Origin of the sequence: Pseudoclavibacter sp. AY1F1 (assembly GCF_002931075.1) — a bacterium.
Lineage (GTDB): Bacteria > Actinomycetota > Actinomycetes > Actinomycetales > Microbacteriaceae > Pseudoclavibacter.
The window spans coordinates 111,639-154,112 of sequence record NZ_PSTQ01000009.1 but is presented as its reverse complement, the minus strand read 5'-3'; the positions used below and the strand labels follow the sequence as shown (position 1 = coordinate 154,112).

The 42,474-nt window shown below is 68.4% G+C and carries 33 protein-coding genes and 1 pseudogene (1 of these 34 cut by a window edge); 19 read left to right on the top strand and 15 right to left on the bottom strand.

Annotation, left to right across the window (positions count from 1 at the left end; genetic code table 11):
- Positions 1–37: 37 nt before the first annotated feature.
- Together C5B85_RS13960 and C5B85_RS13955 are read right to left on the bottom strand one after the other, a co-directional pair.
- Positions 38–2,437 carry an ABC transporter ATP-binding protein gene (locus C5B85_RS13960; RefSeq protein WP_104286615.1) on the bottom strand — a complete coding sequence of 800 codons (2,400 nt, stop codon included), beginning with the start codon at positions 2,435–2,437 and terminating at the stop codon, positions 38–40.
- Complete coding sequence (locus C5B85_RS13955) at positions 2,434–4,344, bottom strand: ABC transporter ATP-binding protein (protein WP_146077967.1); 1,911 nt, start codon at positions 4,342–4,344, stop codon at positions 2,434–2,436. The genes C5B85_RS13960 and C5B85_RS13955 overlap by 4 nt, the downstream gene beginning before the upstream one ends.
- Positions 4,345–4,429: 85 nt before the next feature.
- Here C5B85_RS13955 and C5B85_RS13950 point away from each other — a divergent pair, with 85 nt between their 5' ends.
- Complete coding sequence (locus C5B85_RS13950) at positions 4,430–5,215, top strand: AraC family transcriptional regulator (protein WP_104286613.1); 786 nt, start codon at positions 4,430–4,432, stop codon at positions 5,213–5,215.
- 166 nt (positions 5,216–5,381) lie between these two features.
- Here C5B85_RS13950 and C5B85_RS19240 read toward each other — a convergent pair whose 3' ends face one another.
- Positions 5,382–6,302 (bottom strand): hypothetical protein, encoded by a 921-nt coding sequence (locus C5B85_RS19240; RefSeq protein ID WP_181064444.1) that lies wholly within the window; start codon positions 6,300–6,302, stop codon positions 5,382–5,384.
- 181 nt (positions 6,303–6,483) lie between these two features.
- Between C5B85_RS19240 and C5B85_RS13940 the strand changes: the two genes are divergently transcribed.
- Genes C5B85_RS13940 through C5B85_RS13920 form a run of 5 tightly spaced genes read left to right on the top strand, consistent with a single transcriptional unit; the run spans position 6,484 to position 11,713 of the window.
- Positions 6,484–7,602 carry an ABC transporter substrate-binding protein gene (locus C5B85_RS13940; protein ID WP_104286612.1) on the top strand — a complete coding sequence of 373 codons (1,119 nt, stop codon included), beginning with the start codon at positions 6,484–6,486 and terminating at the stop codon, positions 7,600–7,602.
- On the top strand, positions 7,599–8,531 hold the full coding sequence (locus C5B85_RS13935) for a siderophore-interacting protein (protein WP_104286611.1): 933 nt from the start codon (positions 7,599–7,601) through the stop codon (positions 8,529–8,531). Before C5B85_RS13940 ends, C5B85_RS13935 begins: the two co-directional genes overlap by 4 nt.
- A gap of 7 nt (positions 8,532–8,538) precedes the next feature.
- Positions 8,539–9,648: an iron ABC transporter permease gene (locus tag C5B85_RS13930; RefSeq protein WP_258070810.1), complete on the top strand. Its 1,110-nt coding sequence runs from the start codon at positions 8,539–8,541 to the stop codon at positions 9,646–9,648.
- Positions 9,645–10,760, top strand: coding sequence for an iron chelate uptake ABC transporter family permease subunit (locus C5B85_RS13925; RefSeq protein ID WP_219819412.1), 1,116 nt, complete (start codon positions 9,645–9,647; stop codon positions 10,758–10,760). Before C5B85_RS13930 ends, C5B85_RS13925 begins: the two co-directional genes overlap by 4 nt.
- Positions 10,760–11,713: an ABC transporter ATP-binding protein gene (locus C5B85_RS13920; protein WP_104286610.1), complete on the top strand. Its 954-nt coding sequence runs from the start codon at positions 10,760–10,762 to the stop codon at positions 11,711–11,713. The genes C5B85_RS13925 and C5B85_RS13920 overlap by 1 nt, the downstream gene beginning before the upstream one ends.
- 320 nt (positions 11,714–12,033) lie before the next feature.
- Here C5B85_RS13920 and C5B85_RS13915 read toward each other — a convergent pair whose 3' ends face one another.
- Positions 12,034–15,102: a carbohydrate-binding protein gene (locus tag C5B85_RS13915; protein ID WP_104286609.1), complete on the bottom strand. Its 3,069-nt coding sequence runs from the start codon at positions 15,100–15,102 to the stop codon at positions 12,034–12,036.
- 258 nt (positions 15,103–15,360) lie between these two features.
- Here C5B85_RS13915 and C5B85_RS13910 point away from each other — a divergent pair, with 258 nt between their 5' ends.
- The 5 genes from C5B85_RS13910 to C5B85_RS13890 all read left to right on the top strand — a co-directional run bounded on the left by C5B85_RS13910 (position 15,361) and on the right by C5B85_RS13890 (position 21,798).
- Complete coding sequence (locus tag C5B85_RS13910; RefSeq protein WP_258070808.1) at positions 15,361–17,499, top strand: glycoside hydrolase family 36 protein; 2,139 nt, start codon at positions 15,361–15,363, stop codon at positions 17,497–17,499.
- A 27-nt stretch (positions 17,500–17,526) separates the two neighbouring features.
- The gene (locus C5B85_RS13905) at positions 17,527–18,840 is read left to right on the top strand and encodes an ABC transporter substrate-binding protein (protein WP_104286607.1); all 1,314 of its coding nucleotides are present in this window, start codon (positions 17,527–17,529) and stop codon (positions 18,838–18,840) included.
- A gap of 77 nt (positions 18,841–18,917) precedes the next feature.
- On the top strand, positions 18,918–19,862 hold the full coding sequence (locus C5B85_RS13900) for a carbohydrate ABC transporter permease (RefSeq protein ID WP_258070807.1): 945 nt from the start codon (positions 18,918–18,920) through the stop codon (positions 19,860–19,862).
- On the top strand, positions 19,859–20,719 hold the full coding sequence (locus tag C5B85_RS13895) for a carbohydrate ABC transporter permease (RefSeq protein ID WP_104286606.1): 861 nt from the start codon (positions 19,859–19,861) through the stop codon (positions 20,717–20,719). The genes C5B85_RS13900 and C5B85_RS13895 overlap by 4 nt, the downstream gene beginning before the upstream one ends.
- Before the next feature lie 56 nt (positions 20,720–20,775).
- A complete protein-coding gene (locus tag C5B85_RS13890) occupies positions 20,776–21,798 on the top strand; it encodes a LacI family DNA-binding transcriptional regulator (protein ID WP_104286605.1) in 1,023 nt (340 codons plus the stop codon).
- Between the two features lie 477 nt (positions 21,799–22,275).
- On the opposite strand, the gene araA is transcribed toward C5B85_RS13890, so the two are convergent.
- The 4 genes from araA to C5B85_RS13870 all read right to left on the bottom strand — a co-directional run bounded on the left by araA (position 22,276) and on the right by C5B85_RS13870 (position 27,476).
- On the bottom strand, positions 22,276–23,793 hold the full coding sequence (gene araA, locus C5B85_RS13885; protein WP_104286604.1) for an L-arabinose isomerase: 1,518 nt from the start codon (positions 23,791–23,793) through the stop codon (positions 22,276–22,278).
- Positions 23,790–24,512, bottom strand: coding sequence for an L-ribulose-5-phosphate 4-epimerase (locus C5B85_RS13880; protein WP_374953100.1), 723 nt, complete (start codon positions 24,510–24,512; stop codon positions 23,790–23,792). Before C5B85_RS13880 ends, araA begins: the two co-directional genes overlap by 4 nt.
- Positions 24,509–26,296, bottom strand: coding sequence for a ribulokinase (gene araB / locus C5B85_RS13875; protein WP_104286603.1), 1,788 nt, complete (start codon positions 26,294–26,296; stop codon positions 24,509–24,511). The genes C5B85_RS13880 and araB overlap by 4 nt, the downstream gene beginning before the upstream one ends.
- Before the next feature lie 172 nt (positions 26,297–26,468).
- On the bottom strand, positions 26,469–27,476 hold the full coding sequence (locus tag C5B85_RS13870) for a LacI family DNA-binding transcriptional regulator (RefSeq protein ID WP_104286602.1): 1,008 nt from the start codon (positions 27,474–27,476) through the stop codon (positions 26,469–26,471).
- 90 nt (positions 27,477–27,566) lie between these two features.
- Here C5B85_RS13870 and C5B85_RS13865 point away from each other — a divergent pair, with 90 nt between their 5' ends.
- On the top strand, positions 27,567–28,553 hold the full coding sequence (locus tag C5B85_RS13865; RefSeq protein WP_104286601.1) for a LacI family DNA-binding transcriptional regulator: 987 nt from the start codon (positions 27,567–27,569) through the stop codon (positions 28,551–28,553).
- A 46-nt stretch (positions 28,554–28,599) separates the two neighbouring features.
- On the opposite strand, the gene C5B85_RS13860 is transcribed toward C5B85_RS13865, so the two are convergent.
- Complete coding sequence (locus C5B85_RS13860; RefSeq protein ID WP_104286600.1) at positions 28,600–31,008, bottom strand: glycoside hydrolase family 2 TIM barrel-domain containing protein; 2,409 nt, start codon at positions 31,006–31,008, stop codon at positions 28,600–28,602.
- Positions 31,009–31,052: 44 nt separating this feature from the next.
- Positions 31,053–32,525, bottom strand: a pseudogene (locus C5B85_RS13855) (MFS transporter).
- Positions 32,526–32,805: 280 nt separating this feature from the next.
- Here C5B85_RS13855 and C5B85_RS13845 point away from each other — a divergent pair.
- The 5 genes from C5B85_RS13845 (at position 32,806) to C5B85_RS13825 (ending at position 37,673) form a co-directional block, all read left to right on the top strand.
- Entirely contained in the window at positions 32,806–34,077 is a 1,272-nt protein-coding gene (locus tag C5B85_RS13845) for a M23 family metallopeptidase (protein WP_104286597.1), read from the top strand.
- Between the two features lie 185 nt (positions 34,078–34,262).
- Positions 34,263–35,372, top strand: coding sequence for a type III polyketide synthase (locus tag C5B85_RS13840; RefSeq protein WP_104286596.1), 1,110 nt, complete (start codon positions 34,263–34,265; stop codon positions 35,370–35,372).
- 82 nt (positions 35,373–35,454) lie between these two features.
- Positions 35,455–36,183, top strand: a complete 729-nt coding sequence (locus C5B85_RS13835; protein ID WP_308471340.1) for a class I SAM-dependent methyltransferase — start codon at positions 35,455–35,457, stop codon at positions 36,181–36,183.
- A gap of 108 nt (positions 36,184–36,291) precedes the next feature.
- Entirely contained in the window at positions 36,292–36,645 is a 354-nt protein-coding gene (locus C5B85_RS13830; protein WP_104286594.1) for a hypothetical protein, read from the top strand.
- A 221-nt stretch (positions 36,646–36,866) separates the two neighbouring features.
- Positions 36,867–37,673 (top strand): nitroreductase family protein, encoded by an 807-nt coding sequence (locus tag C5B85_RS13825; RefSeq protein ID WP_104286593.1) that lies wholly within the window; start codon positions 36,867–36,869, stop codon positions 37,671–37,673.
- A gap of 14 nt (positions 37,674–37,687) precedes the next feature.
- Here C5B85_RS13825 and C5B85_RS13820 read toward each other — a convergent pair whose 3' ends face one another.
- The 3 genes from C5B85_RS13820 to C5B85_RS13810 all read right to left on the bottom strand — a co-directional run bounded on the left by C5B85_RS13820 (position 37,688) and on the right by C5B85_RS13810 (position 40,525).
- Positions 37,688–38,458, bottom strand: coding sequence for a hypothetical protein (locus C5B85_RS13820; protein WP_104286592.1), 771 nt, complete (start codon positions 38,456–38,458; stop codon positions 37,688–37,690).
- Between the two features lie 201 nt (positions 38,459–38,659).
- Positions 38,660–40,261 carry a histidine ammonia-lyase gene (gene hutH, locus C5B85_RS13815; protein ID WP_104286591.1) on the bottom strand — a complete coding sequence of 534 codons (1,602 nt, stop codon included), beginning with the start codon at positions 40,259–40,261 and terminating at the stop codon, positions 38,660–38,662.
- Between the two features lie 78 nt (positions 40,262–40,339).
- The gene (locus C5B85_RS13810; RefSeq protein WP_104286590.1) at positions 40,340–40,525 is read right to left on the bottom strand and encodes a hypothetical protein; all 186 of its coding nucleotides are present in this window, start codon (positions 40,523–40,525) and stop codon (positions 40,340–40,342) included.
- 48 nt (positions 40,526–40,573) lie between these two features.
- On the opposite strand from C5B85_RS13810, the gene C5B85_RS13805 reads away from it, so the two are divergent.
- Positions 40,574–41,356 (top strand): IclR family transcriptional regulator, encoded by a 783-nt coding sequence (locus tag C5B85_RS13805; protein WP_258070805.1) that lies wholly within the window; start codon positions 40,574–40,576, stop codon positions 41,354–41,356.
- A gap of 13 nt (positions 41,357–41,369) precedes the next feature.
- On the opposite strand, the gene C5B85_RS13800 is transcribed toward C5B85_RS13805, so the two are convergent.
- Positions 41,370–41,612, bottom strand: coding sequence for a hypothetical protein (locus C5B85_RS13800; protein WP_104286589.1), 243 nt, complete (start codon positions 41,610–41,612; stop codon positions 41,370–41,372).
- A 10-nt stretch (positions 41,613–41,622) separates the two neighbouring features.
- Complete coding sequence (locus tag C5B85_RS13795; RefSeq protein ID WP_104286588.1) at positions 41,623–41,835, bottom strand: hypothetical protein; 213 nt, start codon at positions 41,833–41,835, stop codon at positions 41,623–41,625.
- Between the two features lie 199 nt (positions 41,836–42,034).
- On the opposite strand from C5B85_RS13795, the gene C5B85_RS13790 reads away from it, so the two are divergent.
- On the top strand, positions 42,035–42,474 hold the 5' portion of the coding sequence (locus C5B85_RS13790) for an SDR family NAD(P)-dependent oxidoreductase (RefSeq protein WP_104286587.1). It continues 295 nt past the right edge of the window; the window shows 440 of its 735 coding nt (coding positions 1–440); the start codon lies at positions 42,035–42,037; its stop codon lies off the right edge, out of view.

The following is a 42,474-nucleotide window of genomic DNA, read 5'->3' as shown; positions in this document are numbered from 1 at the left end:
GGCGCGGGCGCCGGCGTGCGCAGCAGAGAGGCGGCGCCTACGGGCGGGGTGCTAGCGGGGGACTGCCTCGCGATGCGCTCTCCCACGCGGCCCACAGGCGGGCGTATTCGCCGGAGAGCGCGACGAGCGCGTCGTGGGCGCCCTCCTCGACGACCTTTCCGGCTCGCATGACGACGATCCGGTCGGCGACGCGTGCCTGCGAGAGGCGATGCGCGACGACAACCGAGGTGCGACCGCGGGTCGCCGCCGTCAGCGCCTCATCGAGGCCAAGCGGGTCGTCGCCTCCGCCTTCCGCGGTCGCTTCGTCGAGAACCACGATCTCCGGGTCGCGCAGCAGCACCCGCGCGAGCGCAAGCTGTTGCGCGGCCGCCCCATCCAATGCGAGACCGGATGCTCCGACCCGGGTCTCGAGGCCGGCATCGAGCTCCAAGAACCAGTCGGCCCCGACGGCCCGCACAGCAGCCTCGAGCTGCTCGTCGCTTGCCGTCGGCGCGCCGAAGCGCAGGTTCTCGGCGATCGTCGCCGCGAACACGTGGATCTCCTGCGTGACAAGCACCACCTTCGCGTCGCGCTCGCGGTGTGCGGCGGGCTGCCCACCCACCGTCACTGAACCGCTCGTCGGGTCAAAGGCCCCGACGATGAGTTGCGCGAGGGTGCTCTTGCCAGACCCGCTCTCGCCGACAAGCGCCACGCGTTCACCGGGCGAGACGCTCAGGGTGACGTCGGTGAGCTGCATCCGCTCGCCGTCGTAGCTGAAGTCGACCGAATCGACTGAAATGGTTGGGACCGATGGCGACGTCTCTGGCGGCACCGCGGCGGGGGCTGACGAGGTCAGGCGACCGTCGCTGTCGCTCGTGCCGTGGCTGTCGCTCGCGCCCTGGCTGTCGCTCGCACCCTCCCTGTCGCTCGCACCCTCACGGTCGTTCTCACCCTCCCTGTCGCTCGCACCCTCACGGTCGTTCTCACCCTCCCTGTCGTTCTCACCCTCACCGTCGTTCTCACCCTCACGGTCGCTCCCACTTGCGCGGTCGTTCCCGCCGTGCCGTCCCGCGGCCACGACTCCCACGAGACGCGCAAGCCCGACCCCGGCGAGCTGCAGCTCGTCGATGCTCGACAGGAGCGACCCGATGGGCCCGAAGAGCGCGAGGAAGTAGAGTGCCGCCGCCGTGGCCCCGCCGATCGAGACGGCGCCGGCCTGCACCAGCCAGAAGCTGACGATCAGGATCGCCGCGACGCCCAGGTACTCGCCCGTGTTGAGGCGCCCGAAGAAGGTTGTGCGGATGCGCGCCGCCTCGTGCTGCAGGTCTATGGAACGCAGGCTGCGCGCATCCACCTCCGCAAGCTGATGCGCCTGGCGGCGGTGGGCGCGGATCGTGTCGGCGCCGCTGACGCCCTCGATGATGACCTGCCCGCGCTCCGCCTCCGCGACCCGCATCTCCGCGTAGACGGGGCGGGATCGGCGGATGAACGACCGCGTCGCGAGCACCTGCACAGGCACCGCGACAAGCGCGGCGAGCCCCAGCCACGGGTTGATGACGGCGATGCCGGCAAGCGACAGCACGATCATGAACGACGACTGCGTCACCGCGGGCAGCACGCCGGAGGCCGCCTCGGTCACCGATTCGACGTCGCCCGTCACGCGCGACACGATGTCCGACGAGTCGGAGCTCTCAGCCTGGCCCGCGCGCATCCCGAGCACGACGCTCATCGCGTCCTCTCGGAGTGCGCTCACGAGCTCCTGGACCAGCGCGACCAGGAGGCGGATGCCCGCGTAGGCGAGCAGCGCGGAGACGGTCGTCACGACCAGCAGCAGCACGCCGGGGACCATGAGGGCCGGCATGTCGGAGCCCGCAGTGACCAGGTCGACGAGCCAGCCCAGGAGGCGCGGAACGAGCAGCGTCGACGAGGACCCGCCGAGCAGGAGCATGACAACGGCCAAGATTCGGGCCCGGGATGCGCGCAGCCGGTCCGTGACGGCGCGCGCCGTCTCCCGTCCCGTCGCGATGGGTAGGATCGCGGGTTCTGGTCGTGCCGCCTTCAGCCTGGGCGCGGCGTCAGTCGCAGTCGCAGTCGCAGTCGCAGTTGCGGTTGCGGTTGCAGTTGCAGTGGCCGGTGCGGTGGATTCGGTGGATGCGGCGGGTGGGGCTGGCTCGGCGGGTGAGTTGGGCCCGATAGGCGAGTTGGGCTCGGCGCGCGAGTTGTGCCCAGCGGTCGCCTCGACCGCACCGGGCGAGGTGCGCTCGGCGGGTGAGTTAGGCCCGATGCGTGAGTTGTGCCCGGCGGTCGGGCTGGGCCCGACGGGTGAGTGGGGCCCGACGGGAGAGTTGGGTCCGCCGAGTGCGTTGGGCCCGGCGGGCGCGGTGACCGCAACGTGCGGGGGCGGCCCGGCGGGTACGGCGTCCGTGTCGTTCGGCGTGCTCGGGTTCACCGGTGTCATCGGCGTGCCAGCTCCTCATCGGCGGTGGTGCGCTCGTCGGCGGTGCGGGGCGAATCGGCGGCTGCGTCGCCCGCGTCCGCTGCGTCGCCTGCGTCCGCTGCATCGGCTGTTGCGCCACACGCTGCAGCGCCCATCGCGCCGCCCACCTCAACGACCCGGTCGCAGGCCGCGAGCAGCAGGGGGCTGCGAGTGACGAGCAGCGTGGTGATGGGATGCGCACGCAGCGACTCGGCGACGCGCGCCTCGGTTGCAGGGTCGAGCGCGGAGGCGGGCTCGTCGAGCACGAGCACCTTCGCTGGGCTCGCGAACGCGCGGGCCAGGAGGACGCGCTGGCGCTGGCCGCCGGAGAGCCGACGCCCGCGTTCGCCGAGCTGGCGATCCCAGCCGAGCGCGGAGACCTCCGTGAGAGCCGCGCGTTCGGCTGCGGATTCGAGGTGCGCCCCGGACACCGGCAGGCTGCTGCTGTCCGCCCGCACCCTGGCCCTGGCCGTTGCTCCTGCTCTCGCTCCGGTTCCGGTTCCGGCGCCCGCTCTCGCTCCGGTTCCTGTTCCTGCTCTTGCTCCCGCCCTTGTCCCGAACGTCGACTCGACCCCCACAAGCAGGTTCTCCTCGAGCGTCGCCGAGAAGACGGTCGCGTCGTGGGGTGGCGCGAAGACGAGGCGGCGGTAGGCGTCGGGGCCGATCGTGCGCGCATCCAGCCCCGCTACCGTCACCTCGCCGGCCTCGAGCGGCACCCGGAAGGCGAGTGTCGCCGCCAGGTTGCGCGCGGCCGCGGGCGTCGCCGGCTTGACGCCGACAAGCGAGCCGGGGGCGACGTCGACGACTTGGCCGTCGGGTGCCCGCCAAACGAACGACGCGGAGGAGCCAGTGGAAGCGCGCACCGCATCCACGAGCTCGTCCCCGCCGGCGTGCGTCTCCTCGACGGGTACGGCGTGCTCCTCGCCCAGCACCGCGACGATGCGGACCGCCGACGCGCGCTTATGGAGCCAATTCGACGCGAACGTGCCGACGTGCGCAAGCGAACCCTGCAGGTACTGGCCGAGCCCGACCACCGCGACGAGTTCGCCGAGCGTGATCTGCCCGAGGGAGGCGAGCGCCGCGGCGGAGAAGGCGAGGAACGCCAAGAACGCGCCGGACGCGATGCCGCTGACCGCTAGGTAGCGTTGGATGCCGCGGTTCGACGCGATCGCGCCGGTCTTCGCCTCGGCGCTCGCGTCGAGGTACCTGCGAGTGGCCTGCGGCTGCGCGCGGATGCCGCGGATGATGCGGAGCCCAGCGACGAGGTCGGTCGCGACGTCGCTTGCCGCGCTCGCGGAAGCCTGCTCGCGCGCACCCCGCGCCTCGATGGGCTTCGACGCGGCGTGCATGCCGACGAGGATCAGCAGCGACGCCACGAGCACCCCCACGCCGAGCGGAACCGAGATCGTGAGGAGAGCGACCGAAGAGACCAGGATCGCTGCCGCGCTCGCGCCTTGTTGCACAACCGACCACGAGACGCCCGCGACCCGGTAGCTGTCGGAGGTCGTGATCTGCAGCAGCTCGCCAGGGCTGCGTCGGCTCGTGACCCCGTTGGGATGCAGGACGCGCGTCAGCAGCGAGCGTCGCAGCTCCAGCTCGCCGTGACCGTAGATGCGCACCATGAGACGCGCCGCCCAGCGGTAGGAGAAGGAGAGCACGAGGAAATTCGCGAGCAGCACTGCAAGCCACAGCGCGAGCTGCGTGGCGTCGTTCGTGACGATGGCGCGGTCGATGATGACGCCGACCAGCACCGGCACAAGCGCCTCTGCGGCCTCGTGCACGACGTAGCCCAGGGTTGCGAGCGTGAGCCGCCAGCTGCGGCCCGACGCGAAGAGCGCGTCTCGCATGACGGATGCGGGGGTCGGGGGCAGGGGGTTCTCACGGGTCACCAGTCGATAGTAAGGTTCACCTAAGTCCCGTTAGTGATGCGTTCGGCCAACTTCTGTTGCGTTCCGGACAACCAGGAGATCCATCGTGTTCCAGGCGCTCGAACTCAGCCCAGGGCCTGCGACCGTCGAGGTCAGGCCGGCGGGCATCCCCGCACCCTTCCTCCTCACGACCGCCGTGCTGGTCGGCGCCAACCTCGGCGACCCCGAGCCGCACACGCATCCCGAGGGCATGATCATGTGGCCGTCAAGGGGCAGCATCGTCGTACTCGTCGAGGGGGCACTGCGCACGCTCGCCGTCGGCCAGGGCATCTGGGTGCCGCCCTTCACGCCCCACACGATGGAGGTCGACGCGTCGTCGACCGGATGCTGCACCTACTTCACGACCGAAGTCGCCCCCGACTGGCACTCGGTTGGGACCGTGCAGCTGGGCGCCGCGTTCCGCGAACTGCTGCTGCACCTCGCCGAGTCACCCATGGAGGTCGACCAGCGCTTGCGGGCGCAGACCGTCGTGATCGAGCTCCTGCCAGAGGCGACGAGCTACGTCGAGACCGTGCCAGTGCCCCGCGACGAGCGGCTCGCCCCGCTCGTGCGCCGCGTGCTGGGCGACCCGGCGGATGACCGTGGCGTCGAGGCGTGGGCGTGGCACCTTTCGCTCAGCGTCCGAACCATCGCCCGCATATTCGCGGCGGAGGTTGGCATGACCTTCTCGCACTGGCGCACCATGGTTCGCATGGCTGCCGCCGCCCGGATGCTCGCCGACGATCTCCCCGTCGGCACCGTCGCTGGCCGGGTCGGCTACGCCACGACAAGCGCGTTCAGCGCGGCCTTCCGCCGCGCCATGGGCTCGAAGCCGAGCGACTGGCGCCCCTAGCTGTACTGCTGAGGCATCGCCCGCCGGCTTTGGTCGAGCGGTCGGGTGGTCGAGCCCCGCCCGCCGGCCCACCCCTTCGTTTCGGGATGGCTTCCGCACTTCGGGATGGGTTGCAACCCATCCCGAAGTGTGGAACCCATCCGGAGACGAGTACCTGCGTCGGGCGTTAGGCGTCCGATGCGCGGCGCTCGGGGCCGGGCAGGAAGTGCATCTGCTCGAACCGCCCGTACTTGACGACAAGCGCTTCGACGAGGTCGCGCTGGTCCTCGTCGTCGATGCGGATCTGCGTGTGACCGTTGTACAGCAGGAGGTCGTGGGCGTTGGAGAAGATGAGCCGCTCCCAGCGGCTCGACCAGAGCCGGCGACCGCGCTCGTCGAACGCAACGAGCTCGTCATCCGTGAGCGTGACCATGGCGACGCCGTCGCTGCCGCGCACGATGAGTCCGACAGGGAACTCGCTCTTCTCGTACTCCTCGAAGTAGGCGTTGAAGCCGATGAGGGCGACCGGATGCACGGAGCGAAGTTCCCGGGAGACGCGAGACACCCGCAGTTGCCGCATCTCGGGGATCTTCTCGGGGGCATCCTCCGCACCCTTGACTTCGGGAGCGGCCTTGTCTTCGGGAGCGGCCTTGTCTTCGAGAGCGGCCTTGCCATCGGAGGCGGCCTTGTCTTCGAGAGCGGCCTTGCCATCGGAGGCGGCGTTGTCTTCGGGAGCGGCCTTGTCTTCGGTGGCGGTGTTGCCTTCCGCAGCTGCGTCCTGCTCCGCAGCTGCGTCCTGCTCCGCATTGGCAGTTTCGGCCGGCGACGGAGGCGATTCCTCGTCCTCGACGGGAATCGCGACGAGCGTGCCCGGCTTGTGCGTTTCGAGCCAGAGTTCCCAGAGGCGCTGCTCACTTGCCGGGAACGAGCCCGCCGAGGTGACGTACGGCTGGTCCTTGCCGATCACCCGGTGCGTGTACTGCCACACGGGCAGGCGCCGTTGGCGGGGGCGGACGCTGAGGTCGCCGAACACGATGATCGCGCCGATCGCGATGACCGCGAGCACGAAGATGACGAGCAGCCCCCCGAACAGCTCGTCTTGATTCACTCTCGAAGCGTAGCGCGGCGCGAAGCTGCCCTCGTGCCGTCACCTTCACAAGAGCGGTCGCCTGCCCTGGCAGGAACGCGATGCCGAGTGTCCGCGGAGCGATACGTCACATCCGTAAGCTCGGTGTGTTCTGAGGTTAGCCTTACCTCTAGCGTCTGCACTTCTGTCGAATGGAGCCACCTTGACCTCGACTGTCACCCGTCGCCCGTCCACCTCATCCCGGACCTCCACGTTCCCGTCGGCACACCGCCGCTGGACGGGAGCTGTCGCAGCCGCAACGGTTGCCGTGCTCGCCCTCGCGGGATGCGCATCCGGTGACGCCGCTGCAGCGGACGGTGTGACGGCGACTGCAGCCGAAGAGGGAGCCCTGCCCGTGACGATGGAGCACGCCTTCGGCGAGACGACGATCACCGAGGCGCCCGAGCGGGTCGTGACGATCGGCTGGGCGACGCAGGACGTCGTCGCCGCGTTCGGCACGATCCCCGTCGGAATCCCCGAAACGTGGGGCGGCGACGAAGAAGGCTACTCGCCCTGGTTCCGCGCCGAGGTCGAAGAGCTCGGCGGCACGATGCCGGCGATCCTGAACTACAACGACGCGGGCGACCTCGACTTCGAGCAGGTGCTCGCCCTCGAGCCCGACGTGATCCTCGCCCCGCACTCCGGCCTCACCGAGGTCGAGTACAACCGCCTCACCGAGATCGCCCCGACGGTCGCGTACCCCGAGAAGCCGTGGGCTTCCGAGTCGTGGCAGTCGCTTGTCGAGATCGTCGGCGACAGCCTCGGCCAGCCAGCGAAAGCCGACGAGATCATCGCCGAGACGCAGGGGCAACTCGACGCCGTCAAGGAGGAGAACCCCCGGTTCGCCGACACGACCTTCGCCTACGGCCTCACACTCAGCGACGGCGCGACGGAAGCCGGCATCTACATTCCGAGCGACCTGCGCGTGCAGTTCCTCACCGAGCTCGGCCTGCAGAACACGCCAGCCATGGACACCGTGCTCGGCACGGTCGAGGGTGACAACTGGTACGGCGCGGTGAGCCTCGAAGAGCTCGACACGATCCCCGCCGACATCTTCGTCGCCTGGTCGAACAGCCAGGAAGAGCTCGACTACGCGCTCAACCACCCGACGTTCAAGCTGTGGGAGCCCATCGCGACCGGCCACTACCTCTTCCTCGAGAGCGAGCCCCTCGCGATGGCCACGAATGCGCCGACGCCCCTCTCCATCCCGTGGGCCATCGACGAGTTCGTTCCCATGCTCAACTCGGCCATCGACGGCAACGGCGTCGGAGGCGCAGAATGACCTACCGCACCGCATCCGGAACTGAAGCGACCGGGTACGAGGAACGCATCCACCGGGCCGTCGTGACGGGCGTCAAGCAGCTCGGGCCCGGGATGATCCGCGTCACGCTCGGCGGCGACGATCTGCACGACTACCCCACGACGGGGATCGGCGACGAGTACGTGCGCCTCTTCTTCCCGGACGAGGCGCACCTCGAACCGCGCCTGCCGTTCGTCTCCGGCCGCGGCTGGGACTACGAAGAGGGCGTCGAGCCATCGCAGATGCGCACGTACACGATCCGCGACCACAGGCCGGGCGAGATCGACATCGACTTCGTGATCCACGAGGGTGGCATCGCGAGCACGTGGGTGCTCGGCGCGAAGCCGGGCTACGTGCTCGGCATCAACCCGCCGCGCGACCTGTACGCGCTTCCAGAGGGCGTCACGAAGCAGGTGCTCATCTGCGATGAGCCCGCCCTCCCCGCCGCCCTGCGGGTGGCCGAGCTGACGCCGGACGTCGAGACGGAGATCGTCTGCGAGATCCGGGATGCGGGCTACGAGCTGTTCCCGTCGGTTGACCTCAAGGCGGCGAACTGGGTGCGCGGTTCCGGCAACGGTCACCGCCCGAGCCGCCTCGTCGAGACCGTCAAGCGCCTCGACATCCCGAGCGACGGCAGCGTCTACGTGTGGGTCGCCGGGGAGACGCGCGTGACCCGCGAGGTGCGCAGCCACCTCCGCCACACGCTCGGTCTGCCCGGCTCCGCCTACAAGGTCGTCGGCTATTGGACCTACGAGGTCGAAGCCTGGACGGCAAAGTGGGAGGCGCTCGACGAGTCCATCAAGCAGCAGATCATGGACCTCTACGGAGAGACCGAGGACGGCGAGCCCGAGATGGACGAGGAAGCCCGCATCGACGAGGTCTTCCGCATCTACGCCTCGGTCGGACTCTAGTCGCGTCGTGGTCGCAGTCACCACGGCGGGTTCCACCTCTGCCGGTTCCACCTCGGTCGGTTCCGCGCCGGCGGGCGCTCGCGGGAGAGAAGCGGATGTTCGCGGCAGCGGCCTGGCGAGCAGCAACGCGAAGCGCACCCTGGCCCTGGTCATCGCCCTCGTGGTGCTGGCCGGAACGGTTGCGCTGAGCATCTTCGTGGGCGCCCGCGCCATATCGCCCGAGGTCGTCTGGGAGAGTGTCTTCGGTTCGCGAGCGACGGAGGAGCACGTCATGGTGCTCGAACTGCGCATTCCGCGCACCATCGTGGGGCTCGTCGTCGGTCCAGCGCTCGGCCTGTGCGGCGCCCTCATCCAGGCGTTCACCCGGAACCCGCTCGCCGACCCCGGCATCCTCGGCGTCAACGCCGGCGCGAGCTTCGTCGTGACGCTCGCGGTCGGGATCTTCGGCTTCACGGCGCCCGGACAGTACGTGTGGTTCGCGCTCATCGGGGCGTTCCTTGCGACCATGCTCGTCTACGCCATGGGCTCGGTCGGCGGTGGCACGGCGACGCCCCTGACCCTGACGCTCGCCGGTGTCGCGATCAGCGCCGTGCTCGGCGGGTTCACCTCGGCGATCGTGCTCAAGAACATCGACGCTCTCAACGTCACGCGTTTCTGGGGCGTCGGGTCGATCGGCGGCAGGTCGATGGAAGTGGTGCTGACCTGCCTGCCTCTCATCGTCCTCGGCGTGCTGATCGCGCTGTACTGCGCCCGCTCCCTCAACGCCCTCTCTCTGGGCGACGAGCTCGCAGCCTCGCTCGGCGTGCGCATCCGCTCGACCCGCATTCTTGTTGTCATTGCCGTGACGCTGCTCGCGGGCACGGCTGTCGCCATCGCGGGCCCGATCGGCTTCGTCGGCCTCATGGTGCCCCACGTCGTGCGCTGGTTCGTCGGCCCCGACCAGCGTTGGATCATCGTCATGTCGATCGTCATGTCGCCGATCCTCCTCCTTGCCGCCGACATTCTCGGCCGCATCGTGCTGCCCTCCGGCGAGCTGCGAGTCGGACTCGTGACGGCCATCATCGGCGCCCCCGTGCTCATCGGGCTCGTGCGCCGCAAGAAGGTGAGCGGGCTGTGACGGCGACGCGCGAGGACCGCCCCTTGCTCGCATCCGGAACCCTGCCCGGGCGTCCGGAGCGGCGCAGCATCAACTTCGGCGACCACACCTACGCGGTGCGCATCGGCCGCTTCTCCAACCTGCACCGCCGACGCGAGGTCATCGTCTGCGGCGCAGTCATCGTCGTCGAGCTGGCTCTCGGTATCGTCTCGCTCGGCTACGGCACGCTCGCCCTCTCTCCCGGGGAGGTGCTCGCGGCGCTCTTCGACCCCGATGCCACGCGGGCGCACCGACTCGTGGTGTTCGAGTGGCGCCTCCCGCGCTTCCTGTTCGCCGTGCTTGCCGGCCTCGCGCTCGGGGCTAGCGGCGCGATCTTCCAGTCGATAACCCGAAACCCGCTCGGCTCCCCCGACATCATCGGCTTCTCGACTGGTTCCTACACGGGCGCCATCATCGTGATGCTCTGGATCGGCTCGACCTCTTACTACGCGATTGGGGCGGGCGCTCTGCTGGGCGGGGCCGCCGTAGCGTTGGCCGTCTACCTGCTCGCGTATAGGAAGGGACTGCGGCCGTTCCGCCTCATCATCGTGGGCATCGGGGCGAGCGCGATGCTCGCCTCCGTGAATGCGCTCATGATGATGAAGGTGAGCCCAGAGCAGGCGATGCTCGCTGCCGTCTGGGGCTCGGGCTCGCTGAGCGCCCTCGGCTACGCGCAGCTGCTGCCCGCCACGATCATCTTCGTTGCGCTGATCATCGGATGCGGCTTCCTCGGCCGTCCGCTCGCGGCGCTCGAGGTCGGCGACGACGCGGCGCTCTCGCTGGGGGTGCACGCGAACCGGACGCGAGCCTTCTCGACGCTCATCGGCGTCGCCCTCACGGCGCTCGTCACGGCCGCGGCCGGCCCCATCGCGTTCATCTCGCTCGCCGCGCCGCAGATCGCAAGGCGCCTCACCAACGGGGCGAGCCTGCAGCTCCTCCCGTCCGCGCTGGTCGGCGCGCTCCTCCTGGTGGCGGCCGACCTCGTCGCGCAGATGGTCGACCTCCCCGTCGGGGTGCTCACCGTGTGCGTCGGCGGCATCTACCTCGCCTGGCTGCTTGTCCACGAGCAGACCATGAAGAAGGGACGTCAGTGATGACGATCAAAGCTCACACAGTTCCGGGCAACACGCAGGCGAAGCCGTCCGCGTCTGCATCTGCATCTGCATCCGCATCTGCATCTGCATCCGCTGAGCGTGCAGTCGGTGCTGCCAGTGCCTCCGTCTTCTCCGGTACCTCCGGTACCTCCAACGCCCCCGGCATCGCCGGTTTACAGGCACGTTCCGTGCACGTCGGCTACGACGAGCAGCGAATCATCGAGGGCCTCGACTTCGAAGTGCCCGCCCACTCGTTCACGGTCATCATCGGGCCGAACGCGTGCGGCAAATCGACGCTGCTGAAGGCCCTCGCGCGCCTCCTGAAGCCGAGCGACGGCAGCGTGCTGCTCGACGGCACCGACATCTTCACCCTCAAGACGAAGGACGTCGCGAAGCGCCTCGGCCTCCTGCCTCAGACGTCGCTCGCGCCGGAGGGCATCCGCGTCGCCGACCTCGTCGCGCGCGGTCGGTTCCCGCACCAGGGCATGTTCGACCGGTGGTCGGAGGCCGACGAGCGCGCCGTGAGCGAGGCGATGGCGGCGACGCGAGTGGATGCACTGTCCTCGCGCTTCGTGGACGAGCTGTCCGGCGGCCAGCGGCAGCGCGTGTGGGTTGCCATGGCGCTCGCGCAGGAGGCGCCCGTGCTGCTGCTCGACGAGCCGACGACGTTCCTCGACATCTCGCACCAGTACGAGCTGCTCGAGTTGTTCCGGCGGCTCCGCGGAGAGGGGCGCACGCTCGTCGCGGTGCTGCACGACCTCAACCAGGCGGCCCGCTTCGCGACGCACCTCGTGGTCATGCGCGACGGTGAGATCGTCGCGCAGGGCAAACCAGGCGAGGTGCTCACGGCGGAGCTCGTCGAGGACGTCTTCTCGCTGCCCTGCCGCATCATCGACGACCCCGAGACGGGCACGCCCCTCGTGATCCCGCGCGAAGGGGTGTGGGCGGAGTAGGGGCCAGCTTTTCCGCTCCTCTGGCTTCGCCTCTCCGCCTCCGCGTTCCTCTGGCTCCGCCTCTCCGCCTCCGCGTTCCTCTGGCTCCGCCTCCGCGCCCCTCTGCCTCCGCCTCCGCGCCTTCCCCTCCTCTGCAGACCTGGGCTTTGCGCATCTACTTCGCGCACGTTGGCTGCAGAAGCCCCAGGTCTGAGCCGGCTCCTTTGCAGACCCGGGGACTGCGCATCCGCGTGGCGAGAAATGGATGCGCAAGGCCGAGGTTTGCGACGACGACGACGGCGGCCGGCTGGAACGCCGACCGCCGTCGCTGATTCCCACGCTTACTTCAGTTCGCTCCCCTCGTGAGTTGCGCGTCGCTTCCGAAGCGCGAACACGATGGCTCCGCCGAGAAGAAGCAGCAAGGCCAGGGAGATCGGCAGCCCGACGGATGCACCCGTCGTCGCGAGCGGGCCGCCGTTGCCGTTGCCGACTGCGTCGCCGTCGGACCCGCTTGACCCGCTTGACCCGCTGCCGCTGCCCGGCTCTGTCCCGCCCGGCTCCGTCGCGCCCGGCTCCGTCACCGCAGGCTCGCTTGCACCTGGCTGAGTCGCACCTGGCTCGCTCACTTCTGGCTCAGTAGCCCCCGGCTCGGTCTCGCCAGGTTCAGGGGTTTGCGTCGGTGGCGCCGTTGTCGGTACCGGCTCGATCTCGACGGCTTCCGTCGTCGGGGTGCCGATCACGAACGGTGCGATGACGACGCGGTCGACGTTTGGTGCCCAGGCGTCGGTGTTGCCGAACTCGAGGGCTCCCCCGCTCGTGGTGAGGGTGATGGGAATCGTGCGCTCCCAGAAGCTCTCCCACGAGTACGTGTACCGGAAGTGCGCGCTCGCCGCGGTCTCAGCTGAACCTGCCTCCGTCACCGTCAGCTGGCGGTCGACGACCTGAGGGTTGTAGTCATGCTCACCAGACGTCTCCGCGTTGGCGTAGTGCACCACCACGTTGTAGTCGCCCGGGGCGGTGAACCCGTCCTGGCGTTCGACCGTGAACGTGTTGCTTGGGCTGTTGCCGACGTTCCCGACGTAGGCGCCGCCGGAGGCGTTGCTGCCGGAGTCCGCGCCGATCGTCGTGATGCCGGCCTCGCCGCCGAGCTGGGCGTCCTCGGCTTCGATGCTGATCTCGGCAGAGTCCGCGTCGCTGACTCTGGTGGACGTGATCTGCTTGAGCAGCACGCCCTCGGGTGAGCGCAACTCGATCTCGTTGATGCCCTCGGAGAGATGGATGCGGGCGGTCGACTCCCAGTGCCCTGCCTCGTCTGCGCTCAGGGTCGTCGCTGGCCTGCCGTTGACGTCGACCTGCAGCGAGGATGCTCCCGTGGTGGCGTATTCGAACGCGAGGTCCGCGTATCCGCTCTCCCAGGCGTGCACGTAGGCGTCGGCTCGCTGATCGGCGCCGGCGATGGCGCCGTAGCCGCGGGTCCGCTCACCGTCGTACGTGACGGATGCGCCCCCGTAGTAGCGAAGTGTGCTCGCCGGGTAGGTCGTCGGCTCGCCGTCGGTCACGTCGGTGAGGAGGAACTTGTCGAGCGTGATGTCGGAGCCGGGCAGCACGTTGCTGCCGTCTTCGCTGGCACGCAGCGAGAGCACGTGCTCTCCTGCCGTCAGGCTCACCGTGACCTCGGTGCTGCCCCGGTACTGCCAGCGGCTGGTCTCGTTGAGGGCCAGGTCTGCCGTGTACTGGACGGTTTCGGCGAACGCGTCGTCGACGAAGAGGGCGTGTCTGCCGGGGGAGCCCGGGGTCGCGCCGATCACCTGGAAGCGGTACTCGCCGTCGCGCGGGACCTCGAGCGTCCAGTCGGCCTTCGAGCCTGCGTTGTTGAACGAGCCGACGTCGTAGCCGCCGGAGGCCAGGAACTTCCAGCCCCCACCTGCGGTCGGGTCCTGCGCGTAGACGTTGGCCGAAGAGAGTGCAGTGTCTTCCGCCTCGATGCTCGAGGTCCACGCCGAGTCAGCGGCGACCGTTCGCGACTGCGAGGGCGTGATGACGACCTGGTAGGCGGCGTAGCGGTCGTAGGTGGCGACGTCGAGCTCGAGCGCGCCGGCGTCGAGTGAGACGCCTTCGATGGCGTCGATGACGCGCGGGGCGCCGGCGAAGCCCTCGGCTCCGGTCAGAGCGACCTCGCGAACCTCGACGTCGACGTTCGACCCGAAGGTGCCCTCATCGAGGCCCGTCAGGTCGAGGCGCACGTCCTCGTTGGTGCCGCCGAACAGCACCGTCGCGCGCTTGTTCTCGTCGTCGACGGCGCCGATTCCCTGCAGGGTATCCGCGACATTCAGGCGAGGGGGAGTCACCTGCACGGTGTCGCTGCCCTCGAGGTCGCCGTACCACTTGAACATCCACCAGCCGGCGTTGGCGCCGTTGGGGCGCGCGCTGTTGTCGGAGAAGTTGCCCGCGTAGTTCCAGTACGCGGTCTGCGCGTCGACCTTCTCGTCCTCGAACATCGAGAACCACTGGATGAGCTGACCGGGCACGCCCATGTCGCGGAGCATTCCGTACTCGGTGATGTTGATGGGGAGCGGGTCGAGTCCGCGCTCGGTTTCCATGGCGCGGTACTCGGCGAGGTGGCCGCGGAACGAGCCGAGGTTGTTGATGCCGAGTTCGTGCCAGATGAAGATGTCGGGAACGACATCGTTCTCAATGGTGAAGTCGAGGAAATCTGCGGTGCGCTCCGGATTCCAGTGGCCGTCTCCGGGGCCGCCGATCGTGGCGGGGCCGAGCCCGTTGCGGGCGTAGACCTCTTGGATTTTGTCGTGGACGGCCTTCCAGTCGTCGAGGAAGATGTCCTTGTACTTGCCCCAGTCGTTGTACCAGTTACCGAGGTCGGGCTCGTTGAACGGCTTGTGGACGTAGCTTTCCGGATCGTTGGCCTGTGTGGCCACCGCTTCCGTCACGATCTCGACGACCTCGAGGTAGTCCCAGACTCCGTTGGGTTCTTCCGTGTAGCTGCCGTCTGCGAGGTTGTAGGTGCGGTCGTCGTCGGGGCGCTGCCCGCCGTTGTAGGCCCAATCCGGGTAGTAGTCCTGCGTGTAGACGTAGAGATCCTGGCCGTGCTTGTCGAAGAAGCCGCCCTCGATCTTCAGCGCGTCGCCGCTCGGGTGCTGGGTTCCGTACGGGGCTTTCTGTGACGTGTTGGTGATGTGGGCGCCGTTGATGAGCGCCCGTGTCGGGGCGCCTTCGTCGCCGAATCCGTAGAGCGTGCCTGAGGCGCCTCCGCGGAACGCGCCGGTGCGGTCGGAGAAGTCCACCGCAAGCGTTTGTGTCGGGTTCGCGGCCATCGCGGCTGGTGCGGAGATTCCTCCCGCGACGACCGCAAGCGCGGTTGCCGCGACGAGTATTCGTGTGGCTTTCGCCATTGCATCCTCTTCCTCGTTGAAGTGATGGTCCCGCGCCTCTTGTGGGGGTCCGGGGGAGCGCGAGACCCGGGTCATTCCGCACTTATGATAGCGCTTTCAGGCTTCTGGGCAAGTGGCAAGGCCAGCAAAACACCGGATCCGGTCACAAGACGTCAGGAAATTGATATCGCTTTCAGATTGCCCCTTGCGTGATCCTGAAACCGCTATCAGAATGGAGCACGCCGACAGGCTGAACGATCCGCGACGATGGGGAACGGTGTGACACACAACTTGCAGTGGGGCGATGGCTCGCTCACGATCGAGCTCCAGTGGGATGCGGAGTCAAGCGTCTCGCTCGCGGCCCTCGTGACGAAGGAAGGGAAGCGCTCGCTTTCCCAGAAGGTCCCGTTTGTCGAGGTGCTGACCGTCGAGGCGGGCCACACCTCAGTCTCCAGCCGCATCGACCACACCGTCGTCGGCCGGGACCTCCGCTACGTGCGGCACGAGGAGCACAACGAGGCGAGTCTTCAGCGGCTGACCCTGACCCAGGAGGCGGCTGACCTCGCCGTCACGGTGATCACCGAGCTCATCTCTCCGAACGGCTCCGGCGCCATCCGCGCAACGAACACCGTCGAGAATCGCGGAACTCGCCCGCTGATCCTCCGGGCTGTGTCCAGCTGGAGCTCCGCATTCACCGAAGCGATCGAAGCCGGGGATGCGCTCGACGGGTGGGTGCTGCTCTCCGGGCGCAACGAGTGGCTCGGCGAAGGTCGCTGGCAGGAACGTGGCGTCAGAAACGAACTCCTTCCCCGCATCTACGAGGAGCTCACGGGCCACGACCCGAGGGGCTCGCACAGTGAGACGTCGTACGGCACCTGGTCGACCAGCGGCTCGTTGCCCGTCGCGGGCATCGAGAACGTGGGGGCGAAGCTCGCCTGGGCCTGGCAGGTCGAGCACAACGGCGGTTGGCGGTGGGACGTCGCCGAGAACACCGGTGCAGGCGTCATCACGCTCGCGGGGCCGACCGACCTCGATCACGCGTGGAGCGCGGTGCTGCAGCCGGGCGAGAGCTTCGAATCCGTTCCGGCTGCTGTCGCTGTGGGCGATACCTTCACGGCTGCCATCGGCGCCCTCACCGAGTACCGCCGCCGGATGCGCCTCCCGCACGTCGACAACGCCGCCATGCCAGTGGTCTTCAACGACTACATGAACACGCTCGATGGGGATCCGACGACCGAGCGACTCCTCCCCCTCATCGACGCCGCGGCAGCGGCCGGAGCCGAGATCTTCTGCATCGACGCCGGCTGGTACGACGACGGCGGATGGTGGTGGCCGAGCGTCGGCGAATGGAAGCCCTCGACGGTGCGCTTCCCCAACGGGCTCCGCGAGGTCATCGACCGCATCCTGAGCCACGCAATGGTGCCTGGCCTCTGGCTCGAGCCTGAGGTGATCGGCGTCAAGAGCCCGGTCGCCGGCGCGCTTCCGGACGAGGCGTTCCTGCAGCGTTCGGGCCAGCGCATCGAGCAGCACGAGCGCTTCCACCTTGACCTCCGCCACCCCGCCGCCGTCGCGCACCTCGACGAAGTTGTCGACCGCCTTGTCGACGAGTTCGACGTGGGGTTCTTCAAGTTCGACTACAACATCAATCCAGGTGTTGGCACCGACCTCAACGCGGTGAGCCCGGGCGACGGGCTGCTGCAGCACAACCGCGCGCACCTCGCCTGGCTTGATCGGCTCTACGAGCGCCACCCCGAACTGGTCATCGAGAGCTGCAGCTCGGGCGCGATGCGCACCGACTTCGCTGTCCTCTCGCGCACGCAGATGCAGTCGACCTCCGACCAGCAGGAGTTCCGCTCCTACCCGCCGATCGCGGTCACCGCGCCGCTTGTCATGCTGCCGGAGCAGGCGGCCAGCTGGGCGTATCCGCAACCCGACATGAACCTCGAGGAGGTCGCGTTCTGCCTGGTCACTGGCCTGCTCGGTCGTTTCTACCTCTCCGGGTACTTGAACCGGATGGATGAGGACCAGCTTGCCCTCGTGCGCGAATCCATCGCGGTCGCCAAGGGCCTGCGGCATGAACTCGTCGCGAGCACGCCGAGCTGGCCGACTGGCCTTCCCGGTTGGACGGACGAATGGACGTCGCTCGCGCTGACCTCCGGAGCCGAGACGCGAGTCTCGGTCTGGCATCGCGGCGAAACTGCTGGCAGCACGACTCTCTCCTTCCCGTCTCTCGCCGGACAGGACCTCTCGGTTGAGGTCCTGTTCCCCACGACGCTCGCCGCTTGGCGCACGGAGTGGTTCGCCGGATCTGGCAGTCTCGTCGTTCATGCCCCCGCGGGTGGACCGGCCGCCAGAGTCTTCACCCTCACGTCAGCTGTGCACCTCAGCCCCACCAACTCGTCGACCTCTCTGGTCTGACCAGCGCAAAGATAAGGACGCATTTCAATGAAGAAAGCACTGTTTGCAACGGCCTCGATGGCCGCCGTTGCCGCGCTTGCCCTCGCGGGCTGCTCGGACCCGGGAGCTGGCGGCGGCGACACCGGCCCCGCGGAATGGGCGGCGCAGGACGCCGACCTGGCCGGCGTCAACCTCACCATCTGGGCGGCGCAGGACTCCAACAGCATGCCAGACGAGGTTGTCGCGGGCTTCGAGGAGCTGACCGGCGCGAGCGTTGAGGTCGTCACCATTCCTGACCCGTACGAGCAGGGCATCCAGACCAAGGTCGCGACCGGTGATAAGCCGGACATCGCGTTCTGGCAGCCGACGGCGTCGCAGCTGACGGCGCTTAACGCGAGCCAGAACCTGCAGTCGCTCGAGGGGGCGCCGTGGCTCGACTCGGTGGAGCCGGACCTGCAGGACATCACGGGCATCCTCGACGACACGAGGTACGCCGCCCTCATCACCACGCCAGCCGTGCAGGGCGTCTACTACAACAAGCAGGTCTTCGAAGAGGCCGGCATCACCGAGGTGCCGACCGACTGGGACTCGTTCATCGAGCTCGGCCGCACGCTCAAGGGCCAGGGCGTGACGCCCTTCTACGAGATGGGTGCTGACCGTTGGGCGACGCAGTGGTGGGTGCAGGTCCAGCTTGCCGACGCCGCAGCCGACGGGCTCTGGGACCGAGTGAACACCAACGAGGAGAAGTTCACCGACCCGACCATCCTCGGGGCAATCGAGAACTACAACGGCCTCATCGAGGAAGGCCTCTTCAACGAGAACATCAAGACGGCCACGTTCGAAGACCAGGGCGACGCCCTGCTCGCCGGCGACGCTGCCATGGTTGTCCAGGTGAACTCCTTCTTCAACCAGCTGCAGGCCAAGACCGACTCGGCCACCCTGAACGAGGACATCGGCTTCTTCCCGATCGCGCCGTCCGGCAACGTCGGCACCTTCATCCCTGACCAGGGCAACGCGCTTGTCGCCTTCAAGACGGGCGACGCCCAGCGCGAGTCGGCAGCCCGACAGCTCCTCTCCTACTGGATGGGCGACGGGTACCAGGGCTTCATCGACTCGCAGGACACGGTCTCGCTTGTCACCGGTGCAACAACCCCGTCGACGGTGCCGGATGCGCTGCTCGAGGTGAGCGACTCGCTCTCGACCTCGGTCGGTTCCATGCAGGCACTCGCCATCGCCAACCCCGACCTTTACATCTACCTGGCCGACATGATCCAGGGCACAAAGACCCCGCAGGAGGTCGCCCAGGCCTCGCAGGACCAGTTCGCGGAGCTCGCCAAGGCGCAAGGCGCCACCGGCTTCTAGCACCGGGTGTGCCGGGTGGGTAAGTCCACCCGGCACGCTGCTCCACCACAGTCAACGAGGAAAGGCGGCACGAGGACGTGTCAAGCAACAGTCCTGCCAAAGCAGAACGAGCGGTGATCCCCGCCTCGTTCCGACACTTCGGGCAACGCCCGATCGGGCAGCGGAAGGATCATCCGCTCTGGTTCCTGATCCCCGCGCTTGTTGTTCTCGTGGTGTTCTTCTTCATCCCCACGATCTTCAACTTCATCTACGCCTTCACCAACTGGTCGAGCTTCTCTTCGGAGATCAGCTTCGTGGGCACGGACAACTTCGAGTCGCTGTTCTCGAACGGCACGCTCGTGACGGCTCTGCGGGTGACGCTCGTCTACGCGGTGCTCGTCGCGATCTTCCAGAACCTCTTCGGCCTGATCCTGGCGCTGCTCCTCGAGAAGGACACGAGGGTCAACCGGTTCGCCCGAGTCATGTTCTTCATCCCCGTCATCATGTCGGCGCTTGCCGTCGGCTACGTCTTCCAGGCGCTGCTGAAGCCGGAAGGTGCGCTGAACCAGATCCTGAGCCTTTTCACCGCGGAACCGGTCACGACGGCCTGGCTCGGCGACACCACCTGGACGATCGTCGTCGTCGCGCTCGTGCACTCCTGGAAGTGGATGGGCCTCTCCATGCTCATCTACTTGGCCGGCCTCAAGACCATCAACGAGGAGCTCATGGATGCGAGCAGGCTGGACGGCGCCACGTGGTGGCAGACGTTCCGCTACATCCGCTTCCCGCTGCTCGCTCCGGCTGTCACCTTCAACTTCACGACCGCCCTGCTCGGATCCATGAACGGCTTCGACATCGTGCAGGCCACAACAGAGGGCGGGCCAGGCGGCACCACCGAGCTGCTCAACATCTTCATCTTCCGGACCTTCGGCCAGGGGCTCTTCGCCCAGGCGACCACCATGAGCTTGATCCTCTTCATGCTCGTCGCGGTGCTCGCCTTCCCGATCATCCGCTTCCTTCGCAAACGAGAGGACATCGTATGAGCGCCGTGACCGACTCCGGCCTGCGTCAGGCTTCGAGGCGCAAGCTCCTGCGCTTCGTGCAGCCGACTGTTGCCCTGCTGGTGACCTTCCTCCTCCTCGGCGTTCCGTTCTGGCTGGTCATCAGCACCGCGGGCAAGAACCAGGCTGAGGCTCTCAATCCGAATCTCGCGCCACCGTCCGAGTGGCAGCTTTTCGAGAACTTCGCGCAGGTATTCGCGGATGGGCGCATGCTGCCCGCGTTCCTCGGCAGCCTGCTGATCATGATTCCCGCCGTGCTCGGCGTGCTGGTGCTCGGCTCCATGGCGGCCTGGATTCTCGCCCGCCGTTCGAGCCGGGGGCTGGCGGTGGTCTACGCGCTCGCGATCAGCGGCATCATCCTGCCTCCCGCCGTTGTCACGGTTGTGCTCCTGCTGCGTCAGCTTGGGCTCGCGGGAACGCCCGTCGGGATGATCGGCGTGTACATGGGCATGTACCTGTCGACCGTCGTCTTCTTCGTGACCGGCTTCGTGCGTACCATCCCGAAGGAGCTCGAAGAGGCCGCCCGCATCGATGGGGCCGGGCCCGTGCGCGTGTTCGTCACGATCATCTTGCCGCTGCTCATGCCCGTGCTCGCGACTGCGACCATCCTCATCTGCCTGTACGTCTGGAACGATGTCTTCTACGCGCTGTTTGTCATCGGCGGCAGGCTCGACACCCTCCCGCTGAACCTCTTCCAGGTCGCCAGCGCCGGGCTCTACCTGCAGAACTGGCATCTGATCTTCGCCTACATCATCCTCATGAGCCTGCCGCTGCTCATTGTCTTCATCTTCGCGCAGCGCAAGATCATCTCCGGCGTCACCAGCGGCGCTGTCAAGTGAGCCCACTCGCACGCGATTTCGGGGGATACTCGGCGGGGAAGAGAACGAGGGGGAGCATGGGCAGCACGAAGGCGTCGCGGGTGCCGGTGATCGCCGACGTCGCACGCGTGGCCGGCGTCTCCGTACCCACCGTCTCGCGCGTGCTCACGGGCTCGGCGAAGGTGAGCCAGGAGAAAGCGCAGCGTGTGCTCGAAGCCATCGAGCTGCTCGACTACCGCCCGAGCGCCACGGCGCGCGCCCTCGCCTCCCGCCAGTCGCACACGATCGCGATCGTCGCGGGCAACACCTCCCAATACGGCTACGCGCAGACCATCCGCGGAGTCGAAGAGGAGGCCCGCGCCGACGGATACACCGTCACGATCACCGTCATCGAGTCACCAGACCCCGTCGAGGTGAGCCGTGCGATCTCGCTTGTGCAGGATCAAGGGCCCGCCGGCGTGGTGGTGCTGAAGTTCGACCCGCCTGGGGTGGCGGCGCTCGCGAAGCTTCCCCGCGACCTGCCGACGGTCGCGATCTCCGGGGTGCGCACGCGCGAGGTCCCGCAGGCGATCCTCGACGAGCAGAAGGCGGCCCAGGCTCTCGTTGAGCACCTGCTCGAGCTCGGGCACAGGACTGTGCACCATGTCATGGTGCCCCCATCCCGTCGGGAAGACGGCCGCACCACGGGGTGGCGCCGTGCGTTGAAGGATGCGGGCGCCGAGATTCCCACGCCCTTTAAGGCGAGCTGGCTGCCAGAGTCGGGCCGGCAGATTGGCCTGCAACTCGCGGACGACGACGCCGTGACGGCGGTCTTCTGCGGCAATGACGAGATCGCGATGGGCGTCGTGAAGGGCCTTGCAGACCGAGGCCTTCGGGTGCCGGCAGATGTGAGCGTCGCCGGTTTCGACGACCATCCGCTGGCCGCCATGTGGTCGCCAGCGCTCACGACCGTGCACCAGGACTTCGTCGGGCTCGGCAAGCGCGCCTTCGAACTGCTGCGAGAGGCCATCTCCGGCGACACGTCGCGACGGTTCTCGTCCGACCTGCCCGCGGTTGTGCTCCGCGAGAGCACGGGGCCCGCCCAGCAGCGGAGCAAGTAGGCCAGGAGCACGGACTGCTCCGCGCAGTCCCCGCTGCGCCGCGCCCGGCTCCTGCTGCGCCGCGCCGGGCTCCTGCTGCGCCGCGCCCGCCCCACCCCCGCGCCGTTCCCTCCTGCAGACCTGGGCTTTGCGCATCCGCGCCGCGCAAGTTGCCTGCACTACCCCCAGGTCTGCGCCGGGGCCCTCTGCAGACCTGGGGGTTGCGCATCCGTTTTCAGAGAACTGGATGCGCATGGCCCAGGTCTGTCATCTCCGGCGGGAGGCGGGAGGAGACGCAGCGGGGGAGGAGACGCAGCGGGGGCGGGATGTGGGAGGCGCAAAGAGGTGCGCCACGGGGTGGCGCCGTTGGCCCTCTCCTGAGAAGAGTGGCGCCACCACGTGGTCGTTGTTTGGGGCCGCCGACGCAAGGAGGCGCGTCGTCGGCCCCGATCTCGGGGCGGCTCTGCCGGCGCGCATACCGGGCAGATGCCGCCCTGCTTAGAGGCCCTGCGCGAGGCGGTAGTAGGCCTGGTTCCAGCGCACTTCCTTGCTGAACTCGCGCAGCGTGGTGTCGGCGTCGATGCGCAGCAGCTCGGTCTTCGCGATCGTCGCGAAGTCCTCGAACACGTCGATACCAACGGCCGTCGACATGACCGTGTGGTGCGCGGCGCCCGCGGTCAGCCAGGCGGCGGCCGACACCTCGAACGAGGGCTCCGGCTTCCACACGGCGCGCCCGACGGGCAGCTTCGGCAGGGGAGCAGTCGGCTCGACGACCTCGACGACGTTCGCGACGAGGCGGAAGCGGTCGCGCATGTCGCTGAGCGCGACGACAACCGCGGGGCCCGGGTCGGCCGTGAAGACGAGGCGCACCGGGTCGTCCTTGCCGCCGATGCCGAGCGGATGCACCTCGAGGGTCGGCTTGGCCGTCGTCAGCGAGGGGCTCACCTCGAGCATGTGCGCGCCGAGGATGAGCTCGCTGCCCTCCGTGAGGTCGTACGTGTAGTCCTCCATGAGGCTCGCGCCGCCTGGCAGGCCAGCACCCATGACGTTCGCGGCGCGCACGAGGATGGCCGTCTTCCAGTCGCCCTCCGCGCCGAAGCCGTAGCCCTCGGCCATGAGGCGCTGCACGGCGAGACCCGGGAGCTGCTTGAGCGCCCCGAGGTCCTCGAAGCTCGTCGTGAACGCGCTGAATCCGCCGGCCTCGAGGAACGACCGCAGGCCCAGCTCGATGGCCGCGCCGTCTCGCAGCGACTGGTGGCGCTCCGCACCGAGACGCAGCTCGGGGGCGACGTCGTACAGCTCCTCGTATTCGGCGACGAGTGCATCCACGGCCGCGTCATCGACCGCGGCGACGGCGTCGGCGAGCTCATTGACGCCCCACGTGTTGACCTGCACGCCGAAGCGCAGCTCGGCCTCGGTCTTGTCGCCCTCCGTGACGGCGACGAAACGCATGTTGTCGCCGAAGCGCGCGAGCTTCATGGTGCGAACGGCCTGCCATGCGGCCGCGGCGCGCGACCAGCTGTTGATCTGCCGCGTCACGCTTGTGCTCGACGCGTGGCCGACAACCGTCTTGCGGGGGATGCCGAGGCGCGTCTGGATGTACCCGAACTCACGGTCACCGTGCGCCGCCTGGTTGAGGTTCATGAAATCGAAGTCGATGTCGGCCCACGGCAGCTCCACGTTGGCCTGCGTGTGGAGGTGCAGGAGCGGCTTCGCGAGCGCGTCGAGGCCCTGGATCCACATCTTCGCGGGGCTGAAGGTGTGCATCCACGCGACGATGCCGATGACGTTGTCGTTCGAGTTGACCTCGAGGGCAGCGCGGCGGATCGCGTCGGAGTCAGTGAGAACCGGCTTCCAGACGATCTTCACGGGCGTGTTCGGCGACTCGTTGAGAGTCTCGACGATGGCCTGCGACTGCTCCGCGACCTGACGCAGCGTCTCCTCGCCGTAGAGGCCCTGGCTGCCGGTGAAGAACCAGATCTCGTAGGCGTCGAAGGAAGTGGTGAGTGCGCTCAACTGAGGGCTCCTGTCGGGTCTTGTCCGTAGACGTTCTGGTAGCGGTCGAACAGCGAGTCGACGGCCTGCTGGGGGATGGGTTCCGGGCTCCCGAGTTGGCGGGAGATGTGCACGGTGCGGGCGACGTCCTCGACCATGACGGCCGCCTTGACGGCGTCGCGGGCGTCCTTCCCAATCGTGAACGGGCCGTGGTTCTTCATGAGCACAGCCCGCGAGCGGTGCCCGCGGAGCGTCTCGACGATGCCGCGGCCGATCGAGTCGTCGCCGATGATCGCGAACGGGCCGACGGGGATCTCCCCGCCGAACTCATCCGCCATCGCCGTGATGACACAGGGGATCGGCTCGCCGCGCGCCGCCCAGGCCACGGCGTAGTCGGAGTGCGTGTGCACGACCCCGCCAACCTCCGGCATGTTGCGGTACACGTAGGCGTGCGCCGCCGTGTCGCTCGAGGGTGAACGGTCCGAGCCGGGGGTGCCAGGAACGACCGCGCCGTCGAGGGTGCAGAGGATCATGTTCTCTGCCGCGAGGTCGTCGTAGCTGACGCCGGACGGCTTGATCACGAACAGGTCCGTGCCTGGCACGCGCCCCGAGATGTTGCCGCCCGTCCAGACGACAAGCCCGTAGCGCACGAGCTCGTCGTGCAGCGAGGCGACCTCGGCGCGGATGGTGTCGATGCTCGCCTGCGTCTCGGCAGTGATGGTCTGGGTCTGGATACTCACGCGCTGACCTCCTCGTGGGTTGCGGGCGCGGATGTGGATGGGTCTGCGGCGGCGGCAATGGATGCGGCTGCCTCGGCTGCCTCCGCTGTCGATGCGCCGGCGAGCGCCTCGCGGCGGCGCCGCTTGAGGCGCTTCATGACCTGGTTCGCACCCCGTCCGAAGTGGTCGTGCAGCAGGTCGTACTCGGCGTACAGCTCGTTGTAGGCGGCCACCGCGTCGGGGTTCGGCGTGTACTTGGCGCGCGTCACCCGGCCCATGGCGGCGGCCGCTGCACGTGCATCGGGATACGCGCCTGCGGCGATCGCGGCGTGGATCGCCGAGCCGAGCGCCGGTCCCTGCGCACTGTCGATCGTGGAGATCGGCATGCCGAGGATGTCGCTGTAGGTCTGCATGAGGAACGCGTTCTTGAGGAGGCCGCCGGCCGCGATGAACTCGGTGACCGGGACCCCGGAGGCGTTGAACGTCTCGACGATCTTGCGTGTGCCGAACGCCGTCGACTCGAGGAGGGCGCGGTAGACGTCCTCGGCCTTCGTTGCGAGCGTCGCGCCGACGAGCAAGCCTGAGAGCTCGTGGTCGACGAGCACCGAGCGGTTGCCGCTGTGCCAGTCGAGGGCGACGAGGCCGTGCGCGCCAACCGGCTGCGTGGCCGCGAGGTTCGTGAGGTGCTCGTGCACCGAGATGCCGAGTTCCGCCGCCGCGCGCTCGTAGCGGGCGGGCACCTGGTTCTCGACGTACCAGGCGAAGATGTCGCCCACGCCCGACTGGCCGGCCTCGTAGCCGTAGAGTCCCGCGACGATGCCGCCGTCCACGACCCCGCACATCCCTGGCACTTCGGCGAGCTTGTCCGAGCTCATGACGTGGCAGGTGGAGGTGCCCATGATGGCGACCATCTGGCCCGGCTCGGTTGCCGCGGCTGCTGGGGCTGTGACGTGCGCGTCGACGTTGCCGACCGCGACCGCGATGCCCGCGGGCAGGCCGGTCCACGCTGCTGCCTCGGCGGAGAGCGTGCCGGCGGCGTCGCCGAGCTGGCCGATCTCGTGGGCGAGCTTGTCGTCTGCGAAGCCTGCGAAGCCGGGGTTGAGGGCGGCGAGGAACTCGCGGCTCGGGTACTCGCCGTCCTGCAGGATGCCCTTGTAGCCGGCCGTGCAGGCGTTGCGGATGTAGGTGCCGGTGAGCTGCCAGACGATCCAGTCGGCTGCCTCGACCCAGTGGTCCATGGCAGCGTACACTTCGGGGTCTTCCTCGAGGAGCTGGAGGCCTTTCGCGAACTCCCACTCGCTCGAGATGAGGCCGCCGTACCGGGCGAGCCACTTCTCGCCCATGAGCTCGGCGAGATCGTTGATGCGGTCGGCGTGCGGCTGCGCGGCGTGGTGCTTCCAGAGCTTCACATAGGCGTGCGGGCGGGTTTCGAAGCCGGCGACCTCGTTGAGGGGCGTGCCGTCGGCGAGCGTCGGCACCATCGTGCAGGCCGTGAAGTCGGTGCCGATGCCGATGACATCCGCCGGGTCGATGCCCGCGTCGGCGATGGCGGCGGGCACGGCGACCTTGAGCACGTCGACATAGTCGCTCGGCACCTGCAGCGCCCACTCGGGCGGGAGCTTCTCGCCGGTTGCCGGCAGCTGCTCATCGACCACGGCATGCGGGTATGGCAGCTCACCGACGCCGAGCTCGGCGCCGTCCCGCACGCGAACGACGACGGCACGGCCCGAGAGGGTCCCGTAGTCGACGCCGATGACGTAGGTGTCGCGCTCTGCTGCTTCGCGCGTTTCGGTTGGCTCGCTCATCGTCGGCAGGTCTCCTTTGGCTGTGCCTCGAGTTAATGTGATCGATCACATCTTGGGGAAAGACTACGACAGGAACCTCGAAAAGGGAACTGGGGGCGCGTCCCCAAATCCGGGCGCGCTACAGGCCGAGACGCGTCCTGGCGCGAGGCGCACTGCTCGACCGCGTCAGTCGCTAGATCGGGTTGTGACCCGTGGATGCGCGTGCCACCAGCGACAGCTCCGTGGCGGGCGTCGCATCCCCGTCGTCCAGCAGCTGCTCGACGCAGCGGCGTCCGGCGACCGAGAAGTCCTGCCGGATAGTGGTGAGCGGCGGCCAGAAGTGCGCCGCTTCCGGGATGTCGTCGAAGCCGATGAGGCTGACTCGGCCCGGTATCTCGACGCCAAGCTCGTGTGCCGCGTGCAGGACGCCGAGCGCGAGCTGGTCGTTTGAGCAGAAGATCGCGGTCGCATCGGAGGCGAGCAGTTCGCGGCCCGCGTCGTACCCGGCGGCCGGGGTCCAGGCGCCCGCGTTGACGTGCCGGGAGGTCAGCTCTCGCGCGGCCATCGCGTGCTCATACCCGTGGAGGCGCGATGTGGCGTCCAGCCAGTCGCTCGGGCCCGCGAGGTGCACCACTTGCGTGTGGCCGAGGTCAAGCAGGTGGTCGGTCGCGAGCTGCGCCCCACGAAACTGGTCAGACGCCACTTCGACTCCATCGAGCGTCTCGCGGTTCTGCACCGTCACGAAGGGGATGCTCGTGCGCGTCGACTGCAGTGCCTCGAGCACCCGGGTTTGTGGGGCCACCGCGACGATGCCCTCGACCGCGAGCTCCGCGAGGCTCGCGAGGGCCGCATCCACCGAGGTCGGCGACAGCTCGTCGGCGTACTCGATGATCGTGCTGTACCCGCGCGAGCGGGCCGCCTCGGTGATCGCTGAGATGCTCGACGCCGGCCCGAACTCGCCCTTCGACGTCGAGATGACGCCGAGCGTTCGGCTTCGCTTCGACGACAGGGTGCGGGCCGCGAGGTTCGGGCGGTAATCGAGCTCGCGCATCGCATCCAGCACCTTCGCCCGCGTCGTCTCACGCACGCTCGGGTGGTTGTTGAGCACGCGGGAGACGGTCTGGTGCGAGACGCCGGCCGTCTTCGCGACATCGAAGACGCTCGCGGCACGAACTGCGACGGGGCGCTCTTGGGCTGGCATGGGGTGATTATCTCCGACCCGCTGGCCTGTTGCGACCGGCGAGCGCGTGGTTGCGTGTGCGTGGGAGCCTGCGTCGGACACAATGGGCTGATGGCGACCGACTCCACCACGGACAAACCTGCGACCAGCTTCGATGTGGCGCGCCTCGCAGGAGTCTCACGCTCGACGGTGAGCAACATCCTGAACGGAAAGATCGAACGCTTCCCCGAGGCGACGAGGGAGCGCGTTCTGGAAGCCGCACGGGAGCTTCGCTACCGCCCCTCTCCAGCCGGGAGGTCTCTGGTCATGGGGACGTCGGGCACGGTTGTCGTGCTCGTGCCGAACGCGACCTTCGGCAGCAACCTCCAGGATGCTGTGGAGTCGGTTGTGCAGCGTACGCGAACCATCGGCGGCAACGTCGTCGTTCGGTTCGCGACGCAATCTCCGGGCAGTTCCGTCGCGGCCGTCCAGGCGCTCCAACCGCTCGCGGTTGTCGATCTCGGTGTCCTGAGCAGCGCCGAATCGGGGGATCTCACGGCGGCGGGTGTGCTGGTTGTCCCCGCGGACCGTGATTCGTCAGCGGTGAGCGACGGCGGTATCGCTCGCTTGCAGATCGTTGAGCTGCTGCGCCGCGGACCGCGGCAGCTGTGGTTCGCGGCCATCTCCGACGCGCGGAGCGACCCCTACGGGCCGTCGCGGCTGGCGTTGCTTGAGGAGTACAGCCAAGAGAACGGGTTGCCCGCGCCCAAGCTCGTGCGCGTGCCGCTGACCCGCGAGGGCGGAGCGGCGGCCGTTGCCGAGATCATGAGCGACCGTGCCCCCGCGGCCGTCGCCTGCTACAACGACGACGTCGCCCTGGCGCTGCTTGCCGGCGCGCGAGAACGCAGTGTTTCGGTACCGGCCGACATGTCTGTCATCGGCGTCGACGACACGGCGACGGGGGCTCTCTGGTCGCCCGCGCTTTCCAGTGTCCGAACGACCTGGGAGCCGCTCGTCGAGGCGCTGGCACGTGAACTCGAAGAGCGCCTCGGGGCCGACGTCGGCCCCGCCCCGCGCGCATTCGCCCCGTTCGAGGTGGTCACGCGAGAGACCACGTGACGTGTGCCCCGCGCGCAGGTGCTCGCGTCTCCGCGCGGGGCCATGGCTACCGTGCGGCCAGCTGCAGCGTCACCGCCTCAGCATCGTCTGCACGGACTGAGACCGTGATGGGCCCCGGCCCTGTCGGGCGGATGATCGCCTGCAGACGGCCGTCGAAGGTTGCGTGCGTCTGTTCGTCGAAGCGCTCCGTGTTGTCCGGCTTCCCGCTGCCGAGCGCCTCGAGTCGAGCACCCTCGACCTGCACGGTAACGCGTCGCGGCTCTGAGGTGACGAGCACGCCGTTCGTGTCCCGAAGCTCGATGTCGACGTAGGCGAGGTCCCCTCCGTCCGCGTCGAGCGTGCTGCGATCTGTTGACACGCTGAGGCTCGGGGTGCCGTCATGCGACCGCAGCGACACGGACTCGGCGCGCTCGCCTCCGACGACGGCAAATGCCTCGATGACTCCCCGCTCGTATGGCAGGTCGAAGGTCGCTCGGAAGCGGTTTTCCGGCCCTGCCTGCGCCGTGCCGACCGACCTCCCATTCACCACGAGCTCAACCGTCTCCGAGGGGGAGTACACCTCCACCTGCATCGGTGTCTCCTCGTCGACGGCCCAATCCCAGCTGCTGATCGACTCGGACCAGGCCCATTGTCCGAGGCGGACTTCGCGGCTCACTGCCTCAGGTCTGACGACCGCTAGGTAGGGTGCGGTTCGGAGACCGAACACGATCTCTCGGTAGTAGGAGGCGGGACGGCGGAAGCCGGTCAGATCGAGGTCGCCGCACCAGGCCGTCAGCCACGGGAACGGTGCCTCGAACTGCGGCTGCTCATCGAGGAACTGATTCCGACCGATGCCGACTTCGCCCAGGTAGTCCCATCCGGTCCAGGTGAAGTCTCCCAGGACGTGGTTGTGCTCCTGCACGAGCTTCCAGTTGCGGTCGATGTTCGGGGGGAACGTCTCCGTGCCGATGATGACGCGATTCGGGAACAGCTCCTTGTCCAGCTCGTAGCGGGAGTCGCCATAGTTCAGGCCGGCGGCGTCCAGCACGCCGAACGATTCCTCCGTGGCCTTCGTAACGAGCTCGGATGCGTTGACCTGGTTCATCATCTCGCCGGCGCCGTTGACCCCGCCTTCTGGTTCCGCGTTCTGGCTCCGGCTCTTCATCAGCGGCAGCAGCGTGGGAAGCGTCGAGACGAATCCGTTGACCCCGTTGGTGATGAAACGCGTGCCGTCGAGCTCGCGCACTTTCTCCGAAAGCCGGCGCCCCCACTCGGAGCCGAGCGGGTTGCCCGTGTCGGGAATCTCGTTGCCGATCGAGTAGAAGATGACACTCGGGTGGTTGAAGTCCTTCGCGACGAACGCCTCGATGTCCCGTTCCCACCACTCTGGGAAGGAGAGGGAGTAGTCGAACGACGACTTGCTCTCGGTCCAGACGTCGAAGGTCTCGTCCATGACGAGCATGCCGAGCCGGTCGCAGGCATCCAGGAGGGCAGAGCTGGCGGGGTTGTGGGACATGCGGATGGCGTTGAACCCTGCGCCCTTGAGAAGCTCGATCTTGCGCTCCTCCGCTCGTCGAATCGCCGCGGCTCCCAGCAGCCCGTTGTCGTGATGGATGCACGCGCCGCGCAGCTTTGTGGCGACTCCGTTGATGCGGAGCCCGAAGACGGGGTCGAGCTGAAGCCGCCGCACCCCGAATGTCGTGCTTCGCGAGTCGACCTCGGTGCCGCCGTCGACAAGCGTCGTCACGGCGGTGTAGAGGTGGGGAGTGTCCACGCTCCAGAGGGTGGGGTCCGTGATGTGGAGGCGCAGCCGGGCCGTCGTAGCAGCTCCGGCACGAAGGGTCGTGGGCGTCGTTCCGGAAGCGACGAGCGCACCCTGCCCGTCCCGGATCTCTGTGCTCACGACCGGGGTCGCCCGATTCGGTGAGTGGTTCTCGAGTGGCACCGCCAGCTCGACGATCGACCGGTCCGCGTCGATGTCCGGCGTCGTGACTTGGGGTCCCGAGTTCGCGATCTTCACGAGGTCCGTGACGATCAGCGTCACGTCGCGGTAAAGGCCCGCCCCCGCGTACCAACGAGAGTCGTCGTGGGAGCGCACCTCGACCCGGATGGTGTTGTCGGTGCCGTACTCGAGGTGGTCGTCGAGGTCGACGGTGAACGCCGAGTACCCGAACGGTCGCTGGCCGGCATAGGCATTGTTGACGAACACGACCGCGTCACGGTAGGCGCCCTGGAACTCGACCGAGACACGCTTCCCCCGGTATTCGGTGGGCACCTCGAAGCTCTTCGAGTACTCGTAGGTTCCGCTCGGGAAGTAGGCGTTCTTGCCCGAGTTGGCCGCGGATCGCTGCTCGCCGAAGAGCGCGTCGTGCGGCAGGTCGACCTCCACCCCCTCGGAGCCGGCACCGCCGATCTGCGCGAAGATGCTGGTCTTGGGCTTCACGGTCCAGCCGCGGTTGAAGGGTTCTCGTGCCATGTGCTGGCCTGCTCTCTCGTGAGGGTGCTGGTGGACGTGCGCGGTCAGTTCTGCGGGATGCGGATCGCGCCCGTTCTCCGCAGGCGCAGGTCCTCGGACATGCCCGGCTGGTACCGGTCGATGTTGAGGAAAATCGCGATGACGAACTGCAGGGCGTAGACGATGAGTGGCAGCCCCAGGAAGAGGAAGATCTCCATGTCGATCGCCGACTGGAGCTGCGTGGCAGCCGCGCCGTCGTACTGGCTTGCCGCGAGCAGCCAGCCGACGAGCGCCGCTCCGACACCCGCGCCGAGGTTCTGGCCCGCCGTCGCGGCCGAGTACGTCATCGCGTCCACTCGAACGCCCGTGCGCCATTCCCCATAGTCGACGATGTCGGCGACGAGCGCGAAGAGAGCCGCGGATACGGGGATGGTGCCGATCGATCGGACGATGCTGCCCGCGATGACCATTGTGAAGTTCGTCGGGTCGATGAGCGCGATCCCGAGCCCGACGACGGCCAGCGCAGAGCCGACGAGGAAGGGCAGGCGCTTGCCGAAGCGAGCTGTGATCGCCGGCATGAACCACATGCCGATGAGCAGTGGGCCCATGGTCGCGAGGCTGAAGAAACTGTAGAGGTTCGGGTTACCGAGAACATCCTTGGCGAAGTAGATACCGACACTGCCCACACCGGAGGCGAGGAACTGCGTGAAGAAGAGCGCGAAGCCCAGGTAGAAGTACTTGTTCTTGAGCAGGATGCGGATGAGCTCGAGCACGGGACGTGAAGAGCTGCGGTCGGCTTCGACTGTGGTGGTGACGCGTTCTTTCGTGCCGAGGAAGACGACGATGAACGTGATGGCGGCGATGGCCGCGTAGATCGCCACAGTGACCGACCAGCCCGTCTGGCCGCCGCCGAACTGACCGACGATCGGGATGGTGAAGAAGTTCACCAGGAGCGTCGCGAGGAGCGCCGCGAACGTGCGCATGACGGTCAGCGAAACGCGTGTCTTGCCGTCAGAGGTGATGACGGAGAGGAGCGTGTGGTAGGCGAGGTTCGAGCCCGTGTAGCCGATCGCGAGGCACAGGAAGTAGAAGACGAAGGCGTAGATCTCCTGACCCGTCGAGCTCAGTCCCGCCGGCACATTGAAGAGGCCGACGAACGCGAGCGTCACGATCGGTGTGCTGAGGAGGATTTAGGGGCGCGCCTTGCCCCAGCGGGTCTGCGTCTTGTCGATGAGCGTGCCGACGACGAGATCCATCGTGCCGTCGAGCACTCGGCCGAGCAGGATAATCGTGCCGGCGATGGCGGCGCCGATGCCGACGGTGTCCGTGAAGTAGAAGAGCACGAACGAGGAGACCGTGGCGAAGATGAGGTTGCCGCCGATGTCACCCGTGGCGTAGGAGATGCGTTCGCGGAGGCGAACGGGAGTTTCCTCCACCACGTCCGCGACGGGGGCGCTGACTGCGTCGGAGATCGGCGCGCTGCCGACAGCTGCGCGCACGTCACCTGCCGCGGCTTCGGGTTCTGGATGCGACGTCATGTTGACTCCTTCGTCAAATGTTCGGTCTAGCGCGAGCTCTTCGAGCGTCGTGGTTGTCCAGTGTTGTGATCGATCACATTCTGGATGTGGGTAACACGTGTCACCAAACCTAGGGGCGACGCCAGCTGGTGTCAATAGGCGCCAACTGGCTTGGGTCGAGTGGGCACCGGGGAGCCTCGCGCGCCGACACGCGTGGCCTCGTTTCCCGAAGCACGGGACACCGCAAAACCATGACCACCGCTCTCTGGCGGGCCCCCGGCCGCGAGCCTAAACTCAAGCCATGACCGGCATCAGGGCGGGGAACGCGCGTGTCTTCTCTGCCGCGCTCGCGGCGGCAGGCCTTTTCGTCCTGAGCGCCTGCTCGGCCAGCCCGGCCCTCACCATTGGGGCAGATGCGCCAACCGCCGTCAGCGAGACACCGCCGGCCGAACCGGGCCCTGGCACGATCGGCGAGCAGTTCACGCCCGTTGTGGTCTCCGCGCTCGCCGAGCCGATCCCCGTGCTCGGAACCGATGAGCGCATCCACTTCGCCTACGAGCTGCAGCTCACCAACGGGTCGCCGTCGAAGGTCGCCATCAAGGCGGTCGAGGCGAGCGCAGGCGGGTCGGTGCTGCAGGAACTCGAGGGCGACGACCTCAACGACGTGATGCGCGTCCCCGGCGCCACAGACGGTGGTGGGCTCGAGCTCGGCCCCGGTCAGAACGCGACGGTGTGGATGGACGCGACTGTCGCATCCGACGCCGAAGTGCCCGACCGAATCGAACACACCGTCACTGTCGAGATGCCCAAGGCGCAGCCGCCTCTCTACGAGAAGACGATCGAGCAGACGACGCAGGCGGTCGGCGTCGACAAACGCGAGGTTGCCGTCATCGGGCCGCCCCTCACGGGCAGCGGTTGGCTCGACGCCAACGGCTGCTGCGGGCTCACCGCGCACCGTGGTGCCGTCAGCCCCATCAACGGCACCTACTGGGCGCCCGAACGGTGGGCGATCGACTACGTCAAGCTCACCCCCACGATGAACCTCTACGACGGTGCCCGCGACAACGCGCGCAGCTACCCGGGCTTCGGCGAGAACGTCATCGCCGTCGCCGACGGGCCCATCGTCGCAATCACAAGCGACCGCGCCGAGCAGAGAGCCGGCACCGCCCCAGGTCCCACGCTCACCCTCGACGAATACGGCGGCAACTACGTCGTGCAGGACATCGGCGGCGGCAACTACGCCTTCTACGCGCACCTCAAAGCCGGCAACGTCTTCGAGCTCGAAGTCGGGCAGCAGCTCGCCCGCGGAGACCGCCTCGGCCTGCTCGGCAACACCGGCAACACCGACGCCCCGCACCTCCACTTCCACATCATGGACTCCCCGAACCCCCTCGCCTCCAACGGGCTGCCGTTCGTGTTCGACACGTTCACGCTCGACGGCCAGGTCACCTCACAGGCTGCCCTCGACGCCGGCGAACAGGGCAAGGCGTACAAGGTCGACAAGACGAACGCTGGGGAGCGCGCCAACCAGGTGCCGATCACCGGCGACCTCATGACCTACCCCGGCGAGTAGCGGCGCCCCGCCCCGCCCCGCGCGTGACGGACGCATCGCTGCCCGGCGTTTCACTCTCTGGCGCGCCCCGTAGCGGGGGAAACGCCGGGCAGTGATCGGGCGAGAGGGCGGTGGTCGCGTCGGGCAGCGATCGTGCGGGGCGGCGCCTCGCGGCACTCCCAGGATGCGGGGCGTACGGTCGTGGCGTGAGCGTGCACATCCGCAGCATCGGCACCGCAGTGCCCCCGACCGAGCTGCCGCAGACCCAGGCCCGCGACCTGTTCGCAGGTCAGCCCGGCATCAACCGCCTCGGTGCCCGCCTCATCGGCGCGGCGTTCGACGGCTCGGCGATCGAACGCAGACACACGGTCGTGGACGCGCTCGCCGGCGGCACCGACTCAGCGCTTGTTGCCGACGGGCTCGTCCTCGACGCGTCCACAGGCGCCCGCAATCAGCTCTACGCCGAGCGCGTGCCCGAACTGCTACTCGGTGCCGCCCGAGCGGCCCTCGACGGCAGCGGCCTCGACGCGGCCGACATCACGCACGTCGTCACCGTCTCGTGCACCGGCTTCTACGCGCCCGGCCCCGACTACGAGATCGTGCGCGGGCTCGGGCTGTCACCGCGCGTGCAGCGCTTCCACCTCGGCTTCATGGGCTGCTACGGCGCCTTCCCCGCATTGCGGGCAGCGGATGCGTTCGCTCGCGCCGACCCGAACGCAGTCGTGCTTATCGTGTGCGTCGAGCTGTGCACCATCCACCTGACGAGCTCCAACGACCCCGAGCAGATCGTCGCGACCTCCGTCTTCGCCGACGGCGCCGCGGCAGCGCTCGTGACCGCGCGCCCTGCCCCGGCCGGAGCGAGCATCCTGACCATCGACGCCCTCGAGAGCACCATCACCGACGAAGGCGAGTCGGAGATGGCGTGGACCATCGGCGACAGTGGGTTCCGGATGCGTCTCTCCGGGTACGTGCCGAGCATCATCGGCGCGTCAATCGGCGATGTCGTCGAACCGCTCCTCGCGCCGACCGTGCCGTCGGAGACGCCACTGTGGGCGATTCACCCGGGCGGGCGGAGCATCCTCGACAAGGTCGAGCAGTCCCTCGGGCTCACCGACGAGCAGCTCGCCCCGTCACGCGGCGTGCTGCGGGACTACGGCAACATGTCGAGCGCGACCGTGCTGTTCATCCTCGAGCGGCTCCTGTCGGAAGGCGCTGACGACACCCACCTCGAAGGAGCCGGTGAAGCGCTCTGCGCGATGGCGTTCGGGCCCGGCCTCACCGTCGAAGTCGGCAGGTTCACGCGGATGCGCGCATGAGGTTCGAGACCTGGGCGGCAGGCGGCCGCGCTGCGGTCCGCGACGTCGTCTTCGCCGCAGCCGAGCAGGGAGGGCCAGAGCTGTGAGGCCTCCCGTGCTTTCAGCGCTTCGCCCGTTGACGCGCGACACGAGCTCGCTTGAGCTCATGGACGACCCCGCTTGCGACCGTGGCCGCCTCTTCGCGACGTACGCGCAGTTCCGCGCCGTGAACGCGCTCGTCGCGGGGTGGCGGCGCGTGTACCTGCGCGACGTGCGGCCCTTGCTCGACCGGCAGCGCGCATCCAGGCTGCTCGACATCGGCTTCGGGGGAGGGGATATTCCGCTCGCCCTCGCCTCGTGGGCGGCGCGCGACGGGCTCCGCCTCGAGGTGACCGCGATCGACCCGGACGAGCGGGCGCACGAGTTCGTGGAGTCGCGCGGGCTCACACGGCGCGGCGTCGACTTTCGGGCGGCGTCGAGCGGCGAGCTCGTGGCAGCGGGGGAGCGGTTCGACATCGTCACCTCCAACCACCTGCTGCACCACCTCGACCCGGCTGCGCTCGCCAGCCTCCTCGCCGACAGCGCGGCCCTCGCCCCGCTCTCCCTGCACAGCGACATCGAGCGCGGACGCCTCGCGCTCGCCGCGTTCGGCGTCGCCACGAAGCCCCTCGACCGGGGCTCGTTCGTTCACTACGACGGGACGTTGTCCATCCGCCGCAGCTACACGGCCCCCGAGCTGCGGGCGGCCGTTCCGGAGGGGTGGCTCGTGCGGCAACAGTTCCCGTACCGCCTGCTGCTGACCCGCGACGAGACGCTCACACCACAGAGATGAGCGGATGCTCGACCCGCGGCGAATGAACGGCTCCAGCTTCCTGCGCCGGCTTCAGCTTCTTGCGCCGGCCCGGCGTTCGCTCCAGGCCGCCGGTGTAGGTTCGGCGACGTGAACGTGCCCCCGCTGCTGGTCGCCGCGACGACCAGCTACGCCGCCAACTGCGCCCTCGGTGCAGGGGTCGCCACGGGCGTCGTGCGCACGGGGCGCTGGCACTGGATCCACCACGCGCTCTACATCTGCACGTCCGCGCTGACGCTCGCCGCGGGCATCGCGCTTCTCGCGAGCCGTGACGAGAGCCGCCGCCGGGCCGGGAAGCTGCTGCTGCCGACCGCGGTGCCGCTCGCCGCGATCCCCTTCGCCGGCACGCACTCACGGCGCCACCCTGCCATCGCCCTCGCGGCTGCGCCCTTCTACGCGCTCGCGCTCCGCGCATCCGCTCGGTCAGCATCCGCTCGCCGCTGACGCGCCCCGTGCCCGCGTGACCCCGTGTCGACGTGCCCGCGTGCCCCCCGTGCCGACGTGCCCGCGTGCCCCCCGTGTCGACGTGCCCGCGTGACCCCGTGGCCCCGTGTCGACGGCGATCGCTGCCGGTGGAATTGCTGTTCAAGGTGAGTGATGGAGGGGCGTTCCGCCGGCAGTGATCGCTCGGCATACGTTTCAGGCGGATGCGACAGACTCAGCGCATGGAATTCCTCGACGTTCTGCGACGCCGCAAGACCACGAACGGCCCTTTCCTCCCCGACCCCGTCAGCGAGGAACATCAGCGCCTCCTCATGGAGGTCGCCGGACGTGCGCCCTCGCAGCTGAACAGCCAGCCGTGGCGGTTCGTGGTCGTGGAGGCGCGCGAGACGATCGAGGCCATCGCGAGCATCAGTGGCGAGAGCATGACGACCGCGATGAGCAACGGCACCTTCTTCGAGCGCTACAAGCCGTACTTCCGCTTCAGCAAGCAGGAGATGGAGGATCGTCGAGACGGGATGCTCTTCGACAAGCTCCCCGCGCCGCTTCGCCCGTTCACGAGCCAGGTCTTCACGAAGCGAGGGCAGTTCCTCATGAACTCACTGCGCGTGCCAAACACGCTCGGTGAGGAAAACCGCAAGCTCGTCGCCGGATCCCCGCTGCTGCTCGGCGTCATGCTCGACCGCGCCGAGTACAGGCCAGGGGAGCTGTCGTCGTTCTACTCCGTGTTCAGCATGGGCGCCGCCATGGAGAACATCTGGCTCACCACGGGCGAGATCGGCATGGGCATCCAGTTCGTTTCCTTCCCCATGGAAGTGCCCGGCCAATGGGACAAGATCGTCGACCTCCTCAAGGTGCCGGATGAGTTCGAGCTCATGGCCGTCTACCGGCTCGGCTACCTCCCCAAAGAGCAGCGTCGCCCCGCCATCGACTGGTCGTCGCATCAGCGGAAGCTGCCGTCGCAGTACGTCTTCCGCGACACCTGCGAAACCCCGCAGCAGGGGTGGGACGAGGTTCCGCCGGCTCAGTAGCCAAGCGCTGGAAGCTACGCGAGGGCGCAGGCAGTTGTGTACGCGATGTTTGTCATTCGTACTCCGTGACTCAGGACGCCCTGCGGCGGTACTGCTGTCCGAGGAGTCGTAAGTTCCACTGTGAAGGAAGTCGTCGGGCCGGTAATTTCGTAGCCCACTGAACCCGCGAGGACCTGCCCGATTGCTTCGTCGTCTATTGGGCGGAACGTGTTGGACAGTGGATCGAACTCGACCCTGGTGTTCTCGCCGCCGCCCGGGATCCCGACCGCTTCGGGAACGCTGACCACTCGGAGGTGCTCGCGGTAGAAAGTGCTGCCATCGACGTCGAAAATGCGGAAGCTGACCTTCGTGACAGGCCGATCGAAGGTCACGGTTGCCCTCTGCATATAGGCGGCGTCGAACTCCTTGTCCGCTGAGGCGACGGTCTGGCGGTCGCCGAGGAACACGCCTGATGAGGTGGAGTTCAGGTTGTCGGACGTAGCCGGGATCTCGATGTTCGGGCCCGTCGTGACAGCGACCGTGTAGGTGACGACGGCGCCCGTTGGCGTCACGGATTCGCCCTGCCCGCTCCGCTTGTCAGCAGCTGCGACGAAAGTGGTAGCCCAATCGACCTGCGCTTGCTCCGTGCAGCTGCCAGACGCTGAGGCGAATGGCACAGCGGCTGCGATGGCGACGACGGGTGCGGACCAGGCCGCGCCAGCTACGAACGACCTGCGCGAGAACCCGGAGCGCGAGCCTCCGGATGCGGGAGGAGTGGTGGGGGATGTGGGGTTCGGACTCGACATGGAGGCCCTCTCGATAGGGGAGCGGCGAGGTGCCACAAACGGCCGGCAGGGAAGGTTGAGGTATACGGCGCCCACACTGATTGTGGTGCACCGGATCGCCGGAAAGCACGGGAATCGCCAAAACTTCTCTCCGGGTGCCCTCGTCCTCAGGCGCCCTTGTCACCAGGTGCCCTTGTCCCGCGAGCTGCGAAGCGGTGCCCGTCAGCTCGCGGTCGAATGCTCCAGTGCGGTGCGGGCGACCTCGCCGGAGAGCACGAGTTCGGCCACGGCCTCCATCTCGGGGCTGAGGAAGCGATCGGGTCCGGCACCGGCGGAGACTGTGGCGACGAGGGCGCTGACGGCTGCGGTCGCGGGCCCCGGCTCGAGAGGCCCTCGCAGTTGCAGCGCGCGCGACCCGGTGAGCACCTCGATGGCGAGCACCCTTCCGAGTCCGTCGACGGCGCGGCGCAGCTTTCGCGCTGCGGCCCAGCCCATCGACACGTGGTCCTCCTGCATTGCCGACGACGGGATCGAGTCGACCGATGCTGGCGCTGCGAGCCGCTTGAGCTCCGACACGATGCCGGCCGCCGCGTACTGCGCGATCATGAGGCCGGAGTCGACGCCGACCTCGTGGGCGAGGAACGGCGGCAGCCCGCGGTTGCGGGCCGGGTCGAGTGCGCGATCGGTGCGCCTCTCGGAGATGCTTGCCACATCGGCCACCGCGATGGCAAGGAAATCGAGCACATACGCGACGGGCGCCCCGTGGAAGTTGCCGTTCGACGCGACCCGCCCATCCACCGCCACAACCGGGTTGTCGACCGCGGACGCGAGCTCCCGCGACGCGATCAGCGCCGCGTGCGCGACCGTGTCGCGGGCCGCGCCGTGCACCTGAGGGGAGCAGCGCAGCGAGTAAGCATCCTGCACTCGGCCGTCGTCGGCGCCGCGGTGGCTCGAGACGATGGGTGAACCGGCGAGGAAACGCCGAAGGTTCGCCGCCGAGTCGCCCTGCCCGAGCTGCGGGCGCAGAGCCTGCAGGTCGGCGGCGAACACGGCGTCCGTCGCGAACTGGCTCTCCACGGACATCGCCGCCGCCAGGTCGGCTGTGGTCAACAGCATCTCGATGTCGTGGATCGCGAGCAGCAGCATCCCGAGCATCCCATCGGTGCCGTTGATGAGCGCGAGCCCCTCCTTCTCGCGCAGGACAAGCGGCTCGATGCCCGCCGCGTCGAGCGCGTGTCGTGCATTCACCTCGGTGCCCGTCGCGTCGCGCACGGTGCCCTCGCCCGTCGCGGCGAGCGCCAGGTGCGAGAGGGGGGCGAGGTCACCCGAGCAGCCCAGCGAGCCGTATTCGCGCACGATCGGCGTGAGACCGGCGTTGAGCATCGCCGCGTACGTCTCAACGACAACGGGGCGCACGCCCGTCCGACCCGTCGTCAGAGTCTGCAGTCGGAGCAGCTGAAGCGCCCGGATCACCTCGCGCTCCACCTCCGGGCCGGTGCCCGCCGCGTGCGAGCGCACGAGGCTCGCCTGCAGCTGCACGCGCCGCTCGGGTGCGATGAACGTCGTTGCGAGCGCGCCGAAGCCCGTCGAGATGCCGTAGTGCGGGTTCGGATCGTCGGCGAGGCGCTCGATGAGTTCCCGCGAGCGTGCGACCTCTGCGAGCGCGGACGGCGCCACCTCGACACGAGCGCCGTGACGCGCGACCGCGACGACCTCGGCTGGTTCGAGCGGGCGCAGGCCCAGGACGACGGTCTCGGTGCTGGTCGTACCTGCGGTGTCGTCACGGGGCTCGTTGGGACCGGTGGCAGATGCGGCTGTGCTCATGTGTCGATTCCACTCCACCCGTTGCGGTTTGTCTGCGCGCGGAGGACACTCAGTGTCTGTGATCTCAGACAACTGGCCTCACGGCGGCGAACGGAGGCCTGCCGCGGAGATGGCGGTCGGCTCGGTGTCCAACATGAGTGCAATTTCGACCCATTTCTGGACTTTCGGGTGTTCCGGGCCGCTTTTCGCACGGATGTTGGTCACGGCTGCCGGCACCGCCACCGTCACCGCCACCGCCACCGTCACCGCCACCGCCACCGCCATCGGTGCCCCCAGGCCGAGGCCCCGTCGTCGCCTGGCCGTGGCAAGCGCGTGACCGAGGACAGCGGCAGTGCGACCGCTGGTCCCCAGGTGCCGGCGGCCGATCAGACGCTCGCGATCCTCAGCTTCCTGAGCAACCAGCGCGGCCCCGTGGCGGCGAGCACCATCGCGACCCAGCTCGGCATCCCGCGCTCGACGATCTACCACCTGCTGGCGACGCTCCTCGAGCGGCGCTTCGTCGTGCACCTCCGCGGTGAGCGTCGCTGGGGTCTCGGCACGGCCGCGTTCGAGCTGGCGGGCGGATACGCGCGGCAGGAGCCCCTCGCCCGTGTCGGCCATCAGGTCGTCGCGGACCTCGTCGACCAGGTGGGGGAGAGCGCGCACCTCGCTGTGATGAGTGGGCGGGATGTGCTCTATATCGTGGACGAGCGCGCGCGGCGCCGCCCGGTGCTGGTCGCGGACGTGGGCGTTCGGTTGCCGGCGCACCTCACCGCATCCGGTCGCGCGATGCTCGCCGCGATGCCGCAGAAGCAGGTGCGAGCGCTGTACCCGGACGTCTCATCGTTCGCCGACCGCACGGGCCGCGGCCCGAGAAGCCCGCGCGAGTTGCGGGGGCTCCTGGACGCGATTCGGGGCGGCGGGCTCGCGTCGGAGAACGGCGAGGTGTCCGTCGGGATGCGCTCCGTCGGGATGCCCGTGCTCGACCATGCGGGCTGGCCGGCGGCCGCGCTCGCGGTCACCTGGTCAGAGGAACGTCCGCAGGACGAGGGGTGGCTGCGGACGGTGCTCGAGGTGGCCGCGGGGGAGATCAGACGTCGTATCCACGGCCGGTAGGTGACTCGGCGGTTCAGCCGAGGTGCGGCGGGTTGCTGGTGTCCGGTTCGTAGTCGGTGGTCCCGAGTGGATGCCGTCTGCGCTGCCTGGCGCCCTTGATCATCGTGACGGCGCCGTAGCCGCCCGCGAACCCTCCGACCCAGGTGAGGGCGTGCAGGTAGGTGGGGCCGCCCATGAGGTCTGCGACGAGTGCGATCACGCCGAGGGCGAGCCCCGCGACGAGGTAGCCGAGGGCGAAGCCTTCTTGTCGAGTCATGTTCTTCTCCTTATGCCAGGCAGGCGAATGGGCTCACGGTGACGGTGTCGACCGCGTCGGTTGCGAGGGAGTGCTCCTGCGGGAGCGTGAAGGTGGCGCCGAGGGGGCTGAAGCCGCCATCGTCGACGGTGAAGGTGACGACGACGTCATCCCCCGCAGCGACTGCGATGAGGGGGGTCGTCCAGGCTGCGGTGGGGATGGGGCGCCGTTCGATGGCAGGCATGTGAGACCTTCGGAGAGGGGTGGAGGAGGAGCCCGTGTTGTCTGGGGAGCGTGCACCGGGACTCTGTGCGAACGTGGGCGTCGTTGAGCGTATGGCTCCTCTCTTGCGCGGACGGACCCCTTGCGTTGCGTCGTCGTTCTGCGCTAGGCGCAGGATCGCGCCGTGGGGGTGTCGGTTGCCGGGGTGTGAGGATGGGCGCATGGCTCGCATCCTCATCTCCGGTTCCACCGACGGTCTTGGCCGCGCGACGGCGGAGGCGCTCCTCGAGCAGGGGCATGAGGTGATCGTGCACGCGCGCAGTCCAGGGCGGGTGGATGCGGTCGCCGAGCTGCTCGGGCGAGGTGCGGACGTCGTCATCGCCGACCTCGCCGACCGCGAGGCGGTGCTGGATGCCACGCGCGAGCTGAACGACGGCGCGGCTATCGACGCGGTCATCCACAACGCCGGCGTGCTCTCGGGTCCGAGCCTGCTGCCGGTCAACGTGGTCGCACCCTACTTGTTCACTGCGCTGCTGACGACCGCGACCCGGCACGTCTACTTGAGCAGCAGCATGCACCGAGGCGGCCGCGCGACGCTCGATGGACTCGACTGGACAGGCGAAGCGGAGACCGCGAGCTACTCCGACACGAAGCTGCTCGT

Coding starts and splice junctions, on each gene's coding strand:
- C5B85_RS13960 (WP_104286615.1), bottom strand. CDS start 2,437: ATGACACCGGTGAACCCGAGCACGCCGAACGACACGGACGCCGTACCC.
- C5B85_RS13935 (WP_104286611.1), top strand. CDS start 7,599: ATGACCTACCGCACCGCATCCGGAACTGAAGCGACCGGGTACGAGGAA.
- C5B85_RS13920 (WP_104286610.1), top strand. CDS start 10,760: ATGACGATCAAAGCTCACACAGTTCCGGGCAACACGCAGGCGAAGCCG.
- C5B85_RS13915 (WP_104286609.1), bottom strand. CDS start 15,102: ATGGCGAAAGCCACACGAATACTCGTCGCGGCAACCGCGCTTGCGGTC.
- C5B85_RS13905 (WP_104286607.1), top strand. CDS start 17,527: ATGAAGAAAGCACTGTTTGCAACGGCCTCGATGGCCGCCGTTGCCGCG.
- C5B85_RS13895 (WP_104286606.1), top strand. CDS start 19,859: ATGAGCGCCGTGACCGACTCCGGCCTGCGTCAGGCTTCGAGGCGCAAG.
- C5B85_RS13890 (WP_104286605.1), top strand. CDS start 20,776: ATGGGCAGCACGAAGGCGTCGCGGGTGCCGGTGATCGCCGACGTCGCA.
- araB (WP_104286603.1), bottom strand. CDS start 26,296: ATGAGCGAGCCAACCGAAACGCGCGAAGCAGCAGAGCGCGACACCTAC.
- C5B85_RS13870 (WP_104286602.1), bottom strand. CDS start 27,476: ATGCCAGCCCAAGAGCGCCCCGTCGCAGTTCGTGCCGCGAGCGTCTTC.
- C5B85_RS13865 (WP_104286601.1), top strand. CDS start 27,567: ATGGCGACCGACTCCACCACGGACAAACCTGCGACCAGCTTCGATGTG.
- C5B85_RS13860 (WP_104286600.1), bottom strand. CDS start 31,008: ATGGCACGAGAACCCTTCAACCGCGGCTGGACCGTGAAGCCCAAGACC.
- C5B85_RS13845 (WP_104286597.1), top strand. CDS start 32,806: ATGACCGGCATCAGGGCGGGGAACGCGCGTGTCTTCTCTGCCGCGCTC.
- C5B85_RS13825 (WP_104286593.1), top strand. CDS start 36,867: ATGGAATTCCTCGACGTTCTGCGACGCCGCAAGACCACGAACGGCCCT.
- C5B85_RS13820 (WP_104286592.1), bottom strand. CDS start 38,458: ATGTCGAGTCCGAACCCCACATCCCCCACCACTCCTCCCGCATCCGGA.
- hutH (WP_104286591.1), bottom strand. CDS start 40,261: ATGAGCACAGCCGCATCTGCCACCGGTCCCAACGAGCCCCGTGACGAC.
- C5B85_RS13810 (WP_104286590.1), bottom strand. CDS start 40,525: ATGGCGGTGGCGGTGGCGGTGACGGTGGCGGTGGCGGTGACGGTGGCG.
- C5B85_RS13800 (WP_104286589.1), bottom strand. CDS start 41,612: ATGACTCGACAAGAAGGCTTCGCCCTCGGCTACCTCGTCGCGGGGCTC.
- C5B85_RS13795 (WP_104286588.1), bottom strand. CDS start 41,835: ATGCCTGCCATCGAACGGCGCCCCATCCCCACCGCAGCCTGGACGACC.